General features: G+C 71.7%; 48 protein-coding genes (1 of these 48 running past the window's edge). 17 read left to right on the forward strand and 31 right to left on the reverse strand.

What is annotated here, in order from left to right; genetic code table 11:
- The first annotated feature begins 178 nt into the window (after positions 1-178).
- Both ABZX75_RS20600 and ybaK read left to right on the forward strand, forming a co-directional pair.
- Positions 179-916 carry an LON peptidase substrate-binding domain-containing protein gene (locus tag ABZX75_RS20600; protein ID WP_355412477.1) on the forward strand — a complete coding sequence of 246 codons (738 nt, stop codon included), beginning with the start codon at positions 179-181 and terminating at the stop codon, positions 914-916.
- Positions 916-1,416, forward strand: a complete 501-nt coding sequence (gene ybaK / locus ABZX75_RS20605) for a Cys-tRNA(Pro) deacylase (RefSeq protein ID WP_355412479.1) — start codon at positions 916-918, stop codon at positions 1,414-1,416. The genes ABZX75_RS20600 and ybaK overlap by 1 nt, the downstream gene beginning before the upstream one ends.
- Before the next feature lie 172 nt (positions 1,417-1,588).
- Here the strand turns inward: ybaK and ABZX75_RS20610 are convergent, their stop codons facing one another.
- From ABZX75_RS20610 to ABZX75_RS20625, 4 genes are all read right to left on the reverse strand, one after another.
- Positions 1,589-2,245: a DUF2567 domain-containing protein gene (locus ABZX75_RS20610; protein ID WP_355412481.1), complete on the reverse strand. Its 657-nt coding sequence runs from the start codon at positions 2,243-2,245 to the stop codon at positions 1,589-1,591.
- A gap of 49 nt (positions 2,246-2,294) precedes the next feature.
- Entirely contained in the window at positions 2,295-3,107 is an 813-nt protein-coding gene (locus ABZX75_RS20615) for an ABC transporter permease (protein WP_355412483.1), read from the reverse strand.
- A complete protein-coding gene (locus ABZX75_RS20620; protein ID WP_355412728.1) occupies positions 3,104-4,078 on the reverse strand; it encodes an ABC transporter ATP-binding protein in 975 nt (324 codons plus the stop codon). Before ABZX75_RS20620 ends, ABZX75_RS20615 begins: the two co-directional genes overlap by 4 nt.
- 91 nt (positions 4,079-4,169) lie before the next feature.
- Positions 4,170-5,474, reverse strand: a complete 1,305-nt coding sequence (locus tag ABZX75_RS20625; RefSeq protein WP_355412485.1) for an NYN domain-containing protein — start codon at positions 5,472-5,474, stop codon at positions 4,170-4,172.
- A gap of 211 nt (positions 5,475-5,685) precedes the next feature.
- Between ABZX75_RS20625 and ABZX75_RS20630 the strand changes: the two genes are divergently transcribed.
- The gene (locus tag ABZX75_RS20630) at positions 5,686-5,853 is read left to right on the forward strand and encodes a hypothetical protein (RefSeq protein WP_355412487.1); all 168 of its coding nucleotides are present in this window, start codon (positions 5,686-5,688) and stop codon (positions 5,851-5,853) included.
- Between the two features lie 88 nt (positions 5,854-5,941).
- Here the strand turns inward: ABZX75_RS20630 and dnaE are convergent, their stop codons facing one another.
- Positions 5,942-9,484, reverse strand: a complete 3,543-nt coding sequence (gene dnaE, locus ABZX75_RS20635) for a DNA polymerase III subunit alpha (protein ID WP_355412489.1) — start codon at positions 9,482-9,484, stop codon at positions 5,942-5,944.
- A 168-nt stretch (positions 9,485-9,652) separates the two neighbouring features.
- Between dnaE and ABZX75_RS20640 the strand changes: the two genes are divergently transcribed.
- The 5 genes from ABZX75_RS20640 (at position 9,653) to ABZX75_RS20660 (ending at position 15,597) form a co-directional block, all read left to right on the forward strand.
- Positions 9,653-10,978 carry a DUF2252 domain-containing protein gene (locus ABZX75_RS20640; protein ID WP_355412491.1) on the forward strand — a complete coding sequence of 442 codons (1,326 nt, stop codon included), beginning with the start codon at positions 9,653-9,655 and terminating at the stop codon, positions 10,976-10,978.
- A gap of 102 nt (positions 10,979-11,080) precedes the next feature.
- Positions 11,081-11,770, forward strand: a complete 690-nt coding sequence (locus tag ABZX75_RS20645; RefSeq protein ID WP_355412493.1) for a hypothetical protein — start codon at positions 11,081-11,083, stop codon at positions 11,768-11,770.
- Positions 11,771-11,823: 53 nt separating this feature from the next.
- Entirely contained in the window at positions 11,824-12,618 is a 795-nt protein-coding gene (locus tag ABZX75_RS20650; RefSeq protein WP_355412495.1) for a DsbA family protein, read from the forward strand.
- 131 nt (positions 12,619-12,749) lie between these two features.
- The gene (locus ABZX75_RS20655) at positions 12,750-14,411 is read left to right on the forward strand and encodes an alkaline phosphatase D family protein (RefSeq protein WP_355412497.1); all 1,662 of its coding nucleotides are present in this window, start codon (positions 12,750-12,752) and stop codon (positions 14,409-14,411) included.
- 241 nt (positions 14,412-14,652) lie between these two features.
- Entirely contained in the window at positions 14,653-15,597 is a 945-nt protein-coding gene (locus tag ABZX75_RS20660) for a zinc metalloprotease (protein WP_355412730.1), read from the forward strand.
- 181 nt (positions 15,598-15,778) lie between these two features.
- Here ABZX75_RS20660 and ABZX75_RS20665 read toward each other — a convergent pair whose 3' ends face one another.
- The gene (locus tag ABZX75_RS20665; protein ID WP_355412499.1) at positions 15,779-16,357 is read right to left on the reverse strand and encodes a dienelactone hydrolase family protein; all 579 of its coding nucleotides are present in this window, start codon (positions 16,355-16,357) and stop codon (positions 15,779-15,781) included.
- 48 nt (positions 16,358-16,405) lie between these two features.
- Here ABZX75_RS20665 and ABZX75_RS20670 point away from each other — a divergent pair, with 48 nt between their 5' ends.
- Positions 16,406-17,458 (forward strand): mechanosensitive ion channel domain-containing protein, encoded by a 1,053-nt coding sequence (locus ABZX75_RS20670; protein ID WP_355412732.1) that lies wholly within the window; start codon positions 16,406-16,408, stop codon positions 17,456-17,458.
- 65 nt (positions 17,459-17,523) lie between these two features.
- Here ABZX75_RS20670 and ABZX75_RS20675 read toward each other — a convergent pair whose 3' ends face one another.
- Entirely contained in the window at positions 17,524-18,126 is a 603-nt protein-coding gene (locus tag ABZX75_RS20675; protein WP_355412501.1) for a TetR/AcrR family transcriptional regulator, read from the reverse strand.
- A 63-nt stretch (positions 18,127-18,189) separates the two neighbouring features.
- Between ABZX75_RS20675 and ABZX75_RS20680 the strand changes: the two genes are divergently transcribed.
- Positions 18,190-18,672 (forward strand): SRPBCC family protein, encoded by a 483-nt coding sequence (locus ABZX75_RS20680; protein ID WP_355412503.1) that lies wholly within the window; start codon positions 18,190-18,192, stop codon positions 18,670-18,672.
- A gap of 10 nt (positions 18,673-18,682) precedes the next feature.
- Here ABZX75_RS20680 and ABZX75_RS20685 read toward each other — a convergent pair whose 3' ends face one another.
- From ABZX75_RS20685 to ABZX75_RS20705, 5 genes are all read right to left on the reverse strand, one after another.
- A complete protein-coding gene (locus tag ABZX75_RS20685) occupies positions 18,683-20,275 on the reverse strand; it encodes a Na+/H+ antiporter (protein WP_355412505.1) in 1,593 nt (530 codons plus the stop codon).
- A gap of 195 nt (positions 20,276-20,470) precedes the next feature.
- Positions 20,471-20,950, reverse strand: coding sequence for a GNAT family N-acetyltransferase (locus ABZX75_RS20690; protein ID WP_355412507.1), 480 nt, complete (start codon positions 20,948-20,950; stop codon positions 20,471-20,473).
- Positions 20,947-21,888, reverse strand: a complete 942-nt coding sequence (locus tag ABZX75_RS20695; RefSeq protein ID WP_355412509.1) for an RluA family pseudouridine synthase — start codon at positions 21,886-21,888, stop codon at positions 20,947-20,949. The genes ABZX75_RS20690 and ABZX75_RS20695 overlap by 4 nt, the downstream gene beginning before the upstream one ends.
- A gap of 52 nt (positions 21,889-21,940) precedes the next feature.
- Entirely contained in the window at positions 21,941-22,501 is a 561-nt protein-coding gene (lspA, locus tag ABZX75_RS20700; protein WP_355412511.1) for a signal peptidase II, read from the reverse strand.
- Between the two features lie 176 nt (positions 22,502-22,677).
- The gene (locus tag ABZX75_RS20705) at positions 22,678-23,781 is read right to left on the reverse strand and encodes a TraR/DksA C4-type zinc finger protein (protein ID WP_355412513.1); all 1,104 of its coding nucleotides are present in this window, start codon (positions 23,779-23,781) and stop codon (positions 22,678-22,680) included.
- A gap of 585 nt (positions 23,782-24,366) precedes the next feature.
- On the opposite strand from ABZX75_RS20705, the gene ileS reads away from it, so the two are divergent.
- Positions 24,367-27,525 carry an isoleucine--tRNA ligase gene (gene ileS / locus ABZX75_RS20710; RefSeq protein ID WP_355412515.1) on the forward strand — a complete coding sequence of 1,053 codons (3,159 nt, stop codon included), beginning with the start codon at positions 24,367-24,369 and terminating at the stop codon, positions 27,523-27,525.
- Between the two features lie 503 nt (positions 27,526-28,028).
- On the opposite strand, the gene ABZX75_RS20715 is transcribed toward ileS, so the two are convergent.
- From ABZX75_RS20715 to rsmH, 16 genes are all read right to left on the reverse strand, one after another.
- On the reverse strand, positions 28,029-29,234 hold the full coding sequence (locus ABZX75_RS20715; protein ID WP_355412517.1) for a DivIVA domain-containing protein: 1,206 nt from the start codon (positions 29,232-29,234) through the stop codon (positions 28,029-28,031).
- Positions 29,235-29,316: 82 nt separating this feature from the next.
- The gene (locus ABZX75_RS20720) at positions 29,317-29,613 is read right to left on the reverse strand and encodes a YggT family protein (protein ID WP_030155988.1); all 297 of its coding nucleotides are present in this window, start codon (positions 29,611-29,613) and stop codon (positions 29,317-29,319) included.
- Positions 29,614-29,673: 60 nt separating this feature from the next.
- Complete coding sequence (gene sepF, locus ABZX75_RS20725) at positions 29,674-30,291, reverse strand: cell division protein SepF (RefSeq protein WP_355412520.1); 618 nt, start codon at positions 30,289-30,291, stop codon at positions 29,674-29,676.
- A gap of 151 nt (positions 30,292-30,442) precedes the next feature.
- Positions 30,443-31,162: a YggS family pyridoxal phosphate-dependent enzyme gene (locus tag ABZX75_RS20730; RefSeq protein ID WP_355412522.1), complete on the reverse strand. Its 720-nt coding sequence runs from the start codon at positions 31,160-31,162 to the stop codon at positions 30,443-30,445.
- A complete protein-coding gene (gene pgeF / locus ABZX75_RS20735; RefSeq protein WP_355412524.1) occupies positions 31,159-31,941 on the reverse strand; it encodes a peptidoglycan editing factor PgeF in 783 nt (260 codons plus the stop codon). The genes ABZX75_RS20730 and pgeF overlap by 4 nt, the downstream gene beginning before the upstream one ends.
- Complete coding sequence (gene ftsZ / locus ABZX75_RS20740) at positions 31,938-33,143, reverse strand: cell division protein FtsZ (RefSeq protein WP_355412526.1); 1,206 nt, start codon at positions 33,141-33,143, stop codon at positions 31,938-31,940. The genes pgeF and ftsZ overlap by 4 nt, the downstream gene beginning before the upstream one ends.
- Before the next feature lie 279 nt (positions 33,144-33,422).
- Positions 33,423-34,190, reverse strand: a complete 768-nt coding sequence (locus ABZX75_RS20745) for an FtsQ-type POTRA domain-containing protein (RefSeq protein ID WP_355412528.1) — start codon at positions 34,188-34,190, stop codon at positions 33,423-33,425.
- 145 nt (positions 34,191-34,335) lie between these two features.
- Positions 34,336-35,430, reverse strand: a complete 1,095-nt coding sequence (gene murG / locus ABZX75_RS20750) for an undecaprenyldiphospho-muramoylpentapeptide beta-N-acetylglucosaminyltransferase (protein ID WP_355412530.1) — start codon at positions 35,428-35,430, stop codon at positions 34,336-34,338.
- A gap of 6 nt (positions 35,431-35,436) precedes the next feature.
- Positions 35,437-36,798 (reverse strand): putative lipid II flippase FtsW, encoded by a 1,362-nt coding sequence (gene ftsW / locus ABZX75_RS20755; protein WP_355412532.1) that lies wholly within the window; start codon positions 36,796-36,798, stop codon positions 35,437-35,439.
- A 72-nt stretch (positions 36,799-36,870) separates the two neighbouring features.
- Complete coding sequence (gene murD / locus ABZX75_RS20760) at positions 36,871-38,319, reverse strand: UDP-N-acetylmuramoyl-L-alanine--D-glutamate ligase (RefSeq protein ID WP_355412534.1); 1,449 nt, start codon at positions 38,317-38,319, stop codon at positions 36,871-36,873.
- Positions 38,301-39,371, reverse strand: a complete 1,071-nt coding sequence (mraY, locus tag ABZX75_RS20765; RefSeq protein WP_355412536.1) for a phospho-N-acetylmuramoyl-pentapeptide-transferase — start codon at positions 39,369-39,371, stop codon at positions 38,301-38,303. Before mraY ends, murD begins: the two co-directional genes overlap by 19 nt.
- Positions 39,368-40,792: a UDP-N-acetylmuramoyl-tripeptide--D-alanyl-D-alanine ligase gene (gene murF / locus ABZX75_RS20770; RefSeq protein WP_355412538.1), complete on the reverse strand. Its 1,425-nt coding sequence runs from the start codon at positions 40,790-40,792 to the stop codon at positions 39,368-39,370. The genes mraY and murF overlap by 4 nt, the downstream gene beginning before the upstream one ends.
- On the reverse strand, positions 40,789-42,540 hold the full coding sequence (locus tag ABZX75_RS20775; RefSeq protein WP_355412540.1) for a UDP-N-acetylmuramoyl-L-alanyl-D-glutamate--2,6-diaminopimelate ligase: 1,752 nt from the start codon (positions 42,538-42,540) through the stop codon (positions 40,789-40,791). Before ABZX75_RS20775 ends, murF begins: the two co-directional genes overlap by 4 nt.
- Positions 42,541-42,584: 44 nt before the next feature.
- Positions 42,585-44,600, reverse strand: a complete 2,016-nt coding sequence (locus tag ABZX75_RS20780) for a penicillin-binding protein 2 (protein WP_355412542.1) — start codon at positions 44,598-44,600, stop codon at positions 42,585-42,587.
- A gap of 468 nt (positions 44,601-45,068) precedes the next feature.
- Positions 45,069-45,710 carry a hypothetical protein gene (locus ABZX75_RS20785; RefSeq protein WP_355412544.1) on the reverse strand — a complete coding sequence of 214 codons (642 nt, stop codon included), beginning with the start codon at positions 45,708-45,710 and terminating at the stop codon, positions 45,069-45,071.
- Entirely contained in the window at positions 45,707-46,666 is a 960-nt protein-coding gene (rsmH, locus tag ABZX75_RS20790; RefSeq protein ID WP_355412546.1) for a 16S rRNA (cytosine(1402)-N(4))-methyltransferase RsmH, read from the reverse strand. Before rsmH ends, ABZX75_RS20785 begins: the two co-directional genes overlap by 4 nt.
- 411 nt (positions 46,667-47,077) lie before the next feature.
- Between rsmH and ABZX75_RS20795 the strand changes: the two genes are divergently transcribed.
- The 4 genes from ABZX75_RS20795 to ABZX75_RS20810 all read left to right on the forward strand — a co-directional run bounded on the left by ABZX75_RS20795 (position 47,078) and on the right by ABZX75_RS20810 (position 52,612).
- A complete protein-coding gene (locus ABZX75_RS20795) occupies positions 47,078-47,629 on the forward strand; it encodes a carbonic anhydrase (RefSeq protein WP_355412548.1) in 552 nt (183 codons plus the stop codon).
- Positions 47,630-47,766: 137 nt separating this feature from the next.
- Entirely contained in the window at positions 47,767-48,777 is a 1,011-nt protein-coding gene (locus ABZX75_RS20800) for a MoxR family ATPase (protein WP_355412550.1), read from the forward strand.
- Entirely contained in the window at positions 48,777-50,162 is a 1,386-nt protein-coding gene (locus ABZX75_RS20805) for a DUF58 domain-containing protein (RefSeq protein WP_355412552.1), read from the forward strand. The genes ABZX75_RS20800 and ABZX75_RS20805 overlap by 1 nt, the downstream gene beginning before the upstream one ends.
- Positions 50,159-52,612 (forward strand): DUF3488 and transglutaminase-like domain-containing protein, encoded by a 2,454-nt coding sequence (locus tag ABZX75_RS20810; RefSeq protein ID WP_355412554.1) that lies wholly within the window; start codon positions 50,159-50,161, stop codon positions 52,610-52,612. The genes ABZX75_RS20805 and ABZX75_RS20810 overlap by 4 nt, the downstream gene beginning before the upstream one ends.
- Before the next feature lie 605 nt (positions 52,613-53,217).
- Here the strand turns inward: ABZX75_RS20810 and ABZX75_RS20815 are convergent.
- From ABZX75_RS20815 to ABZX75_RS20825, 3 genes are read right to left on the reverse strand one after another with little or no spacing between them, the layout of a single operon-like run.
- Positions 53,218-53,850 (reverse strand): TetR/AcrR family transcriptional regulator, encoded by a 633-nt coding sequence (locus ABZX75_RS20815; protein WP_355412556.1) that lies wholly within the window; start codon positions 53,848-53,850, stop codon positions 53,218-53,220.
- Between the two features lie 43 nt (positions 53,851-53,893).
- Positions 53,894-55,987 (reverse strand): YhgE/Pip domain-containing protein, encoded by a 2,094-nt coding sequence (locus ABZX75_RS20820; RefSeq protein WP_355412558.1) that lies wholly within the window; start codon positions 55,985-55,987, stop codon positions 53,894-53,896.
- Positions 55,959-56,840 carry an ATP-binding cassette domain-containing protein gene (locus tag ABZX75_RS20825; protein ID WP_355412560.1) on the reverse strand — a complete coding sequence of 294 codons (882 nt, stop codon included), beginning with the start codon at positions 56,838-56,840 and terminating at the stop codon, positions 55,959-55,961. The genes ABZX75_RS20820 and ABZX75_RS20825 overlap by 29 nt, the downstream gene beginning before the upstream one ends.
- A 170-nt stretch (positions 56,841-57,010) precedes the next feature.
- Here ABZX75_RS20825 and ABZX75_RS20830 point away from each other — a divergent pair, with 170 nt between their 5' ends.
- Both ABZX75_RS20830 and ABZX75_RS20835 read left to right on the forward strand, forming a co-directional pair.
- A complete protein-coding gene (locus ABZX75_RS20830; protein ID WP_355412562.1) occupies positions 57,011-57,481 on the forward strand; it encodes an SAV_6107 family HEPN domain-containing protein in 471 nt (156 codons plus the stop codon).
- A gap of 91 nt (positions 57,482-57,572) precedes the next feature.
- Positions 57,573-57,671, forward strand: the 5' portion of a protein-coding gene (locus tag ABZX75_RS20835; RefSeq protein WP_355412564.1) for a methyltransferase. 660 nt of this gene lie beyond the right edge of the window; the window shows 99 of its 759 coding nt (coding positions 1-99); its start codon is at positions 57,573-57,575; its stop codon lies beyond the right edge, outside the window.

Genomic DNA, 57,671 nt, shown 5'->3' on the forward strand with positions numbered 1-57,671 from the left:
TGACGGGCACCGGCTTCCCCTCCGGTTACTCCTCGTCGTCGCACGCTCACTCCCAGAGTAGGGTCGCGTGACGACGTCCGGGCCCGGCCCGCCCGGCGCCGCGCCGTGCCGCCCCGGGGCTGATCCCGCCCCGGTCCGACGGAGACCGCCTGACCCCGGGGCCACTACCCTGTGCCTCGTGACCACCGTTCGCCTGCCCCTCTTCCCGCTGAACTCAGTGCTGTTCCCGGGACTCGTCCTCCCGCTGAACATCTTCGAGGAGCGTTATCGCGCCATGATGCGCGAGCTGCTGAAGACGGGCGAGGACGAGCCGCGCCGCTTCGCCGTCGTCGCGATCCGCGACGGCCGCGAGGTCGCGCCGACCGCGCCCGGCCTGCCGGACCAGACGTCCCTTCCCGAGCGCGGCCCGGCCGCGGGCTTCGGCGCGGACCCGATCCAGGCGTTCCACCGGGTGGGCTGCATCGCGGACGCGGCGACGATCCGCGAGCGGGAGGACGGCAGCTTCGAGGTCCTGGCGACCGGCACCACACGGGTCCGCCTCCTCTCCGTCGACTCCTCGGGCCCCTTCCTGACCGCGGAACTGGAAGAGCTCCCGGAGGACGCGGGCGAGGGCGCGGCGACGCTGGCCGAAGGAGTCCTGCGGGCCTTTCGCAGCTACCAGAAGCGCCTGGCCGGAGCCCGCGAACGGTCCCTGACCGGCGCGGAGCTGCCGGACGATCCCTCGGTGGTCTCGTACCTGGTGGCAGCGGCCGCGGTGCTGGACATCCCGGCCAGGCAGCGGCTGCTCCAGGCCCCGGACACGGCGACCCGCCTGGCGGAGGAGCTGAAGCTCCTGCGCACGGAGACGGCGGTCATCCGCCACCTCCCGTCCCTGCCGGCGGTGGACCTCACCCGCGCCCCCACGAGCCTGAACTGATGGCGAAGAAGAAGCAGCAGCAGCAGCCCGCCGGCACCCCGGCGATCGTCGCCCTCACGGCAGCGGGGGTCCCGTTCACGACGCACGCGTACGAGCACGACCCGGCACACCCCTCGTACGGCGAGGAGGCGGCCGAAGCGATGGGCGTCCCGGCGGCCCAGGTCTTCAAGACCCTCGTCACGGACGTGGACGGCGCCCTCACGGTGGCGGTGGTCCCGGTCTCCGGCTCGCTGGACCTCAAAGCCCTGGCCGCGGCGGTGGGCGGCAAGCGCGCGGCGATGGCCGACCCGGCGCTGGCGGAACGCACCACCGGCTACGTGCGCGGCGGCATCTCCCCGCTGGGGCAGCGCAAGCGCCTGCGCACGGTCCTGGACGCGTCGGCCGCCGCGCGCACCACGATCTGCGTCTCGGCCGGCCGCCGGGGCCTGGAGGTCGAGCTCTCCCCCGCGGACCTGACGACGTTGACGGGCGCCACGGTAGCCCCCATCGCCCGCGCGTAACCGGCCCTCCCAGCCCCGCCGGCGTTTGCCCCTCCCAGCCCCGCCGGCGTTTGAGGCGCGGGGGCCCGGGGGCAGCGCCCCCGCGACGACGCCGCACCAGCCCGGCCCAGGCACCAGCACGGCACGGCACCGCACGGCACCGCACCGCACCGCACCGCACCGGCAGCGACGCTCAGCCGCGCGGGGCCTCCGGGCCCGACGGGTCGGCGTGCACATGCGGCGGCGGGTAGACCCCGGCCCACCGCTCGGGAGCGACACCGGCCGGATCCCGCGGCGCCCACACGGCCGTCAGGCCGAGGTGTACCGCCACGGCCACCATCGGCCAGACCAGCAGCACCCCGTGCGCCAGCAACTGCGGCGGCGCCTCGAACGGAACCCCCTTGCCCGCCTTCAGCGCGGCCGCCGCCAGGTCCGAGGACGGCCCCAGCCACAGCCCGAGCCGCCACCCCACCAGCGCGGCGAAGACCGACCCCACCCCGAGCCCGAGCACCAGCGGCACGCCGCCCCGGCGGCGCCACAGGAAGGTGACGACGGCGCTCAGCACGCCGAATCCCACCGACAGGAGGAAGAACGTCCCGTCGGACCCGATCCGCGCCTCGCTCTCGGTGTTCCGCAGGAACACGGCCTCGCCGTTGGAGACGTACTGCGCCCGCGGCGCCAGCCAGGCCCACAGCAGTCCGAGGACCACCCCGGCCACCGCGACCAGCAGGGCGGTCGTGGCCCCGTCGCGGACGTCCCGCGCGGTGATCCGGTCGGCGGCGTCCTGCGGCTTCCCGGACGGGAACGACGACGGGTCGAAGGGGGAGGGCGGGGTCACGGCTTCGGTCACACCCACATCGTGCCAGGTCTTGAACAAGAGGGGCCGCCCGGCACCGGCGTCAGCGGACCGCCGCCCGCCGGTACGCCCATGTCGCGACGGCCAGCGAGAGGACGCCCACGGCGGCGCACACGCCGAGGTCGAGCGCGACGGCGGCCCAGTCCGGCCTCGGCGCGAAGGTGGCCGCGAAGGCCTCCACGGCGTAGGTCGACGGCAGCAGGTCCCGCGCCCACACGATGAGGTCCGGCATCCGCTCCGGCGGCAGCACCCCCAGCAGGAGCGCCGCGGACATGCCGAGCTGTCCGGCCAGCGTGGCCAGCTCCTGGCGCGGGGCCAGCAGCCCGAGCGCCGCTCCGAGTCCGGCCAGCGCGGCCCCGGCCAGCGGCACCACCGCGGCCAGGATCCACAGCCCGCCCATCGGCAGCCCGAACAGCACGCTCCCGAAGACGGCGGTGACCAGGGTCCCGGGCAGGGTGAAGGAGGCGTACGCGCCGGCCGCGCCCAGGACCACCGACGCGGGGGGTACCGGCAGCGTGGCGTAGTGGTCGAGCCCTCCCCCGGCGCGCAGCTGCCCGAAGTACTGGGCGAGCAGGTTCAGCGCGACGAAGGCGACGACGAGGACGGATGACCCGGCGACGACGGCGCGGGCTTCCGAGCCGCCGTCCACCACGCCCCGCATCAGGATCATGATGCCGACGGACTGGAAGGTGGCCACGAACAGCAGCGGGATCCGCGCCACCCGCGCCCGGGACAACTGCGCCCGGTACACGGCGGCCAGCGCGGGGAAGAACCGTGCCCGCGGAGCCAGTGGTGCGGCGGCGGCCGGCCCTGCGGCCGGAGCCTGTACGACTGCGCCCGTGGAGCGGTCGCTCACGACTTCACCAGCCCGTTCGTCCTGCCGCCGAGCGCGAGGTAGACGTCCTCCAGGCTCGGCGTCGCCAGTGTGAAATCGTCGAGCGCGGCGAAAGCCGGCCCTCCGGTGACGGCGGCCACCGCGGCCCGTGCCTCGTCCGGCGCCAGCCGCAGCACCCACCGGCGCCCGGACTCGGCGGCCAGCGGTGCCAGCGCGGCGACCTCCGGAACGTCCAGCGGAGCGGTGGAGCGCCACACCAGTTCCAGCCGGACCTCGCCCGAGACCCGGGCCTTCAGTCCGGCCGGGGTGTCGCAGGCGATGACCTGGCCCTGGTCCATGACGGCGACCCGGTCGAGGACGGTCTCGGCCTCGATGACGTTGTGTGTGACGAGCAGGACGGTGGCTCCGTGCTGTGCGCGCCGCCGGTCGACGGCCGACCACACGGCCCGCCGGGCGACCGGGTCCATGCCCGTGGTGGGCTCGTCGAGGACCAGCACCGGGCGCTCCACCACCAGCGCGGTGGCGAAGCAGGCCAGCCGCCGCTGCCCGCCGGAGAGCTTCTTCAGGGGCCGCCCGGCGATCGCGGTCAGCCCCAGTTCCTCCAGTACGGCGTCCCGCGCGGCCCGCGCCGCCCGTGCCCCGAGTCCGCGCAGCCGTCCCGTCGTCTCGGCGGCCAGAGCCACCGTGAGCTCGTCCAGGGCGGTGGATTCCTGCCCGAGGTAGGCGAGCAGCCGGGCCGCCCGCTCGGGGTGGCGTACGAGGTCGTGGCCGAGGAGGGTCACGGTGCCCGAGTCGGGCCGCATGAGGCCGGTGAGCTGGCGGACCAGTGTCGACTTGCCGGCGCCGTTGGGGCCGAGCAGGCCGAAGATCTCGCCGCGCCGGACGTCCAGGCAGACGCCGTCGGTCGCGCGGGTCTCGGGCAGGGCGGGAGCCCCGCGCCGTCCGCGTACCGCGGGATAGGTTCTGACCAGGTCACGCACCGCGCAGACCACGTCGGAGGCCGCTTGCGCGGTCGCTGCCGCCGCTGTGCCCGCCTGTGCTGTGCCCGTACTCACGAGGGAGCAGCCTACGTGCTCGCCGCCCCTACTCGGCTGCCGGGGTCACCGGGGCACCGGGCCCGGCGGCGGGTACGGCGCCCGCTCCGGCGGCCACGTGGTCGGCCGCGGCCCGGACGTCGATCTCCCGCCAGAACCCGGCCCGGATGGCGTACCGGTCGTGCTCGTCGATCTGGTCGTCCTTGTGCGCGAGCAGCCCGAACCGGGCCGCGTAGCGCAGCAGCTCCCCGTCGATGCGGTGCGGGATCCGCGGGTACATCGTGGCCAGCTTCTGCAGGTGCACGCTCTCCGGGAGCCGTTCCATCCACCGCCGGGCGAACACCTGTCCCACCTCGAACGGGTCACCGCCGACGGTGGTGATGTCCTCCTCACGGTCCGCCCAGCGCTGTTCGGCGCTGGTGAGCTGCGCGAGGGTGGGCAGGGAGGCGGTCTCGGCGGGTTCGCCGAGCGGTCCGGCCCGGTCGATCCATCCCTTGTCGGAGGACCACCGCAGGGCGCTGCCGGCCGGGGGCTGGGGGGCGTGCTGCCCGGCGGGCTGACCGGCCTGCGGGCCGGGCGCGCGCAGCGAGCCGGCGAGGTCCTTGGGCGTGGGCACGGCTCTGCCCCCGGCGCCGGCGGGCGCGGGTACGGGGGCGCCGTCCCGGTCGGTCTCCCCGGCTCCCGCGGCGGAGCCGTTGCGGGCGGCCTCGGCGAGCGCCGCCTCGGGAAGCGGGGCGGAGAGGATGGCGGCGATGTCGGGGCGCGGCGCGGGCGGCGGGGAGCACAGTCCGGTGAACTCCTTGGCGCGGACGGCCCGGGTGATCCAGGCCCGGTCCAGGACGCGGCGTTCGTCCGCCTCGGCGACGAGGTCCTCGGACTGGTTGTAGTCCCCGTCGGCGGCCTGGACGGCCCACAGGTGGACGGCGACTCCGTGTTCCTTGGCGGACATCAGGCCGGGCAGCAGGTCGCCGTCGCCGGTCACCAGGACCACGTCGGAGCAGGCCCGGTTGCGGGCCAGCTCGGTCAGTTCGGCGTGCATGGCGGCGTCGACGCCCTTTTGCGCCCAGCGGCCGTCGCTGCGGGTCAGGGCGCCGAGGCGGACGGTGACGCGGGGCATGACGCGCAGCCGCCGGTGTTCGGGCTGCGGCACCCGGTCGGGTGCACCGTCGAACCAGTAGATGCGCAGCAGGGGCTGTTCGGTGTCGGCCTCGGCGCGCTCGCGCAGCCCCTGGATGAGGGCGGCATGGTCGACGGTGATGCGGGAGCGGGAGGGCTCCCCTGCGAGAAGGCTCGCGGCGGCGCCCAGCAGATAGCCGGCGTCCACCAGGACGACGCAGCGGTCCACGCGTTCCACCCTCTTCCGTGGGGGTCCTCTGGATATTCCCCGAGTCTGCCCGACCGCAAGGGTGTTGAAGGCCGGAACTCGATCACCGGCGTGGCGGATCTCCCGTGCCGCGGGAGACGGGCCACCGGCTACGCGCAGTAATGATCCAAAATGCGCGGTTTCCGGTGCTGTGTGAGTGTGAAGGCGGTCCTGGCCCCTAGACCCTCACGGAGGCTCCACCATGGCCAAGAACAAGAACCAGAAGCAGCCGGCGAAGTCCCAGGAACGCACCTCGGCGCAGGATCCGGGCAGGAGTTCGGCGCAGTCCCACACCGAGTCGGCGTCGCCGTCGCCGAGTCCCATGGACCTGGCCCACAAGAGCAGGCAGAAGAAGTTCGGCCACAACTGACCCGTGTGCTGCGGTCAGTAGTGGTGCGGAACGTGAAGGGTTCGCCCGGCAGTGCCGGGCGAACCCTTCCGTCGGTGGCGCAACGGCGTCATCCGGCCAGGCAGGACGGGCCGAGCAGCACCTTGAGGTCGCCGAAGAGCGCCGGGTCGGGCTGTACGCGGTGCTTGTCGAGGCGCAGCACGGTGGTGCTCCGCGGCCCCTGGAGCTTGATCCGCACCTCGGTGTTGCCCTTGTGGTGGCGCAGGATCTCCCCCAGTCGGGTCACCATCGGAGGCGTGACTTTGACGGTGGGGATGGTGAGGACCACGGGGGCGTTGGTTCCGGCGGACGAGAGGTCGGGGACCATCATCTCCATGGCGACCAGCCGGGGGATGTCCTCGCGCTTGTCGAGGCGGCCCTTGACGAAGACGACGGTGTCCTCGACCAGCTGGGTGGAGACGAGCTGGTAGGTCGCGGGGAAGAACATGCACTCGATGGAGCCGGCCAGGTCCTCGACGGTGGCGATGGCCCAGGCGTTGCCCTGCTTGGTCATCTTGCGCTGGAGGCCGGAGATGATGCCGCCGATGGTGACGACCGCGCCGTCGGAGTGCTCGCCGCCGGTCAGCTGGGAGATTCCGGCGTCCGTCTTGTCGGAGAGGACGTGCTCCAGGCCGAAGAGGGGGTGGTCGGAGACGTAGAGGCCGAGCATCTCGCGCTCCTGGGCGAGCAGGTAGGACTTCTCCCACTCGACATCGGAGAACTCGACGTCGAGGCCGAAGCCCGGCTCGTCGCTCGCGCTCTCGTCGCCCATTGCGCCGAAGAGGTCGAACTGCCCCTCCGCCTCCTTGCGCTTGACCGCGACGACGTTGTCGATCATCGATTCGTGGTGGGCGACCAGGCCCTTGCGGGTGTGGCCCATCTCGTCGAAGGCGCCGGCCTTGATCAGCGATTCGACGGTGCGCTTGTTGCAGACGACGGCCTCGACCTTGTCCAGGAAGTCGGGGAAGGAGGAGAACTTCCCCTTCGCCTTCCGGGTCTTGATGATCGATTCCACGACGTTGCTGCCGACGTTGCGGACGGCGGTGAGCCCGAAGAGGATCACGTCGTCGCCCTGGGCGGCGAAGTTCGGCTCCGACTCGTTCACGTTCGGCGGCAGGACCTTGATGCCCATCCGGCGGCACTCGTTCAGGTAGATCGCGGACTTGTCCTTGTCGTCCTTGACCGAGGTGAGCAGGCCGGCCATGTACTCGGCCGGGTAGTTCGCCTTGAGGTAGGCGGTCCAGTAGGAGACCAGGCCGTAGGCGGCCGAGTGGGCCTTGTTGAAGGCATAGCCGGCGAAGGGGACCAGGACGTCCCACAGGGCCTGGATCGCCTGGTCGGTGTAGCCGTTCTTCCGGGCGCCCTCCTGGAAGATGGTGAAGTTCTTCGCCAGTTCCTCGGGCTTCTTCTTGCCCATCACGCGGCGCAGGATGTCGGCCTCGCCGAGCGAGTACCCGGCGATGATCTGGGCGGCCTTCTGCACCTGCTCCTGGTAGACGATCAGGCCGTAGGTGACCGCGAGCACCTCTTCGAGGGGCTTCTCCAGCTCCGGGTGGATCGGGGTGATCTCCTGCTGCTTGTTCTTGCGCAGGGCGTAGTTGGTGTGCGAGTTCATGCCCATCGGGCCCGGCCGGTACAGGGCCGAGACGGCGGAGATGTCCTCGAAGTTGTCGGGCTTCATCAGCCGCAGCAGGGCCCGCATGGGGCCGCCGTCGAACTGGAAGACGCCGAGGGTGTCGCCGCGGCCGAGCAGTTCGAAGGTCTTGGGGTCGTCGAGCGGCAGGGCCAGGAGATCGATGTCGATCCCCTTGTTGGCCTTCACCATCTTGACGGCGTCGTCCATGATCGTGAGGTTGCGCAGGCCGAGGAAGTCCATCTTCAGCAGGCCGAGCGCCTCGCAGCTCGGGTAGTCCCACTGGGTGATGGTGACCTGGTCCGTGTGCCTGACCCAGACGGGCACGTGGTCGGTGATCGTCTCACTGGACATGATCACGCCGGCGGCGTGCACGCCCATCTGGCGGACCAGCCCCTCGACGCCCATGGCGGTGTCGATGACCTTCTTCACGTCCGGCTCGTTCTCGTACATCCCGCGGATCTCGCCGGCCTCGCCGTAGCGCGGGTGCTTCGGGTCGAGGATGCCGGAGAGCGGGATGCCCTTGCCGAGGACGTCGGCGGGCATGGCCTTGGTGAGCCGGTCGCCCATGGCGTAGGGGTAGCCCAGGACGCGGGCGGAGTCCTTGATCGCGTTCTTGGCCTTGATCGTGCCGTAGGTGCCGATCATGGCGACCTTGTCCTGGCCGTACTTCTCGGTCACGTACCTGATCACCTCGACGCGCCTGCGCTCGTCGAAGTCGATGTCGACATCGGGCATGGAGACGCGCTCGGGGTTCAGGAAGCGCTCGAAGATCAGACCGTGGGTGAGCGGGTCGAGGTCGGTGATGCCCATGGCGTACGCGACGATCGAACCGGCCGCGGAGCCTCGGCCCGGGCCGACCGCGATGCCCTGGTTCTTGGCCCACATGATGAAGTCGGCGACCACGAGGAAGTAGCCCGGGAAGCCCATCGAGATGATCGTGTCCATCTCGTACTCGGCCTGCTTCAGCCGGTCCTCCGGAATACCTCCGGGGTAGCGGCGGTGCATGCCGCGCATGGTCTCCTCGCGGAACCAGGTGACCTCGGTGTAGCCCTCGGGGATGTCGAACTTCGGCATCAGGTTCCGGAACTGGAACATGCCCTCGGTGTCGACCTGCTCCGCGACCCGCCACGTATTGGCGCAGCCCTCCTGCCAGGCGTCGGAGGAGTCGATGGCGTACATCTCCTCCGTGGACTTCAGGTAGTAGCCGGTGCCGTCGAAACGGAAGCGGTCCGGGTCCGAGAGGTTCTTGCCGGTCTGGATGCAGAGCAGCGCGTCGTGGGCGCCGGCCTCGCTGGCGTAGGTGTAGTGGGAGTCGTTCGTCACCAGCGGCGGGATGCCGAGCTTCTTGCCGATCTCCAGCAGTCCGTCGCGGACCCGACGCTCGATCTCGATGCCGTGGTCCATCAGCTCCAGGAAGTACCGGCCCTTGCCGAAGATGTCCTGGTACTCGGAGGCGGCCTTGAGCGCCTCGTCGAACTGGCCGAGGCGCAGCCGGGTCTGCACCTCGCCGGAGGGGCAGCCGGTGGAGGCGATCAGCCCCTCGGACCACTTGCTGATGGTCTCCTTGTCCATGCGCGGCCACTTCGTGAGCCAGCCCTCGGCGTACGCGTCGGAGGACAGCCGGAAGAGGTTGTGCAGGCCGGTGGCGTTGGCCGCCCAGATCGTCTTGTGGGTGTAACCGCCGGAGCCGGAGACGTCGTCCCGCTTCTGGTGCGGCTGGCCCCACTGGATCCTGCGCTTGTTGCGCCGGGACTCGGGGGCGACGTAGGCCTCGATGCCGATGATCGGCGTGATGCCGGCCTTCTTCGCGGAATGGAAGAAGTCGTACGCCCCGTGCAGGTTGCCGTGGTCGGACATGGCGATGTGCGTCATGCCCATCTCATTGCACGCGTTGAACATGTCCTTCAGCCGCGCGGCACCGTCCAGCAGCGAGTACTGGGTGTGGACGTGCAGGTGCGTGAACGGCTGTTTGGTCACGGTCGGAGCCTCCGGAGGGGAGAGAGGGTGGCAGCTTCGAATCCTACGTCGACCGGGTGACAGTTCTCGGGCACCGACGGGTACGGTCATCCGTTGCAGAGCCAGGACACCCGTCCGCCGGTTCAAGATCAAACCGCGATCCACCAGCGCCACCAGGAGGCATCCGCCATGGCGGTTCCCGAGACGACCGACGAGCAGCGCGCCGAGCAGATACTCGACGTGTTCGACACCGCGTTCGGTGAGCTGCTCGCCGCCGATCCCGCCGCCTTCCAGGTCAAATTCCGGAAGATGGCGGCCTCCGCCTTCGCCTTCTACCGGGGCACGGCCTGCCTCTTCTACGCGGACCTGGAGCGCGACCGCCACGGCGGCCCGTATCTGGACGAGCGGACGGGCCGGGTGTGGATCCACGGCGATCTGCACGCCGAGAACTTCGGCACGTACATGGACTCGACCGGCCGCCTGATCTTCAACGTCAACGACTTCGACGAGGCCTACGTCGGCCCCTTCACCTGGGACCTCAAGCGGTTCGCCGCCTCCGTCGCCCTGATCGGCTACACCAAGGCGCTCAGCGACGAGCAGATCAGCGAGCTGGTGGGGATCTACGCCGGCGCCTACCGGGAGCGGATCCACCGCCTGGCCACCGGCGCCAAGGTGGAGGAGGTGCCCTCCTTCACCCTGGACACCGCCGAGGGCCCGCTGCTGGCGGCCCTGCGCTCGGCCCGCTCCCGGACCCGGTTCTCCCTGCTGGACTCCATGACGGAGATCCGCGAGTTCGAGCGCCGCTTCACCGCCGGCGCGGGCACCATCGAGCTGGACGCCGCCACCCGGTACAAGGTGCTGGCCGCCTTCGACGGGTACCTGGAGACCCTGCCCGACGAGTCGCTGGTGCGGCCGGACTCCTACCGGGTCAAGGACGTGGTGGGCCGCCGCGGCGTCGGCATCGGCTCGGCGGGCCTGCCCTCCTACAACATCCTGCTGGAGGGCCACAGCGACGCCCTGGAGAACGACGTCGTGATCTACCTCAAGCAGGCGCAGACCCCGGCGGTGTCCCGGCACATCACGGACCGGGCCGTGCGGGATTACTTCCGGCACGAGGGGCACCGCACGGTGATCTCCCAGCGGGCCCTGCAAGCTCATGCCGACCCGTGGCTGGGCTGGACGGAGCTGGACGGGTCCGGGCAGCTGGTGGCCGAGGTCTCCCCGTACGCGGTGGACCTGGACTGGTCCGACCTGGACGACCCGGAGCAGATCGCCGCGGTGGTCGCGGACCTGGGCCGGGCGACGGCGACCATGCACGGCGCCGCCGACGAGGACGAGAGCGGGCAGACCCTGGTCCCCTTCTCCACCGAGCGCGCCATCGACGCGGCGATCGCGGCCGACGAGGAGGGCTTCGCGGAGCTGCTGGTGGACTTCGCCCACGCGTACGGGGCCCGGGCACGCGCCGACCACCAGATCTTCGTGGACCTCTTCCGCAACGGCCGGCTGACGGCGTAGCCACCGGTCCGCAAGGCGTTCGGGATGGCCCGGGTCCGCCACCGCGAGCCCGTCCGGGGCCTGGCGCTCCCTTCCACAGGGACTCATGGCACACTCGCGACGATGGACATATCAGGGGCGGGGCTTCGAGGGCTGCGGGCGGCGCTGTTCAGCGCGCTCGTCGTGCTGCTCTCGGCCGGCTCGCACGTCCTCATGTCCCAGGTGCCCCTGCCGCCCGCCCTGGTGGCCGGGGCCTTCGCCGGCGTCTTCGTGATCGCCTACGCCCTGGCGGGCCGCGAGCGCGGCTTCGGCGCGATCGCCGGGCTCCTCGTGCCGCTGGAGCTGGCCGCCGACACCGTCTTCACCGCCGGACAGCACGTCTGTTACGGCCCGGCCGGCGGCCCGGTCTCCGGTCCGCTGCGCGCGATGGGCCTGGACGAGCTGTGCGGCGGCACCCCGGTGGGCGTGCCGCTGACCGAGGTGGCCGGGCCCGCCGCCGATCCGGCGGCGCTGCTGGCCGCGCCCGGGCCCTGGACGCCCTGGCTCCTGCTCGGCGTGCACGTCTCGGTCGGCCTGCTGGCCGCGGGATGGCTCCGGTACGGCGAGCGCGCGCTGGGCCAGCTGCTGCGCGCGGTGGCCGCCTTCGCGTTCCGCCCGCTGCTGCTGGCGGTGGCCTGGGTGGCGGTGGCCGCCGGGCCCGCGCGGCGGCTGCTGCGGTCGGTCCTTCCGGGCACCGGGGCCCGTACGCGCTTCCCCGCACACTCCGTGGGACGGCGGGGACCTCCCGTGCGCGGCGCGCTCACCAGCGCCTGACGCATGTACGGAAGTCCCCCTTTTTTCCCGTCTCACATCCCACGGAGATCACCATGAGTGCACGCAACAGCCAGGCGAACAAGGCCGCCGCCCGCGAGCGGCTGCGCGCCGAGCGCGAGAAGCAGGCGAAGAAGGACAGGGTGCGCCGCCAGGTCATCGTGGGCGGTGCGGTCGCCGCCGTCCTCGCCCTGGCGGGCGGCGTCGGCTACCTGGTCGTGCAGGGCAGCCAGCCCGGCCCCTGGGACAAGGCCGCCAAGGCCGAGCTGGTCAAGCCGAAGAACACCACGGGCGAGGACGGGACCACGGTCGTCGTCGGCAAGCCCGAGGCGAAGAAGACCCTGGAGCTCTACGAGGACTCGCGCTGCCCGGCGTGCGCCTCCTTCGAGCAGGTGGTCGGCGAGCAGGTCAAGAAGGACGTGGACGCCGGCAAGTACAAGCTCCAGTACTTCGGCGCCACCTTCATCGACAACGCCGTCAAGGGCGACGGCTCGAAGAACGCGCTGAGCGCGCTGGGTGCGGCGCTGAACGTCAGCCCGGAGGCCTTCCTGGACTTCAAGGCCGCGCTGTACTCCAAGGAGCTGCACCCCGAGGAGACCGTCGACAGCTTCGCCAAGGACGACTACCTGCTGAAGGTCGCGGACAAGGTCCCCGCGCTCAAGGGCAACGCCGAGTTCAAGAAGGCCGTCGAGGACGGTACGTACGACCGGTGGGCGCTGGAGATGTCGAAGGCCTTCGACAAGTCCGGCGTGAAGGGGACGCCGACGCTGAAGATGGACGGCAAGAAGATCGAGACCCCGGCGACCGCCGAGGCGTTCACGGCGGCGATCGACAAGGCCCTGCAGGGCTGATACCTGGCCATTCCCTGAGCCGCTTTTCCGGACAGGCCACCCCAACAGGCGGGCGAACTCCAAGAGTTCGCCCGCCTGTTACGTTTTCAACGCTGCGGCCGGGCCTGTACCCGTCGGTAATATGATGATCCGTGACCAGTCATCTCTCCTCCTCCGCGGCCGCCGCGACTCCGCGCCGCCGTACGGTCGTCCTCGCCGCCGCGGCCACCGCCGCACTGGCCCCGATCACCTCGCTGGGCGCCACGGCCGCCCACGCGGCGGGCACCGCCCCCGCCTTCCTGCACGGCGTCGCCTCCGGCGATCCGCTGCCCGACGGGATCCTGTTGTGGACCCGTGTGACCCCCACCCCCGAGGCCGTGCCCGGCTCCGGCGCCGGCCCGGCCGTCCAGGTGGCCTGGGAGGTGGCCGCGGACAAGGCCTTCTCCCAGGTCGTCGCCCGTGGCGCCGCCACCGCCAGCGCCGCCACCGACCACACGGTCAAGGTGGACGTGCGCGGCCTGCGGCCGCAGACGCCGTACTGGTACCGGTTCACCGCGGGCACCACCGTCTCCCCCGTCGGCCGCACCCTGACCACCGCGGGCCACGACGTGACGACGACCGGAGTCCGCTTCGGCGTGGTCTCGTGCGCCAACTGGGAGTCCGGCTACTTCTCCGCCTACCGCCACCTGGCCGCCCGCACGGATCTGGACGCGGTCCTGCACCTGGGCGACTACATATACGAGTACCAGTCCGGGGGTTACCCGGAGGCGAAGTACGTCGTACGCGCGCACGAGCCGCAGCACGAGATCCTCTCGCTCGCCGACTACCGCACCCGGCACGGCAAGTACAAGACGGACGGCGACCTCCAGGCGCTGCACTCCGCGCACCCGGTGATCGCGATCTGGGACGACCACGAGTTCGCGAACGACGCCTGGGAGGGAGGCGCCGGCAACCACACTCCGGGAACCGAGGGCGCGTGGGGGGCCCGCGCGGCCGCCGCCAAGCAGGCGTACTTCGAGTGGATGCCGGTACGCGCCTCCATCGCCGGCACCGTCTACCGGCGGCTGAGCTTCGGCACCCTCGCCGACCTGCACCTGCTGGACCTGCGCTCCTTCCGCTCACAGCAGGTCAAGACCGGCAGCGGTTCGGTGGACGACCCGGAGCGCACCCTCACCGGGCGCGCCCAGCTGGACTGGCTCAAGTCCGGTCTCGCGGGATCGAACGCCACTTGGAAGCTGGTCGGCACGTCGGTGATGATCTCGCCGGTGGCCTTCGCCTCGCTGCCCGCGCACCTGCTGAAGCCGCTCGCCAAGCTGCTCGGCCTGCCCGAGGGCGGTCTCGCGGTCAATGTGGACCAGTGGGACGGCTACACGGACGACCGCAGGGAGCTCCTGAGCCACCTGAAGGACCGGAACGTCAAGAACACGGTGTTCCTGACCGGCGACATCCACATGGCCTGGGCGAACGAGGTCCCGGTGAACATGGCGACCTACCCGGGGTCGGGGACGGCGGCGACCGAGTTCGTGGTCACCTCGGTGACCTCCGACAACCTCGACGACATCCTGCGCGTGCCGGCGGACACCGCCTCCCTCGTGGCGGAATCGGCCGTGAAGGCCGCCAACTGGCACGTGAAGTGGCTCGATATGGACGCGCACGGATACGGCGTGCTGGACGTGACGGCCGAGCGCTCGCAGATGGACTACTACGTCGTCTCCGACAAGCGGCGGCCCGACGCCACGGCCGCGTGGACCCGCTCGTACCGGACCCTGACCGGGACTCAGCAGGTGGAGCGGGTGGACCAGCCGGTTCGTTAGCCGGCCCGTCATCGGACTGACGGACAGTCAATTTTCCGGTCCAGAGGGGTGCTTGGTGTAGACCAAGCACCCCTTCGGCATCACAAGCAACAAATCTTTAACGCAAGAGTCTTGACCGGATTATGTCATGCACACATAAGCTTCGCGCCAGCGTGAGGAGATCCCTCCGCTACACCCCCCACCGCGAGGAGCACTCGTGCGCGCTGTTGCCCGCATATCCCCCCTTCTTCGCCGCCGCCTGATGGGTACGGCAGTGCTGGCCGGAACCCTGGCCTTCACTCCGCTCGCCGCCCCCACCACGCTCGCCGCCGCCAAGACCCCCGCCGAGGTGTGCGCAGAGGAAGGGACGACCGGGGCAGCCAACGCCCGCGTCTCCCGCGCCCACGACGAGCACGCGGACGAGCCCAACGAGGTCACCGAGGCCCAGGCCAAGGCCATGGACGCCGACCTCAGGGCGAAGCTGGACAAGGCCTCCAAGGAGCAGCGCAGCCTCCGCGCAGCCGAGGCCGTCGTGAACATCCCCGTGTACTTCCACGTCGTGCACTCCGGCACCGCCGGAAAGCTGACGGCCACCGATGTCGGCAAGCAGCTCGCGGTCCTCAACGCGGCGTACGGCGGCCAGGGCACCGGCAATGTGAACTCCAACTTCCAGTTCACCCTGGCGGCGACCGACTACACGGACAACGCCGCCTGGTACAACCTGGCTTCCGGCTCCACCGCCGAGAAGGACATGAAGAACGCCCTGCGCCAGGGCGGCCCGGGCGCGCTCAATGTCTACACCGCCAACCTCTCCGGCGGCCTGCTGGGCTGGGCGACCTTCCCGACCTCCTACGCCTCCAGCCCCAAGATGGACGGCGTGGTCCTGCTGGACAGCTCGCTGCCCGGCGGCTCCGCGGCCAACTACAACGAGGGGGACACCGCGACCCACGAGGTCGGCCACTGGCTGGGCCTCTACCACACCTTCCAGGGCGGCTGTAACGGCAACGGTGACTACGTCGCCGACACCCCGGCCGAGAAGAGCCCCGCCTACGAGTGCCCGGTCGGCCGCGACAGCTGCGCCAGCAAGACCGGCGCTGACCCGATCCGCAACTTCATGGACTACACGTACGACTCCTGCATGTACCAGTTCTCCGCCGGCCAGGTGAGCCGCATGCAGAGCAGCTGGACCGCGTACCGGGCGGGCTGACACCCCGCTGTCCCACCCTGGCGGCACGAGCGCGCCGGGGGACGTGGTCGACGGACGGTTCGAGCCGCTTGAGCGGCTCGGCAGCGGGGCACGGGCACGGTCTGGCGAGCGCCGGACCGTGCCCGTGCCCGTGCCTGTGCCCCGTCCCCGTGCCCGCACCGCGACGCGGGCACCGCCTCTTCTAGAGGGAGTCCAAGAAACCGAGTGCGACCTTCCAGGCCTGCTCGGCCGCCTCGGCGTCGTAGTCGTCGAGCTCCGGATCCGTGAACAGGTGCCCGGCACCCGGGTAGCTGTGGACCTCCACATCGGCCCCGGCCCGCCGCATCCGCAGGTACCACGCGGTCAGCCAGTCGTGCGGCTCGAAGGGGTCCGGATCCGCGATGTGCAGCTGTACCGGCAGTTCGTCCACCGAGGCGCCGTCCTCCAGGTCCGCCGTCCCGTGCAGGAGCAACAGCCCGCGCGCCTTGTCGTCGGCCATCGCCAGGTGCTGGGCGACGGAGCCGCCGAAGGAGAAGCCCGCGTAGACCAGGCCCTCGTCGGAATAGGGAGCGGAGGCCAGCACCGCGCGCTTGAGCAGCTCGTCACGGCCGATCTCGTCCCGGTGCGCCATGCCCTCTTCGACGGTGTCGAAGGTGCGTCCCCCGAAGAGATCCGGCACCTGCACCTGGTGCCCGGCCGCGCGCAGCCGGTCGGCCGCCGCGTGCACCGCGGGCCGCAGCCCGTACGTCGAATGGAAAAGCATGATGTTCATGCCTCCCATCGTGCCAGTTTCCGGCAGCGCCTTGCGGTTACGTTCTTACGCATGGAGATGGAGAACGTGCTGCGCCCCCTCACGGTCATCGGCGGTTCCCTGGTCGTCACCCTGCTCGCGGGGTGGCTGCTGGACCTGCTGCTGCGCCGCGCCGACGCCCGGCACAGCGAGACCCCCCTGTGGGGCCTGCTGCGCCGCTGCCGCCTGCCCTTCCAGCTCGTCCTGTGCACCACGCTCCTGCGAGGCGCCTACCGCCAGGCGCACATCCTCCCGGACCACGTGGTCGGCGTGGGCCGGGCCCTCACCCTGGTACTGATCGCCTCGGCGGCCTGGCTGCTGGTGCGGATCGCGACGGCGATCGTCGACTCCACGTACGCGCGCTACGCCGCCGGCGCCCCCGACCTCGCCCGGCTCCGCCGGGTCCGGACCCAGGTCACGCTGATCCAGCGGGTGGTGACGGCGGTGGTCGTCGTCGTCGCCATCGCCTCGATGCTGCTGACCTTCCCGCCGATGCGGACGGTCGGCACCTCCCTGCTGGCCTCGGCCGGCGTCCTCGGCATCGTCGCGGGCATCGCCGCCCAGTCCGCGCTCGGCAACCTCTTCGCCGGCCTCCAGATCGCCTTCGGCGACACCGTCCGCATCGGCGACACGGTGGTGGTCGACAAGGAGTGGGGCACGGTCGAGGAGATCACCCTGACCTTCCTCACGGTCCGCACCTGGGACGAACGACGCATCACGATGCCGGTCTCCTACTTCACGAGCAAGCCGTACGAGAACTGGTCGCGCGGCGGCGCGCAGATGACCGGGACCGTCTTCTGGCACCTGGACCACAGCGCGCCGGTGGACCTGATGCGGGAAGAGCTCCAGCGGATCCTGAAGGACATCCCGGAATGGGACGGCCGCGGCAGCGGCCTGGCCGTCACGGACACGACCCCGCACACCATCCAGGTCCGGGCGGTGGTCACGGCGCAGAACGCGGACGACGTCTGGACGGTCCGCTGCGCGGTCCGCGAACGCCTGATCACCTGGCTGGTGGCCCATCACCCGTACGCCCTCCCGCAGATCACCACTTCCGCGTCGGTCCCCCGCCCCGGCTCCGCCGACGACTGAGGCGCATCCACCCGGCCCCGGCGCCGCTTGAGCAACGGGGCCCGGCGGCGGCGCGCGGTCATGGGTCAGGTCGTTGGCGGCCAGGCCCCGGCGAGCAGCGCGGCAGCGGTTTCCTCGGCCAGTTCCTCCGCGTGCGGCGGCAGCGGCCGCCCCGCGCGCAGATGGCGGCGGACCACGGCCAGCGGCAGATCGATCATGGCCAGGACGACCCGCTCGTGACCCTGGGGACCCGTCACGCCGAGCGATTCGGCCAATGAGCCGAGCGAGGCGAACACCCGCTGATTGCCCAGATCGGCACGCTGTCGGTGCTCCTCGGACCAGTCCCCGCGGCCGAACTCCTCGGCGCCGTACAACAGGAGCGAAGCCTCCGGCACGTGGGCGCGGCTCCAGGAGACGACGTGCCGGGCGGCCGCGCGGGCGGCCCGGCGCGGATCGGGGTCACTGCGGAGCGCGGTGAGGTAACCCTCCTGGAAGCCTTCGACGGTCCGCAGCCAGACCTGCGCGAGCAGCGCGGGACGGCCGGCGAAGCGGTGGTACACGGACCCGCTCGGCGCGCCGACCGCCTGGGCGACGGCGGACATGGTCACGCCCGCCGGCCCGGCGGAGGCCGCCAGCCGGACGGCGGCGTCGAGGATCTGCTCGGTGTCGAAGCGGGGTGGTCTCGCCATGAATCAGAGAGTACCCTCCAGATTATTAGAGACCCATCTCTAATAACCTGGAGGGGAGCACCCATGGGTGTCTACAACGTGCACGAACGCCTGCTGGCCGCCAAGGGCAGCGAGGTGGGAGAGCTCATCGACAGCCTGTCCGGCGGGGCGCAGGACCGCCTGTGGCCGCACGCGAGCTGGTCCGCGATGGAGTTCGACCGCCCGCTGGCGATCGGCGCGGTCGGCGGGCACGGCCCGGTCCGCTACACGGTCACGGCGTACGTACCGGGCACCTGGGTCCGTTTCGCCTTCAGCGGGCCTCGCGGCTTCCACGGCTTCCACGAGTTCGCCGTGCTGCCGGTCGACGAGGAGCGCACCGTCCTGCGGCACACCCTCGCCATGAGGACCACCGGCATCTGCCGCCTCACCTGGCCCCTGGCCTGGCGCCCGATGCACGACGCCTGCCTGGAGGACAGCCTGGACCGCGCCGAGGCGGCCCTCACCGGCACCGCGCCCCGCGCCCGCTGGAGTCCGTACGTACGCTTCCTCCACGCCCTGGCGCGGTAGGGCAGCCCGACTACGGGTTGCGCAGGCTCCGCACGTCCAAGTGCCGCAGCACCCGGTCGACGATCTCCGGATCGGCGCCGGGCTCGCTGCGGGCCGCCAGCACCTCGTGGCGGGCGGCCGACATCATCTCCCGCTGGATCCGCTGGACGTTCCGGATCCGCTCCACCCGCTGTGCGTAGGCCTCCCGCCGTTCCTCGTCCACCATGTCGGGGCTGATGCGGGCGCCCACGTCGTACGCGCGCCGGTACAGCGTCTCCATCAGGTCCTCCGGCAGCGCTTCCACCTCCTCGATCTCCTTCAGCCGCCGCTTCGCGGCCTTGGCGGCGCGGATCGCCAGCTGCCGCTCGATCTCCCGGTCCGCGTCCCTGTCCGCCTGCACCCCCAGCCGCCGCACCAGCCACGGCAGGGTCAGCCCCTGGCACAACAGCGTCGCCATGATCACGGCGAAGGCGATGAAGACGATCTCGTCCCGCGCGGGGAACGGCTCACCGCCCTCCCCCTTCAACGGAATGGCCAGCGCCAGCGCGACGGAGGCCACCCCCCGCATCCCGGCCCACCACATCACCACGCTCTCCCGCCAGCTCAGCGGGATGTCCTCGTCGTAGTCGCGCCGCGTGTGGAGCTTGTTGGCGAGCCAGCCGGCCGGCAGCAGCCACAGCAGCCGTACGCCGACCACCACCAGGATCACCGCCCCCGCCCACCCGGCCATCTCCCACTCGCGCCCCCGCGCCGTACCGAACACGTTGTGCAGTTCGAGCCCGATCAGCCCGAACGCCACCCCGGTGACCAGCATGTCGACGACTTCCCAGAAGGTGTGCCCGGCGAGGCGGCCCAGCACGTCGTCGGCGTCCGTCGCGTACTCGGCGAGGAAGAGGGCCGTCGTCAGTACCGCCAGCACACCGGAACCCTCGAACTCCTCGGCCAGTACGTACGCCACGAACGGCACCAGCAGGGTCAGCCCGATCTGCAGCGTGGCGTCGCCGAGCCGCCCCATCAGGCGGGTGGCGGACCAGCCGAGGGCCAGGCCGACGGCCACGGCGACGACGGCGGACAGGACGAACTCCCCCAGCGCGGCGGGCCAGGAGAAGCTGCCGCTGACGGCGGCGGCGACGGCCACGTGGTAGAGCACGATGGCGGTGACGTCGTTGAAGAGGCCCTCGCCCTCCAGGATCGACACCAGGCGGCGGGGCAGCCCGAGCGATCCGGCGACGGCGGTGGCGGCGACCGGGTCGGGCGGGGCGACGAGCGCGCCGAGCGCGACGGCGGCGGCGATCGGCAGCCCGGGCACGACGGCGTGCGCGACGGCGGCGACGGCGGCGGTCGTGACGAACACCAGGGCCACGGCCAGCAGGAAGATGGGCCGGATGTTCGCGGCGAACTGCCGCCACGAGGTGCGCTGCGCGGAGGCGTACAGCAAGGGCGGCAGCACCAGCGGCAGGATGTACTCGGGCGGGATGTCGACGTTGGGCACGGCCGGCACCAGGGCGAGGACGACCCCGCCGATGGTCATCAGGACGGGCGCGGGCAGTCCGAGGCGGTCCCCGAGCGGCACGGCGACCACGGCCCCGAGCAACACCACGAACAGGAGAGCGAGCTGATCCACTCCTCCACCCTGCCAGTCCGCTGCGCTCGGCGGTGGGGGCGAAGGTCCCGAGCCCACCGTGTCGGCGCCCAGCCCACCACCCAGCCCCGTCGGCGTCTGGCGCGCGGGGTCCGGGGCGGAGCCCCGGGAGGCGGCGCCGCGCCCGGGGGCGCTGGGCCGGCGAAACGGCGGACGGGTTCCGGGCGGTAGCCCGGGTCAGCTCGCGCGGCCCCCCGCCAGGGGACGCCGCATCGAGCGGTGCGCGATGCCCGCGTCCAAGAACTCCGGCCCGTAGGCCACGTATCCGAGACGCTCGTAGAACCCCAGCGCATGCGTCTGCGCGCCGAGGTCGACCGCGCGCAGGCCCATCCGCGCCGCCTCGGCCTCGATCGCGCGGACCAGTGCCACGCCGACGCCCAGTCCCCGCGCGGCCTTCCGTACGGCCAGCCGTCCCAGCGAGCCGACGTCCTCGGACCCGGTCTTGCCGCGCGCGGCAGCGCCGTGCAGCAGCCGGCCGGTGCCCAGCGGCGACCCGTCCGGCCCCATGGCCAGTACGTGCACCGCGTCCGCGTCGTACGCGTCGTACTCGATCGACTCCGGCACGCGCTGCTCGACCACGAACACCTCGGTCCGCACCGCGTAGCACGCCGCCAGGTCGGCCGCGTCCGCGGCCACCCGGACCGCGAAGGCGGTCACTCGCTCTCTGCCCGGATCACGTCCAGCGCGTTCTGAAGGTCCGCGGGGTACGTGCTCTCGAACTCCACCCACTGGCCGTCCGACGGGTGCTCGAAGCCCAGCCGGACCGCGTGCAGCCACTGCCGGGTCAGTCCCAGCCGCTTGGCGACGGTCGGGTCGGCGCCGTACGTGAGGTCGCCGACGCAGGGGTGCCGGTGCGCGGCCATGTGCACGCGGATCTGGTGCGTGCGTCCCGTCTCCAGCTTGATGTCCAGCAGCGAGGCCGCGCGGAAGGCCTCGATCAGGTCGTAGTGGGTGACCGAGGCCTTGCCCTCCTGGGTCACGGCCCACTTGTAGTCCGCGCTCGGGTGCCGGCCGATCGGCGCGTCGATGGTGCCGCTCATCGGGTCGGGGTGGCCCTGCACCAGCGCGTGGTAGCGCTTGTCCACGATCCGCTCGCGGAACTGGTTCTTCAGGGAGGTGTACGCGCGCTCCGACTTCGCGACGGCCATCAGGCCGGAGGTGCCGACGTCGAGACGGTGCACGATGCCACGGCGCTCGGCGGCGCCGGAGGTGGAGATGCGGTAGCCGGCGGCGGCGAGGCCGCCGATGACGGTGGTGCCGGTCCAGCCGGGGCTCGGGTGGGCGGCGACGCCCACCGGCTTCATGATGACGACGATGTCGTCGTCGTCATGGATGATCTCCATGCCCGGGACCGGCTCGGCGACGACCTCGACCGGCCGCGGTGGCGCGGGCATCTCGACCTCGAGCCAGGCGCCACCGTGCACGCGCTCGGACTTCCCGACGACGCTGCCGTCGACCGCCACCTTCCCCGCGGCCGCGAGTTCGGCCGCCTTCGTCCGGGAAAATCCGAACATACGGGCGATGGCGGCGTCGACGCGCTCGCCCTCAAGGCCATCGGGAACGGGCAGGGTGCGGATCTCGGGAATCGTACTCACCTGTCGAGTATGCAGGACTCGGCCGACCCCCGGCCCCGCGCCCGCTCGCCGATCAGTCCTTGTGGACGGTGCCGTCCGGGTCCAGGCCCTTGAACGACAGCAGCACGATCAGGATGCCTCCGCACACGATCGCGGAGTCCGCGAGGTTGAAGACGGCGAAGTGGGCCGGCGCGATGAAGTCGACGACCGCGCCCCTGAACACGCCCGGCGAGCGGAAGATCCGGTCGGTCAGGTTGCCCAGCGCGCCACCCAGCAGCAGGCCCAGCGCGATCGCCCACGGCAGGCTGTAGAGCTTGCGGGCCAGCCGTACGATCACCACGATCACGGTGGCGGCGATGCAGGTGAAGAGGATCGTGAAGGCCTCGCCGAAGCCGAAGGCCGCGCCGGGATTGCGGATCGCCTCGAACCTCAGCAGGTCGCCGATGATCTCGATCGGAGGCTGGTGCTCCAGCTTCGCCACGACCAGCATCTTGCTGCCCAGGTCGAGCAGGTAGGCGAGCACCGATACGACGATCAGCGCCACGATCCGCCGGTGCCCCTTGGGCCCGACGGACTCCGGCTCGGCCTCGTCCCCGACCTCCGGCGTACCGATGATGCTCTCCGCCTCTGCCACGTGAGTCCCTCGAACTAGCTCGAACCAGGTTGCCGACGACACAGCCCTGCCAGGTTCCTGGACCCTGACGAGACACGAGGGTACGTCAGGGCCCCGGCCGACCGCCCGCCCAGTACCGCCTCCTGCCCGCGGCCGTGCCCGCGGACCGTGCCGCCGCCGCCGATCCGAGGACGGACCTAGTGCCGCCGCTCCTGCTTCTGCTTGCAGTCCACGCACAGCGTGGCCCGCGGGAAGGCCTGCATCCTGGCCTTGCCGATGGGCTTCCCGCAGTTCTCACAGAGCCCGTACGTGCCCGCCTCCAGCCGCTCCAGGGCGCGCTCGGTCTGCTCCAGCATCGAGCTGGCGTTCGCCGCCAGCGCCAGCTCGGACTCCCGGGTGATGTTCTTGGTGCCCGTGTCGGCGTCGTCGTCGCCCGCACCGTCGCCCGAGTCCCGCATCAGCCCCGAGATGGCCACCTCGGACGCCTCCAGCTCGCTGCGCAGCCGCACCACCTCCGCCGACAGCCCGGTACGGGCTTCCTCGACCTCCTCGGGGGTCCAGGGCTCCTCCCCGGGCCGTACGGCCAGCTCGCCCGGCGCCGCGGCAGCAGCCGTGGCACGGACCTTGGGGAGCCCGCTCGTGGCGGCCGCGGCCGTCTTCCTGCCTGCACCCGTGCTCTTCTTGGCAACCACTTTGCGGACTCCCGTCTTCTGCGCGGCCTGCGCCGCCCCCTCGGCCGCGGCCGCCTTGGCCGTGACCTTCCTCGCGGCCGTCGTCTTCTTGACGGCGGTCGCGTCCTTGGCCGGAGCCTTCTTGGCCGGGGCCCTTACCGCGTTCGCCTTCACAGCGGTGGCGTCCTTGGCCGAAGCCCTTCCGACCGGAGCCTTCACCGCGTTCGCCTTCACAGCGGTGGCGTCCGGGGCCGGAGACTTCGCGGCCGGGGTCTTCTTGACCGGAGCCTTCTCGGCCGGGGCCTTCTTGACCGGGGCCTTCTTGACCGGGGCCCTTGCTGCGTTCGCCTTCACAGCGCTCGCGTCCTTGGCCGGAGCCTTTACTGCGGTCGCTTTCACGGCGTTCACCTTCTTGGCCGGAGCCTTCTCAACGGCCGCCTTCCCGGCCGGAGCCTTCCCGGCGGCAGCGGTCTTGCGGGTGGCGGTCGCCTTCTTGGCCGGGGCCCGGGCCGGAGCCGGAGCCGCACCCTCGGCCGCCGTCGCCGTCGTCGTCGCCTTGGCCGTCGCCTTCCCGGCAGGCTTCCCGACAGCCTTCCTGGCAGTACTCCCGGCGGTCTTTTTCGCCACCATGGCCGCGGCCCCTTCACATACTGTGATCATTGCTCGCGAATCGTGCCGGAACGATAAATCGACTCCAGCCCGGCGGCAACGGGGCACGCGTCCGTCGACGCGAACCTGCATCCGTTGTGCCCATCCGGAAGCCCGGTAATCCGCCCCACCCGCCCCACCGGATCCCGTACCGGCGCGTCGGCCCATCCGGGTCACCGGGACGCCCGCCCCGGGCGCCCCGCCGCGCCGCTGCGGCGGCCCCGCCACGGCCCCCCGTAAATCGGTCTGCCGCGCGTCGCCCCGGCCCGTACACTGGGCCCAGCGAGAGGCATGGATGGGGACGAGTAGCGTCGGACGCAGCCAGGAGCGACCCGGGGACGGTGAGAGCCCGGGGGCGAGCGCGATGTGAAGGATCACCCCGGAGCCGCCGGAAGAAAGCGCGTACGGACCCGCCCGGGCACCGTGCCGCGAGTAGAACCGGCTTCGCACCCCAATGAGGGGGCCATCGGATCCGTCCGGCGGCCAAGGAGGGTGGTACCGCGGGAGCCGCAGGCTCTCGTCCCTCCGGACGGAAGTGACACCCCGCCGGAGGAAGAGTTCAGCCTCATGACCACACCGCCGCAGTACCGCCCGGTACCCGCCCAGGTCGACCTGCCCGCCCTCGAGCACGCCGTCCTCGACTTCTGGCGCGAGAGCAAGACCTTCGCCAAGACCCTGGAGCAGTCCGAGGGCCGCCCCGAGTGGGTCTTCTACGAGGGCCCGCCCACCGCGAACGGCATGCCCGGTGCGCACCACATCGAGGCCCGCGTCTTCAAGGACGTCTTCCCCCGGTTCCGCACCATGCGCGGCTACCACGTGGCCCGCAAGGCCGGCTGGGACTGCCACGGCCTGCCCGTCGAGCTCGCCGTCGAGAAGGAGCTCGGCTTCAACGGCAAGCAGGACATCGAGGCGTACGGCATCGCCGAGTTCAACGCCAAGTGCCGCGAGTCCGTGACCCGCCATACCGACGCCTTCGCCGAGCTCACGACCCGCATGGGCTACTGGGTCGACCTGGACGACGCCTACCGGACGATGGACCCCGAGTACGTCGAGTCCGTGTGGTGGTCGCTGAAGGAGATCTTCAACAAGGGTCTGCTCACCCAGGACCACCGCGTCGCCCCCTGGTGCCCGCGCTGCGGCACCGGCCTCTCCGACCACGAGCTGGCGCAGGGCTACGAGACGGTAGTCGACCCGTCGGTCTTCGTCCGCTTCCCGCTGACCTCCGGCCCCCTGGCCGGCGCGGCCGCGCTGCTGGTCTGGACGACGACCCCCTGGACGCTCGTCTCCAACACCGCCGTCGCCGCGCACCCGGACGTCACGTACGTCGTCGCGGTCCGCACCGACGACGACGGCGGGGAGAAGCTCGTCGTCGCCCAGCCGCTGCTGGAGAAGGCCCTCGGCGAGGGCTGGGAGACCACCGGCGAGTCCTTCACGGGCAAGGAGATGGAGCGCTGGACGTACCAGCGCCCCTTCGAGCTGGTCCCCTTCGACGCCCCGGCCCACTACGTCGTCAACGCCGAGTACGTCACCACCGAGGACGGCACCGGTCTGGTCCACCAGTCCCCCGCCTTCGGCGCCGACGACCTCGCGGTCTGCCGCGCGTACGGGCTGCCGGTCGTGAACCCGGTCCGCCCCGACGGCACCTTCGAGGAGGAGGTCCCGCTGGTCGGCGGCATCTTCTTCAAGAAGGCCGACGAGAAGCTGACCGCCGACCTCGACGCCCGCGGCCTGCTCTTCCGGCACATCGCCTACGAGCACAGCTACCCGCACTGCTGGCGCTGCCACACCGCGCTCCTCTACTACGCGCAGCCGTCCTGGTACATCCGCACCACCGCCGTCAAGGACGCGATGCTGCGGGAGAACGAGAAGACCAACTGGTTCCCGGAGTCGGTCAAGCAAGGCCGCTTCGGCGACTGGCTGAACAACAACATCGACTGGGCGCTGTCCCGCAACCGCTACTGGGGCACCCCGCTGCCCATCTGGCGCTGCGAGGAGAACCACCTCACCTGTGTCGGCTCGCGCGCGGAACTGAGCGAGCTGTCCGGCACGGACCAGTCCGCCCTGGACCCGCACCGCCCGTACATCGACGACGTCACCTTCAGCTGCACCCACGAGGGCTGCTCCCTCACCTCGGTCCGGGTGCCGGAGGTCATCGACGCCTGGTACGACTCGGGCTCGATGCCGTTCGCGCAGTGGGGCTACCCGTACAAGAACAAGGAGATCTTCGAGAAGCGCTACCCGGCGCAGTTCATCTCGGAGGCCATCGACCAGACGCGCGGCTGGTTCTACACGCTGATGGCGGTCGGCACGCTCGTCTTCGACAAGTCCTCGTACGAGAACGTGGTCTGCCTGGGCCACATCCTCGCCGAGGACGGCCGCAAGATGTCCAAGCACCTGGGCAACATCCTGCAGCCCATCCCGCTCATGGACCAGCACGGCGCGGACGCGGTCCGGTGGTTCATGGCGGCCGGCGGCTCCCCGTGGGTGGCGCGGCGCGTGGGCCACGGCACGATCCAGGAGGTCGTCCGCAAGACGCTCCTCACCTACTGGAACACGGTCGCCTTCCAGGCCCTGTACGCCCGTACGTCGAACTGGGCGCCGTCCGCGGCCGACCCGGCGCCGGCGGACCGCACCGTCCTCGACCGTTGGCTGCTCTCGGAACTCCACACACTGACCTCCGAGGTCACCGACGCGATGGAGTCGTACGACACGCAGCGCGCCGGCAAGCTGCTGTCCGCGTTCGTGGACGACCTGTCCAACTGGTACGTCCGCCGCTCGCGCCGTCGCTTCTGGCAGGGTGACGCCTCCGCGCTGCGCACGCTCCACGACGTCGTGGAGACGGTCACGCGGCTGATGGCCCCGCTGACCCCGTTCATCACGGAGCGGGTCTGGCAGGACATGATCGTCCCGGTGACCGCGGACGCCCCGGAGTCGGTGCACCTCAGCTCCTGGCCGGAAGCGGACGCGTCGGCGATCGACCGCACGTTGTCCCAGCAGATGCAGCTCGTACGGCGCTTGGTGGAGCTGGGGCGCGCGACCCGCGCGGAGTCGGGCGTCAAGACCCGCCAGCCGCTGTCGCGCGCGCTGGTCGGCGCGGTGGGCTTCGACGCACTGTCCGCCGAGCTGCGGTCGCAAATCACGGAGGAGCTCAACGTCTCCTCCCTGGCCTCTCTCTCCGAGGTCGGCGGTTCCCTCGTGGACACCACGGCGAAGGCCAACTTCCGTGCGCTGGGCAAGCGTTTCGGCAAGGGCGTCCAGGACGTGGCGAAGGCGGTGGCGGCGGCCGACGCGGCGGCGCTGTCCCTGGCCCTCCGCTCGGGCGAGGCCTCGGTGGAGGTCAACGGCGAGCAGGTCGCCCTCACCCCGGAGGAGGTCATCATCACCGAGACCCCGCGCGAAGGCTGGTCGGTGGCCTCGGACTCGGGCGCGACGGTCGCCCTCGACCTGGAGATCACCCCGGAGCTCCGGCTGGCGGGCCTGGCGCGTGACGCGATCCGCCTGATCCAGGAGGCCCGCAAGAACTCCGGCCTGGACGTGGCGGACCGGATCGCCCTGCGGTGGTCCTCCCCGGAGGAGGAGGTCGTGACGGCCCTGACGGACCACGCGGGTCTGATCGCGGACGAGGTCCTGGCGACGGACTTCGCGGCGGGCGTCGCGGACGCCACGTACGGCGAGGAGTTCACGGACGAAGCCCTCGGCCTGACGTTCCGCCTCCGCAAGGCGTAGCCCGACCCCGAGCGGCCCGCCACCCCCTCCCGGGGGCGGCGGGCCGCTTTCGGCTTCCCCCACCCCCGCCGGCGTCGCAGCCCCCAGCCCCGCCTGCCTGAGACGCACCACCCACAGCCGGCCGGCTTTGAGACGCACCACCCCCAGCCCCGCCAGCGTCCGAGCCTCCCCCCGCCCCCGTCGGCTAAGGCGCACCACCCCCAGCCCCGCCGGCGCTTGAGGCACACCCCCAGCCCCGCCGGCGCTTGAGGCGCACCCACCAGCCCCGTCGGCGTTTGAGGCGCACCCACCAGCCCCGTCGGCGTTTGAGGCGCACCCACCCTCAGCCCCGCCGGCGTTTGAGGCGCGGGGCTCGGGGCGGAGCCCCGGTCTTGAGCCCGCCACCGGCAGCCCCGCAGCACCGGCACCGGCACCGCACCCGCCCACGGGAACGGGCCGGGCCCGGAGCCCCCGTAGGGGATCCGGGCCCGGCCCGAAAGGCGACTGCCGACAGACGGCCGCGCCTAGTTGTCGTCCTCGTCGATCAGAAAGCCCCGCATGGGAGACGGCGCCTGCTGCATCGGCTGCGGCGCAGCCGGCCGCACCGGAGCCATCGGCTGCGTCATCGCCGGGGACATCTGCTGCTGGCCGCCGTACGACGGGCCGCCCATCGGGGAGGGACCGCCCATGGGGGACGGGCCGCCCATCGACGGGTTCCCCATCGAGTGGCCCATCGCTCCGGCCGGGGCCATCGACGGCGACGGCGGCAGCGAGGGCGCGCCCGAGTTGCGCGGCGGAGCCAGGGAGTCGTCGGCCTGGGTCTCCAGCTGACGCAGCTGCGACTCCAGGTAGGACTTCAGGCGCGTCCGGTACTCACGCTCGAAGCCTCGCAGGTCCTCGACCTTGCGCTCCAGCGTGGCGCGGGCGGACTCCAGGGAGCCCATCGCGACGCGGTGCTTCTCCTGCGCGTCCCGCTCCAGCGCGTCGGCCTTGGCGCGGGCGTCCCGCTCCAGGCCCTCGGCACGCGAACGGGCCTCGCCGACGATCTTGTTGGCCTCGGAACGGGCCTCCGCGATCGCCTGGTCGGCGGTCTGCTGCGCCAGCGACAGGACGCGGGCGGCGCTGTCGCCACCGGGGCCCTGCTGCGGAAGCTGCTGGTGCTGCTGCTGCTGGTGCATCTGCTGGCCCATGGGCTGCATCTGCTGCCCCATCGGCTGCATCTGCTGGCCCATCTGCTGCCCGAGCGGGTTCTGGCCGCCCATGGACTGCTGCTGGCCCATGCCCTGCTGCTGGCCCATCCCCTGCTGCTGCATCCCCTGCGGTCCGCCCATGGGGTGCTGCTGCATGGGGCCGCCCATCGGGCCCGGACCCTGCGGTCCGTGTCCCCCGGGACCGGCCGGCAGCTGCGGCTGACCGCCCGGAAGCTGGGGCGGGCCCATCTGCTGCTGCTGCTGCTGCGGCGGGCCGGATATGGCCGCGGGCACGGGGGCGCCGGGGCCGCGCTGGTCCTGGGGTTCCGGCTTGCGCATGCCCTGCTGCTGCTGGTTCTGCGCGGCGGCACGCGTGGCGGCCGCCAGCTTGGCGCGCAGGTCCTCGTTCTCGCGCAGCAGGCGCGTCAGTTCGGACTCGACCTCGTCGAGGAAGGCATCGACCTCGTCCTCGTCATAGCCTTCTCGGAGGCGGACGGTCGTGAACTGCTTGTTCCGCACGTCCTCGGGAGTCAGCGGCATGTCTTCTTCACCTCTACGTAGTCGTCGGCAGTCGGCAAGACCGTATCGGGACTGTCCCCGCGCCCGCGGGGAAGCACATCGTTCACACGCTTCTCGCAGCGGTGCTCACGAAACTGATGAGGATGTAAACGATGATCATCAGAACGAAGAAGGACAGGTCGAGTGCCACGCCCCCGAGACGCAACGGCGGGATGAACCGCCGAAGAAGCTTGAGCGGTGGATCGGTGACAGTGTAGGTGGCCTCCAGAACGACCACCATCGCCTTGCCGGGTGTCCATGAACGTGCGAACTGGAACACGTAATCCATGACCAGTCGGAAGATCAGCACGATGAGGAAGCACATCAGCGCGATGTAGACCACTTGCAGTGCGACACCCATCCCGCGCTTCCCTCTCCCCTGCTTCCGCTCTGTTCCCGGTCCCGTGTCTGACGGATCGGTCTAGCTTTGGTTGAAGAACCCGCCCTCCGCGATGCGGGCCTTGTCCTCCGCCGTGACATCGACGTTAGCAGGCGACAGCAGGAACACCTTCTGTGTCACGCGTTCAATGCTGCCGTGCAGGCCGAAGACGAGACCGGCGGCGAAGTCCACGAGACGCTTGGCGTCCGTGTCGTCCATCTCCGTCAGATTCATGATCACCGGAGTGCCCTCACGGAAGTGTTCCCCGATGGTACGGGCCTCGTTGTACGTCCGCGGGTGCAGCGTCGTGATGCGGTACGGCTCCCGCTCGGAGACGACCTTGGGCATGATCACGGGGGCGTTCTTCTCCATGTTGGTGCGTTCAGGTGTGATGGATGCCACGGGGGCGATTCGCGCAGGACGTCCGTTTTCCACCGGCAATGGGATGGGTTCCCGTTGCGCCGGGGGCTGTACTGCTCGTACCGGTTCGTCCGTTACGGGTGGTTGGTGCACCGGCGACTGTCGACGATCCCGGTCTCGGGCTCGCTCCGGTTCCGGCTCGGGCTCGAATTCGTCGTCGGGGTCGTACCCCGGGTTGTCGTACCGGTCGTCCTCCACGAGGCCGAGGTAGACCGCCATCTTGCGCATCGCGCCGGCCATTCTCTGAGTCCTCCGCTCTGTGGTGGATCGCCCTGTCGCAGGTGTTGCTGTGTGTCACCAAAGTCACCAACTGCCCGCGATCCACGTGGTCTGTCCGCACATCTGCGGGAATGACCATATTTTCTGCTGTGGTCCGACTTTCTTCGCGACGTTACCCGAGCCCGGGTCTCGCGCCGAGTACCGCAGTGCCGACGCGTACATGTGTCGCACCGGCCGCAATGGCCTGTTCCAGGTCCGCGCTCATCCCGGCAGACACCATCGTGGCAGCCGGATGGTCCGCGCGCAGGCGGGATGACAATTCCACCAGACGCTCGAATGCGGCCTGTTCGCGCCCCGCGTACGGACCGGACAGCGGGGCCACGGTCATCAGTCCGTCGATCCTCAGTCCGGGCGCAGCGGCCACGAGGTCCGCCAACTCGGCGAGCTGCTCCGGCGCCGCGCCGCCGCGGGCGCCGCGCTCCCCCGATTCGGCGTCGAGGGCGATCTGCACGAGACAGCCGAGCTCCCGCCCCGCGTTCGAGGCCGCCGCCGAGAGAGCGGTCACGAGCCTGGGCCGGTCGACCGACTGCACCACATGCGCGTATCCCGCCACGGAACGGACTTTGTTCGTCTGCAACTGACCGACGAAGTGCCAGCTGAGCGGCAGTTCCGTGCAGGCCGCGGCCTTGGGGGCGGCGTCCTGGTCGCGATTTTCCGCAACATGACGGACACCCAGGTCCGCCAGCAGTCGTACGTCGCTCGCGGGGTAGGTCTTGGTGACCACGATGAGCGTCACCTCTTCCCGCTCGCGTCCCGCCGCCGTGCAGGCGGACAAGATACGTTCCTCCACCCGCCCGAGGTTCTCGGCGAGCTCCGACTTGCGCTCTGTCATGAATCTATTCCTGCCGGGGGTCCGGGGGCCGTCCCCCGGGAAGACACAGTGTCCAGCCAGACGTATCCGGCAAGCCGCCCGGTCACCCGGTCACGGCGGTACGAGAAGTGGTCCCGCGACTCCAGTGTGCAGACCGGGGAGCGGTGCAGGTTCGTCACCCCCGCCTCGGCGAGCTGGGCGTGCACTCCCGCGACGACGTCGACGGACGGCGTCCCCCAGCTGGTCTCGGCCCACGCGGCGGGCACCACCTCGGCGACCGCTTGCCGCATCTCGGCGGGCACTTCGTAGCAGCGCCCGCACACCGCGGGTCCGGTGCGGGCGACGATCCGCCCCGGCTCCGCTCCGAGGGAGACCATCGCCCCGACCGCCGCGGGCACCACCCCCGCGACCAGTCCGGGCCGCCCGGCGTGAGCCGCACCCGCGACACCGGCCACGGGGTCGGCCAGCAGGACGGGGGTGCAGTCGGCGGTGAGCACCGCCAGGGCGAGCCCCCGACGGGCGGTCACCACCGCGTCAACGGAAGGGACCTGCGCGTCGGACCCCCAGGGGCCGTCGACCACCGCCACGTCCCGGCCGTGCACCTGGTTCATCCAGACCACCCGGTCCGGGTCCAGTCCCAGGGACTTCGCCGCGGTCTCCCGGTTCGCGAGAACGGCGGCCGGGTCGTCTCCGACCGCGCCGCCGAGATTGAGCTCCTCGTACGGAACGGCGCTCACCCCGCCCCACCGGTCGGTGAAGGCGAAGTGGGCGCCGCTCTCGATGTGCTGCCCCAGTGTCACTTCAAGAAGTCCGGGACATCCAGCTCTTCGGCCGGGCTGTCCTGGTACGGACGGGCCGTCGGGACCTGCGGCGGCGTGCTCTGGGCCTCGACCGGGGCCGCCTCGACCGGAGCCGGGGGGTCCTCACGCGGGGTGACCGAGCCGAGTCCCCCGAAGGCCGGGCGGACCGGCTCGGGCGCGCGGACCGGAGCCGGTGCGGGCTCCTCGCGCTTCGTGGACGCGGCGCCGATGACGTTGTCCCGGCGGGCCGGCGGCTGTCCGCCGTCGAACCCGGCCGCGATGACGGTGACCCGCACCTCGTCGCCGAGCGCGTCGTCGATGACGGCGCCGAAGATGATGTTCGCCTCGGGGTGCGCGGCCTCGCTCACCAGCTGCGCGGCCTCGTTGATCTCGAAGAGACCGAGGTCCGAGCCACCGGAGATGGAGAGCAGCACGCCACGGGCGCCGTCGATGGACGCCTCCAGCAGCGGCGAGGAGATGGCCATTTCGGCGGCGGCCACCGCGCGGTCGTCGCCGCGGGCCGAGCCGATGCCCATGAGGGCCGAGCCGGCCTCCGACATCACGGACTTGACGTCGGCGAAGTCGAGGTTGATCAGGCCGGGGGTGGTGATGAGATCGGTGATGCCCTGGACGCCGGAGAGCAGGACCTGGTCGGCCGACTTGAAGGCGTCCAGCACGCTGACCTGGCGGTCCGAGATGGACAGCAGCCGGTCGTTGGGGATGACGATGAGGGTGTCGACCTCTTCGCGGAGCTCGGCGATGCCGTCCTCCGCCTGGTTCGCGCGGCGCCGGCCCTCGAAGGTGAACGGCCGGGTGACCACACCGATCGTCAGGGCTCCCAGGGAGCGCGCGATGTTGGCCACGACGGGTGCGCCGCCGGTGCCGGTCCCGCCGCCCTCACCGGCGGTGACGAAGACCATGTCGGCCCCCTTGAGGACCTCCTCGATCTCCTCGCGGTGGTCCTCTGCCGCCTTGCGACCGACGGCCGGATTGGCGCCGGCGCCGAGGCCCCGGGTGAGTTCGCGGCCGACGTCGAGCTTGACGTCGGCGTCGCTCATCAACAGCGCCTGGGCGTCCGTGTTGATGGCGATGAACTCGACGCCCTTGAGACCGACCTCGATCATTCGGTTGATGGCATTGACACCACCGCCGCCGACACCGATGACCTTGATGACTGCGAGGTAGTTCTGCGGTGCTGCCACGTCGAAGGCCTCTCGCCTCGAGTTACGTGTCGCCGCCTCGCGGGCCTGCGTTGCGACGACTGATGCCGAAATGGGGACGGTCCGAACGCGCCGACCCGAACCCTAACCCTGAAGTTTAGGGTTAGGGGTGTGCCTGTTCCATGGACTCTTCCGAACAGGACACTAAGTCGACAAGTAGTGCGTGTTCAACGAACACGCCGAACCTCCCGTTTTTCTTTTCACCCTATGTGATCACCCGTATCGCTGGCCAACCAGGGTGCGTCGGCGTTCGGCCCGGAGTCAACTCCCGGACACGGCAGGGGCGGTGGGGACGCTCACGTTGAAGTGGTCGCCCTTGGGCGCGGCTTTCAGCAAGGCGGTCAGCGCGCGCCCCTTGGCGTCGCTCTGTTCGCCGCTTCCCCACATGACCGTCCGGCCGCGGGTCAACTCCAGCACGACCGAGTCGTACGACCCCACCTTGACCTGCACGGTCTCCTCGGAGATCGCCTCCGGGAGGCCCGCGGCGACGCGCACGGCCTCGTGCAGCAGCCGCTCTTCGTCGAAGCGGCGGGCACTCGGGGACTGCCCCGCCTGCAATTCGAGGACCGGAACACCCGCGGGTGCTTTCGGAACCGTGTCGAATCGCACACCGGAAGCGTCCACTTCCACGAAGTCGCTGTCCTTTTTGATGAGCAGGACAGGTTTGCGTTCCGTCACTTTCAGCCCGATTCCATGAGGCCAGGCCCGCACCACGTCGACCGAATCGATACGGGGCAGCCGGCCGCGGACCCGGCTCTCGATCTCGTCCGTGTCGATGCTCACCAGGGGCGCTCCGACCGGAACGGCCGCGGCGGACAGGACCTGCTCGCGGCTGAGCACCTCGGTACCGGTGGTGGTGACCTTCTCGACCCGGAGCCAGGAGGAGCCGTAGAGCACCCAGGCGCAGCCCCCGGCGAGGATCACCGCGACGACGAGAAGGGCGAGCGCGGGGCCCCGGCGCAGGCGCGTGCCGGGGCCCTCCGGGCCGGAGCTCTTCGACGGCTTCGACGACTTCGTGAAGCTCGGCAACCTCGGGAACCTGGACGGCTTCGAGGACTTGGGCGGCCTGGGAGAGCCGGAGCCCTTGCGGGCAGACCGGTCAGAGCCTGGGGTACCGCGCTGGGCGGTCGTCGCTCCGGCCACTCCTGTGCCTCCTGCGTCAGTGCTTCCCGCGTCAGCGGGCTCTGTGGGCCGCGATCGCCTCGTACACCATGCCGACCAGCAGCTCGTCGGCATCCCGGCGCCCGAACTCGCCCGCGGCGCGGGACATCTCGTACAGGCGGTGCGGATCGGACAGCACCGGAAGGACCTGACCGAGCACCCACTCGGGCGTCAGTTCGGCGTCGTCCACGAGCAGGCCGCCGCCGGCCTTGACCACCGGCTGGGCGTTGAGCCGCTGTTCGCCGTTGCCGATCGGCAGCGGGACGTAGGCGGCGGGGAGCCCGACGGCGGACAGTTCGGCGACGGTCATCGCGCCCGCGCGACACAGCATCATGTCGGCGGCGGCGTAGGCGAGATCCATCCGGTCCACGTACGGTACCGGTACATACGGCGGCATCCCGGGCATGTTGTCGACACGCGGCAGTTCGTTCTTCGGCCCTACGGCGTGCAGGATCTGGATCCCGGACCGCTGGAGGGTCGGCGCGACCTGCTGGATCACCTCGTTGAGGCGGCGGGCGCCCTGCGAGCCGCCGGAGACCAGCAGCGTCGGCAGGTTGGGGTCCAGGCCGAAGGCGGCGCGCGCCTCGGGGCGGACCGCCGCCCGGTCGAGGGTGGAGATCGAGCGCCGCAGCGGGATGCCCACGTAGCGGGCGCCGCGCAGCTTGCTGTCGGGGGTCGAGACCGCGACGGCGTGCGCGTACCGGGAGCCGATCTTGTTGGCCAGCCCGGGCCGGGCGTTGGCCTCGTGGACGATGATCGGCACTCCGAGCCGCTTGGCCGCGAGGTAGCCGGGCAGGGCCACGTAGCCGCCGAAGCCGACGACACAGTCGGCCTTGGTGCGCTCCAGGATCTGCTCGGCGGCCTTGATGGTGCCGCGTAGCCGGCCCGGAACGGTGATCAGCTCCGGGGTCGGTTTGCGGGGCAGCGGTACGGCGGGGATCAGCCCCAGTTCGTAGCCGCGCTCCGGCACCAGGCGGGTTTCAAGTCCGCGCTCCGTGCCGAGGGCGGTGATGCCCACTGAAGGGTCCTGCCTGCGCAGGGCGTCCGCGAGGGCGAGCGCCGGCTCAATGTGGCCGGCGGTCCCCCCACCGGCGAGTACGACATGCACCGAAATTCACCGCTCTCCGGACGGACGCTTCTTGACGCGCCGTCTCATCGATTTCCATCTCACCCCGGTCCGCTTCCAGCCGGTCTTCGGCTGTCGCATCGCGAGGGCCGCACGCGCCGCCGGCTCTTCCCGCGCGAAGGCGATGAGCAGTCCGACCGCGAACATGGTCGGCAGCAGGGCTGACCCTCCGTAGGAGAACAGCGGGAGCGGGACTCCGGCGATCGGCAGCAGGCCGAGCACCGCACCGATGTTGATCACAGCCTGCGCCGTGATCCAGGTTGTCACGCCTCCCGCGGCAAACCGTACGAAGGAGTCCTCCGTGCGTCCGGCCACGCGGATACCCGCATAGCCTAGAGCCGCAAACAGGGCGAGCACCGACAGCGTCCCCGCCAGTCCCAGTTCCTCCCCGGTGATGGCGAAGATGAAGTCGGTGTGGGCTTCGGGTAGTTGCCCCCATTTTTCCACACTCGCACCCAGGCCGGAACCGAACCATCCGCCGGACGCCAGGGCGTAGATCCCGTGGACGGCCTGCCAGCAAAGGTCGTTCTTGCCCGGTTCTGTCGCGCCGAGGCAGGCCAGCCGGTCCATGCGGTGCGGACTGGTCTTGATCAGCAGTGCGACGATCACGCCCGCGAAGGCCAGCACCCCCACGAACAGCCGTGTCGGAGCCCCCGCCAGCCACAGCAGGCCGAACAGGATGGCGCCGAGGATCATCGCGGTGCCCATGTCCCCGCCCAGCATGATGAGCCCGAGCAGCAGGAAGGCCACCGGAACCAGCGGCACCAGCAGGTGCTTCCACTGGCTCAGCAGCCCCTTGTCGCCCTTGCGCGCCAGCAGGTCGGCGCCCCACAGGATCAGGGCCAGTTTGCCGAACTCGCTGGGCTGCAACATGAACGGACCGCCGAGGGAGATCCAGTTCTGGTTGCCGTTGATCGACACTCCTATCCCGGGGATCTGGACCAGGACCATCAGGAAGAGCGTGCCTGCGAGCACCGGATAGGACAGCGCCCGGTGCAGTTTGACCGGCATCCGGGAGGCGATCAGCAACAGCCCGGCCCCCAGCAGGGCGGCCACGAACTGCTTCTTGAAGAAGTACGCGTCGCCGAGGCCGAGCTGGAGCGCCTTGATCATGGAGGCCGAGTAGACCATCACGAGGCCGAGCACGGTGATGAGCAGCGAGCTGCCGAAAATCAGGTAATACGCGGTGAGCGGCCGGTCCCATGCCTTGCGCAACTGCTGCTGCGTACGCCGCAACCGCGTCAGCGGCCCGCGCGCCGCGGGCCGCTTCACACGCACCACCGGGCGCGCCCGGCCCCGTTCCTTCACCGCGGACGGCCGTCGCCCCGGCAGCACTTGCTTGGCCGGCATCTGTGATCTTCCCCTCCACTCGTACGAGGCGAGCAGCCGGCCGGAGGGAACCTCTCTCCTGGAGCCCTCGGCCTAGGCGCTCTCGGCGGCCAGTTCGCGCACCGCGTCGGCGAATGCGTCCCCACGCTTGTTGTAGTTCGCGAACATGTCCATCGAGGCGCAGGCGGGCGCCAGCAGGACCGTGTCGCCGGGCTCGGCGAGCCGGGCCGCTTCCCGGACCGCTGCGAGCATCGCCCCAGTGTCGGTCCGGTCGAGGTCGACCACCGGTACCTCGGGGGCGTGTCGCGCCAGCGCCTCGGCGATCAGGGCCCGGTCGGCGCCCATGAGCACCACACCGCGCAGCCGCTCGGCCGACTTCTGTACGAGCTCGTCGAAGGTCGCGCCCTTGGCGAGGCCGCCGGCGATCCAGACGACCGGCTCGAAGGCGGCGAGCGAAGCCTCGGCCGCGTGCGTGTTGGTGGCTTTGGAGTCGTCGATGTACGTGACGGAGGCGATCTCGTCCACGTACGCGACGCGGTGCGCGTCCGGGCGGAAGTCGCGCAGCCCGTCGCGGACCGCACGCGGCTCCACGCCGAAGGCGCGGGCCAGGGCCGCCGCGGCGAGCGCGTTGGCGATGTTGTGCGGGGCGGGCGGGTTGACGTCCTCGACCTGCGCGAGCTCCTGGGCGTTCTTCTGCCGGTTCTCCACGAAGGCACGGTCGACGAGGATGCCGTCGACGACGCCGAGCATGGAGGGGCCGGGGGCGCCGAGGGTGAAGCCGATCGCCCGGCAGCCCTCTTCGACGTCGGCGTTCTCGACGAGCTTCTCGGTGCGGGGGTCGGCCGCGTTGTAGACGCAGGCCACCGTGTTGCCCTCGTAGATGCGGCCCTTGTCGGCGGCGTACGCCTCCATCGTGCCGTGCCAGTCCAGGTGGTCCGGGGCCAGGTTGAGCACGGCCGCCGAGTGGGCGCGCAGCGAGGGCGCCCAGTGCAGCTGGTAGCTGGAGAGTTCGACGGCGAGTACGTCGTACGCGTCCTCGTCGAGCACCACGTCGATGATCGGGGTGCCGATGTTGCCGACGGCCGCGGTCCGCAGGCCGGCGGCCTTCAGGATGGACGCCAGCATCTGGGTGGTGGTGGTCTTGCCGTTGGTCCCGGTGATCGCGAGCCAGGGGGCGGCCTTCGGGCCGCGCAGCTGCCAGGCGATCTCCACGTCCCCGACCACCTCGACACCGGCCCGCGCGGCGGCCTCGAAGAGCGGGCTGCCGGGCTTCCAGCCGGGCGAGGTGACGACCAGTTCGGTGCCCTCGGGGAGGGTCTCGGCCGCGGAGGCGCCGTCGGGCAGCGTGCCGAGGCGTACGGAGATCCCCAGCGCCTCCAGCTCGGCGGCGCGGGCCCGGTTCGCCTCGCTGTCGACGCCGTCGACGACGGTCACCGATGCGCCGAGGCCGGCCAGGGCGCGGGCGGCACTGATGCCGCTCACGCCGAGACCGGCGACGGTGATGTTCTTGCCGTGCCAGGAGGTCACTTGTCGGCTGCCCATCCCGCGTAGAAGATTCCGAGACCCACGATCACGCACATGCCCTGGATGATCCAGAAGCGGACCACGACAAGGACTTCGGACCACCCCTTGAGTTCGAAGTGGTGCTGGAGCGGCGCCATGCGGAAGACGCGCTTCCCGGTCAGCTTGAAGGAGCCGACCTGGATGACGACCGACATGGTGATCAGGACGAAGAGGCCGCCCAGCAGCGCGACCAGCAGCTCGGTGCGCGAGCAGATGGCGAGGCCGGCGAGCGCGCCGCCCAGCGCCAGTGAGCCGGTGTCACCCATGAAGATCTTGGCGGGCGAGGTGTTCCACCACAGGAAGCCGAAGCAGGCGCCCATCAGGGCGGAGGCGACGACCGCGAGGTCCAGCGGGTCGCGGACCTCGAAGCAGGCGCCCGGGTTGGTCAGCGTCTGCGCGTTGGCGCACGCCTCCTGGTACTGCCACACGCCGATGAAGGTGTAGGCGCCGAAGACCATCACGGCGGCGCCGGTGGCCAGGCCGTCCAGACCGTCGGTCAGGTTCACGCCGTTGGACATCGCCAGGATCATGAACAGCGCCCAGACGACGAACAGCACCGGGCCGATCGACCAGCCGAAGTCGGTGACGAACGACAGCTTCGTGGAGGCCGGGGTGTTGCCGCGACCGTCCGAGAACTGGAGCGCGAGCACCGCGAAGGCGATGCCGACGATCAGCTGGCCGGCCATCTTCGCCTTGGCCCGAAGGCCCAGCGAGCGCTGCTTGACGATCTTGATGTAGTCGTCGAGGAAGCCGACCAGGCCCATGCCCGTCATCAGGAAGAGGACCAGCACGCCCGAGAAGGACGGATCGCTGGACGTCAGCACCTTCGTCAGGGCGTACGCGATGAGCGTGGCCAGGATGAAGGAGATACCGCCCATGGTGGGCGTGCCCTTCTTCCCGGCGTGGCCGCGGGGGCCGTCGTCGCGGATGAACTGGCCGTAGCCCTTGCGGGCCAGACCCTTGATCAGCAGCGGGGTGCCGACGAGGGTCAGGAAGAGTCCGATGACTCCGGCGAACAGGATCTGCCTCATCGGTCGGAGACCTCGCCCTCGCGCTCCAGCAACGCCAGCGCGACCCGCTCCAGGCCGATCGACCTGGAAGCCTTCACCAGCACGACGTCACCCGGGCGCAGTTCACTGCGCAACAGGTCGATCGCCGCCTGCGCGTCGGACACGAGCACCGACTCCTCACCCCACGAACCCTCGTTATATGCGCCCAGTTGCAGCCAGGACGCTTCCCTGCCCCCGACTGCGACGAGCTTGCTCACGTTGAGCCGGACGGCAAGCCGTCCCACCGCGTCGTGCTCGGCCAGCGACGCGTCACCGAGCTCGGCCATGGGACCGAGCACTGCCCACGTGCGTCCCCCGTTCGCCCTGGCGGCGCCGCCCATCGCGGCAAGCGCGCGCAGAGCGGCCCGCATGGACTCGGGATTCGCGTTGTAGGCGTCGTTGACGATCGTCACACCGTCCGCGCGCTCGGTGACCTCCATCCGCCACCGGGACAGCGTGCCCGCCTCGGAGAGCGCGGTGGCGATCTCCTCGACGGACATGCCCAGTACATGGGCGACGGCGGCCGCGGCGAGCGCGTTCGACACGTGGTGCTCACCGTACAGGCGCAAGGTCACTTCGCCGCACCCGGTGGGTGTGTGGAGTGTGAAGGAGGGGCATCCCCCCGCTGTCATCCGGACCTCGGTGGCCCGTACGTCGGCCTCTTCGTCCTCCCCGAAGAAGACCGTACGGGCCTTCGTGCGGCTGGACATGGCACGTACGAGCGGATCGTCGGCGTTGAGGACGGCGACTCCGCCGTCGGCCTCGGTCGGCAGGGCTTCGACCAGTTCGCCCTTGGCCTGGGCGATCTGCTCGCGGCCGCCGAACTCGCCGATGTGGGCGCTGCCGACGTTGAGTACGAGTCCGATGCGCGGCGGGGTCAGACCGGTGAGGTACTGGATGTGTCCGATGCCGCGGGCGCCCATCTCCAGCACCAGGTGCCGGGTCTCCTCGGTGGCCCGCAGAGCGGTGAGGGGCAGCCCGATCTCGTTGTTGAGGGAGCCCGGTGTCCATACGGTGGGCGCGTGCGCCTGGAGCACCTGCGCGATGAGGTCCTTGGTGGAGGTCTTGCCGGCGGAACCGGTCAGGGCCACCACGTCGGTGCCCAGGCGCAGGGTGACGGCCCGGGCGAGGGCGCCGAGCGCCTTCTCGACGTCGGGGACGACGATGGCGGGCACGCCGACGGGCCGGGCCGCGAGGACGGCCGCGGCGCCCGCGGCGATCGCGCGCTCGGCGTAGTCGTGGCCGTCGACGTGCTCGCCGTCGAAGGCGGCGAAGAGGCTGCCGGACTCCACCTGGCGGGAGTCGATGACGACGGGTCCGCTGATCCGCACCGACGGATCCGGTATGTCGTGGGGCCGCCCGCCGGTGATGTCGGCGATCTCGGCGAGGGAGAGGGCGATCACTGGTTCACCTCGGCCTGTCGGACGTTCGCGTCGTGAGTGTGCGCGGTGTGCGCGTGCGCGGCGTGCGCGGCGTGATCCTGCGCCGCCTGCCGGCGTTCGATCGCGGCGCGGAGCACCATGCGGTCGTCGAAGGTACGTACGACCCCCGCGGTGTCCTGGCCCTGCTCGTGGCCCTTGCCCGCCACCAGCACGGTGTCACCCGGCTCGGCGCGCGCCACGGCGGCGGCGATGGCCGAGGCCCGGTCGGGGTCCACGAGGACGGCGGCCCGCTCGGCCGGCGGGACGGACACGGCCCCTTCCAGCATCGCGGCGAGGATCGCCAGGGGGTCCTCGGAGCGGGGGTTGTCGGAGGTCAGGACGGCGACGTCGGCGAACCGGGCGGCCGCGGCGCCCATCGGGCCGCGCTTGGTGGTGTCGCGGTCGCCGCCGCAGCCGAGCACGATGTGCAGCTTGCCGGTGGTGACCTCGCGCAGTGCGCGCAGCACCGATTCGACGGCGTCCGTCTTGTGCGCGTAGTCGACGACGGCGAGGTACGGCTGTCCGGCGTCCACCCGCTCCAGCCGGCCGGGGACCCCGGGGACCTGGGCGACGCCGTCGGCGGCGGTCTGCGGGTCGAGGCCGGCGGCGGCGAGGGTGACGATCGCCGCGACGGTGTTGGCGACGTTGAACGGGCCGGGCAGCGGCGCGGTGGACCGTACCCGCTGTCCGTCCGGACCCACCAGGGTCAGGGTGGAGCTCGCCGGTCCGAAGACCACGTCCTGCGCGCGCCAGTCGGCGGCCCGGTCGCCCTCGGCGGAGAAGGTGACGACCGGGACGGCCGCCTCCTTGGCCAGGCGGCGGCCGTACTCGTCGTCGACGTTGACCACGCCGAGGCGGGCGCGGCGCCCGGTGAAGAGCTGCGCCTTCGCCTGGAAGTAGTCCTCCATGTCGGAGTGGAACTCCATGTGCTCCGGGCTGAGGTTGTTGAAGACGGCGACGTCGAAGACGCAGCCGTCGACCCGGCCCAGCACCAGGGCGTGGCTGGAGACCTCCATGGCGACGGCCTCGACGCCGCGTTCGCGCATGACGGCGAAGAGGGCCTGGAGGTCGGTGGCCTCGGGGGTGGTGCGTTCGGACTTGATGCGATCGTCGCCGATGCGCATCTCGACGGTGCCGATGAGTCCGGTCGCACGTCCCGCCGCGCGCAGGCCGCCCTCGACGAGGTACGCCGTGGTGGTCTTGCCCGAGGTGCCGGTGATGCCGATCTGGAGCAGGTCCTCGCCCGGACGCCCGTAGATCGCGGCGGCGAGCTCGCCCATTCGGCGGCGGGGATCGGCGACGGTGAGCACCGGCAGCCCGGTCGCGGCGGCGCGTTCGGTGCCCGCCGGATCGGTCAGCACGGCGGCCGCGCCGAGTCCGGCCGCCTGGGCGGCGAAGTCGGCGCCGTGCAGCCTGGCGCCGGGCAGGGCCGCGTACAGGTCACCGGGGCGCACGGCACGGGAGTCGTGCGTGATACCGGTGATCCGCGTGGCGCCTGGCTCGGGGAGACCCAGCAGGCCGGCCAGCTCGCCCAGAGGGGTCGGGCGGACGGACAGCGGCCGGGGCGCCCCCGGCGGCGCTGCCGGGGCGTCTTTCTGGGTGGTTCTGGGCTGATCAGCGTGGGACACGGCGGTGAGCGTACCGGGCGCGGCGGGCCCGTTGCGAAGCGAGGGCCCGGCCTCGGCGCCGGCGGCCGACTGGTTCCCGGGTTTCGGGGTGATCGTTGTCACTGATGGTGCCTCACGCGTTTCTGGCGGGCCGGCCGTGCTGCGGGTCACTGACCGGGCTGCGGGCTGGGCTGCGGGCTGGGCTGCGGGGCGGGCTGCAGGCCGGGGTCGAAGGTGACCGGGAGCCCGGCGGGATCGGTTCCGGTGGGGGCGACCTGGAGGGTCTTGAGGGCGAACTCCATGACCTTCTTGTAGATGGGACCGCAGATCTGGCCGCCGAAGTAACTGCCCTTGGTGGGGTTCTGGATGGCGCAGTAGACGGTGATGCGCGGTTTGTCGGCGGGCGCGAAGCCGGCGAAGGACGCCGTGTAGCCCTTGTAGCGGCCGGTGGCCGGATCCACCCGGTTGGAGGTGCCGGTCTTGCCGCCGACCCGGTAGCCGGGGATGCGGGCCTTGGTGCCGGTGCCCTCCTGGTCGTCGACCACCGATTCCAACATCTCGGCGAGGGTCTTGGCGGTCTCCGGGCTGACCACGCGGGTCTGCGCCGGAGCCGGGGCCGGGGTGAAGCGGCCGTCGGGGCCCTTGGAGCCGCGGACCAGGGTCGGTTCGATGCGGACCCCGCCGTTGGCGATGGTCGAGTACACGGAGGCCGCCTGCATGGCGTTGACGGACAGGCCCTGGCCGAAAGGAATCGTGTACTGCTGGGAAGTCGACCACTCCTCCGGCTGGGCGAGGATGCCGCGGGATTCACCGGGGTAGTCCAGGCCGGTGGGCTGCCCGATGCCGAACTTGGTCAGGTACGAGTGCAGGACCTTGTTGGCCTCGGGCTGGGTGGGACCGAGCTGACCCGTGGCCAGGATGGTGCCGATGTTGGAGGACTTGGCGAGGACCCCGTTGAGGGTCAGGTACCAGGTCGGGTGGTCGATGTCGTCCTTGAACAGCCGGTCCCCGCGGTGCAGGCGGTTGGGGACGGTGACGTGGGTGTCCGGGGTGGCCTTCTTCTCCTCCAGTACGGCCGCCATCGACATCACCTTGGCGGTGGAACCGGGCTCGTACACGTCCTGGAGAGCGGCGTTGCCCATGGCGGTGGAGCGGGCCCTGGTCAGGTCGTTCGGGTCGAAGCCGGGGGCGTTGGCCATGGCCAGCACCTCGCCGGTGCCGGTGTCCTGGACGATGACGTAGCCGCGGTCGGCCTCGGACTTCTGGACCTGCTCGGCGATCGCGCTCTGCGCGGCCCACTGGATGTCGCGGTCGATGGTCAGTTCGATGTTCTCGCCGGGCACGGCGGGCTTCTCGCTGGAACCCGCGGTGGGGACGCGGCGGCCGCCGGACTGGGCGTAGGTGACCTCGCCGTCCTTGCCGGACAGCTTCTTGTCGAGGGAGGACTCCAGGCCGCCGCCGCCCTTGCCGTCGGCGTTGACGTAGCCCAGTATTCCGGCGGCGAGGTCGCCGCCCGGGTACACGCGCTTGCTGCTGTCCGCGTTGAAGACGCCGGCCAGGACGTTGGCGCCGGGGCCGTTGTTCTTCTTGTCGGCCGCCGCCTTCTCCTTGAAGACCCGCTTGAGGTCCTTGATCTGGTTCCAGACCTGCGGGGTCTGGCGGTGGGCCAGGACCACGTACCGGGTGTTCTTCGTCTTCAGCAGCTCGGTGAGCTCCTTGGCGTCCTTGCCGAGGATCGGCGCGAGGAGCGCGGCGGCCTGCTCGGGGGCGTCCGGGGCCTTGCTGTCCTGCGGGGTGAACATCTTCGGGTCGGCGGTGATGTCGTACGCGTCGACGCTGGTCGCGAGGGCCACGCCCTTGCGGTCGGTGATCTCCCCGCGCTCGGCGGCCAGGGTGACGCTCGTGTAGCGGTTCTTGGAGGCCGCGGCGGAGAAGGCCGAGGCGTCGACGGCCTGCACCTGGAGCAGCCGGACGACGAAGGCGAGCATGACCAGGGTCAGGCCGACGCTGACGAGGCGCAGCCGGGGCCGGGGGCTGCCGAGGCGGATCGTGTGCGGCTTGCGGGGCCCCGCGGGCCGCCGGGTCGCTGGGCGCGAGGCCGGGCGGGCGGTGGCGCGGGCCCGGTCGCCGGGCCGCGGTCTGGCCGGCCCAGGCACCCGCCGCCGCGGCTCGCCGGCGCTCACGCGGCCACCGCCCGCGCGACGCGGCGGCTGCGCCCGGAGGTACCGGCGGCGGGAGCCCGGTGCGGTGCGGTCCGCCCGCGGGGGCCGCAGCCGCCGAAGCCGATCACGCCGAGGCGGCGGAGCGGGCCCGCGCCCGGCATCCCGGGGCTCCGCCCCAGGCCCCGCGCCTCAAACGCCGACGGGGCTGACATGGCCCCGGCCACACCGTCGCCCAAGGCGAGGACTTCGGCGCTGGAAGGCCGGGTCCCGGCCACGACTGGGCTCCCGGGGTTCCGCCCTCGGCCCGGCGCCTCGGACGGCGGCGGGGCTGACCTGGCCCCGCGGGCCACCCCACCGCCCAAGGCGAGGACTTCGGCCCGCCCGGCGCTGGAGGGCCGGGGCGGGGGTGACGCGGGGGCGGGAGTGGGGTGGGGCCCCGCGGGGGGCGGTACCGGAGCGGCGGAAGCGCCTGCCATCGGGGTCACGACGTCACCTGCCTGGGTTGGGGGTGGGCTGCTGTGCGGGCTGCGAAGCCTGGGACGACGGCGGAGGCTCCGGGGGCTGGGGCGAGGACGGAGGCTCCGGGGCCTGGGGCGACGGCGGGGCGGAGGGTCCCGCAGGATCCGGCGCGACTGCGGGAGCCGGGGACGGCGGCGGGGGCGGGGGTGGCGGGGGCTCGGCCTCCGCCGCCGTGCCGGTGACCTTGCCGTCCGGGCCGATGAAGACCGGGCTGCCCCCCGGCACCAGGCCCAGTTCCTGCGCCCGCCGTTGCAGCGCGTCGGGGGCCGAGTAGGAGTCCACGTCCCGCTGCAACGCCTGCTCCTCGTCCGTCAGAGCCGTGGTCTCCCTCTTGAGCTTGCTCAGCTGGAAGGAGCCCTCGTTCAGTGCCGAGTTCAGCAGCAGCAGGCTGATCAGGCCGCCGCCGAGCAGCGCCACGACCAGCAGGACGAACGGCATCCGGGCCGCCTGCCCGGCCGAGCCGCCGGCCCGGCCACCGGCGCCGCCGCCGGGTCGCGCACCCGCTCCGGGCCGGCCGCCGAGCGCCCGGCCGATGCGGGCCGCCTGTCCGCGGGTCGCCGTGGCGACCTTCCCGGCCCGGCCGCCGCCCGCCCCGCCGCCGCCCACCGTCACAGGTTCGCCTCCCGGATGCGTTCGACCCCGCGGAACCTCGCCGGGGCGGCCCGCCGGTTCTCGGCGATCTCCTCCTCGGTGGGCAGTTCCGCACCGCGCGTCAGCAGCTTCAGCTTCGGCTGGTACTTCTCCGGGACCACCGGCAGCCCGGGCGGGGCCGTGGTGGCCGCGCCGGCCGCGAAGACCTGCTTGACCAGGCGGTCTTCCAGCGAGTGGTACGAGAGCACCGCGATCCGGCCGCCGACGGCGATCCGGTCCACGGCCGCCGGAATGGCCCTTTCCAGCCCGGACAGCTCGCCGTTGACCTCGATCCGCAGCGCCTGGAAGGTCCGCTTGGCGGGGTTGCCCCCGGTCCGTTTGGCGGCCTGCGGCAAGGCGTCGCGGATGAGTTCGACCAGCCGGGCGCTGTCGGTGAAGGGCTCCTTCTCGCGCTCCTTGACGACCGCGGACACGATCCGCTTGGCCTGCTTCTCCTCGCCGTACTGGCGCAGGATCCGTACGAGCTCACCCGGCGCGTAGGTGTTGAGCACCTCGGCGGCGCTGATGCCCGTCGTCTGGTCCATCCGCATGTCCAGAGGCGCGTCCTGCGCGTACGCGAAGCCGCGGTCGGCCTCGTCCAGCTGCATGGAGGAGACGCCCAGGTCGAAGAGGATGCCCTGGACGGTGGGGATGCCCAGCCGGTCCAGTACCTCGGCCAGGTCCGCGTAGATCGCGTGGACGAGGGTGGCCCGGTCGCCGAAGCGCGCGAGCCGCTCGCCGGAGAGCCGCAGAGCCTCCTTGTCGCGGTCGAGGCCGATCAGACGGACCTCGGGGAACCGGGTCAGCAGGGCCTCGCTGTGGCCGCCGAGGCCGAGGGTGCAGTCGACGACGACGGCCCCGGGCCTCTCCAGCGCCGGGGCCAACAGGTCCAAGCACCGCTGGAGCATCACCGGGACATGTCGGGACTCGCTAGTCAAAGCGCCCTCTCAGATAACGGCGCGACAGGCGTACGCACCGCCGGGTCCCCGCCCGCCCTGAAAGGGGCCGGTCCGCCGGCGCCGGGGAAGGTGGCGCCGGCCGGCCGGTGAGCGGGAGGGGGCCGGGCCGTACGTACGCGCCGCGCACGCGGGGTGTTCTTCGGGGGCCGGGCGGCCGGTCAGGGCCGGGCTCCGGCCGGTTCGCGCCACTTTAGTGCAACGGTCGCCGCGGTCAACGAACCGCCCCGCGCGCCGTGCACCGCGCCGCCGCCGAACCCGCAAATGCCGTGAATCACCCGGACGGCTGCCTCCGCCCCACCCCTGTGGGTTAGCTCACAACATGACACGTTGACCTTCTTTGTCCACCCTCACCCGCTGCCTTCACCAGCTGTGACCATTAACGTCGTATCCATGACGACTTCCGCATCCCTGCCCGCCGATTCAGCGCCCCTGGCATCCAGCGGCGGTTCCGTCATCGACCGCCTGGTCGAGGCGAACCGCGCGTACGCTGCCCAATTCACCGACCCCGGCATGGACGCCCGCCCGGTCCTGCGCGTGGCCGTCGTGGCTTGTATGGACGCCCGCCTGGACCTGCACGCCGCCCTGGGCCTGGAGCTCGGCGACTGCCACACCATCCGCAACGCCGGCGGGGTGGTCACCGACGACACCATCCGCTCGCTCACCATCAGCCAGCGCGCCCTGGGCACCCGCTCGGTGATCCTGATCCACCACACCGGCTGCGGTCTCGAAAGTCTGACCGAGGACTTCCGGCACGAGCTGGAGGACGAGGTCGGCCAGCGTCCCGCCTGGGCCGTGGAGTCCTTCCGGGACGTGGACCAGGACGTCCGCCAGTCCATGCAGCGGGTCCGGACGAACCCCTTCCTCCCCCACACGGACGATGTGCGAGGCTTCGTCTTCGACGTGCACACCGGGCTGCTGCGGGAGATCGATCCCGCCTCTTGAGTGACACAACGCCGTGACGCCGTCAAGAATGCGGGAAGACGCCACCCGGGAACCCCCCGGGCCGGCGTCCGTGTTTCGGGGTGGGCCGGTCATGCGCCAAGGGCGTCGGCCCGGAGAAAGGGCCGAGGAGAACCAAGGTGACGACGTATGACGACCGAGCGAGCCTCGCGGATCTGACGAGCACGGCGGAGCGGGTGCGCCACTCGGTCGAGAGCGTGATCGAGGGCAAGCCCGAGGTCGTACGCCTCGCGCTGACCGTGCTGCTCGCCGAGGGGCACCTGCTGATCGAGGACGTTCCGGGCGTCGGCAAGACGATGCTGGCCAAGACCCTCGCCAAGTCCATCGACTGCTCGGTGCAGCGCATCCAGTTCACGCCGGACCTGCTGCCCTCCGACATCACCGGCGTGAGCATCTACGACCAGCAGCGCCGCGAGTTCGAGTTCAAGCCGGGCGCGATCTTCGCGCAGATCGTCATCGGCGACGAGATCAACCGCGCCTCGCCGAAGACGCAGTCCGCGCTCCTGGAGTCGATGGAGGAGCGCCAGGTCACCATCGACGGCACGACCTACGCGCTTCCGAGCCCCTTCATGGTGGTCGCCACCCAGAACCCGGTCGAGATGGAGGGCACCTACCCGCTCCCCGAGGCCCAGCGCGACCGCTTCATGGCCCGGGTCTCCGTCGGCTACCCCAGCCCGGAGGCCGAGCTCCAGATGCTCGACGTGCACGGCGGGCTCTCCCCGCTCGACGACCTCCAGGCCGTCGCGCACGCCCACGACATCGTCAAGCTGATCGAGGCCGTGCGCGAGGTCTACGTCGCCGACCCCGTCCGCCGCTACGTCGTGGACCTGGTCTCCGCCACCCGCAGCCACCCCGACCTGCGCCTGGGCGCGTCCCCCCGCGCCACCCTGCACCTGCTGCGCGCCGTGAAGGCCTCCGCCGCTCTGTCCGGGCGGGACTACGTCCTGCCCGACGACGTCCAGGCCCTGGCCGGCCCGGTCCTCGCGCACCGGCTGCTGCCCACGGCGCAGGCCCAGCTGAACCGGCGCACGGCCGAGCAGGTCGTCGTAGAGATCCTCCAGCGCACGCCGGTCCCGGCCGCTCACGTACGCGGCGAGATGCCGCCCGGCGCGGGCATCCGGGGCTTCTGATGAGCGCCGGTGCCCCGCGCGGCGCCGGTGGCCGGGCCGATCGCGACCAGGGTGGCGGTGGGCTGCGCGCGTCCCTGTCCGGACTGACCACCCGCGGCCGCTCGTTCCTGGCCGCGGGGATCGCCGCCGCCGCGTGCGCGTACGTCCTGGGGCAGGGCGAGCTGCTGCGGGTCGGACTGCTGCTCGCCGTCCTGCCGCTGATCTGCGTCTACGCCCTGCACCGCACCCGCCACCGGGTCACCGGCAGCCGCCGGCTGACCCCGGGGCGGGTGCCCGCGGGTGACGAGGCCCGGGTACAGCTGCGCATGGAGAACGTCTCCCGGCTGCCCACCGGTCTGCTCATGCTCCAGGACCGGGTGCCCTACGTCCTGGGGCCCCGGCCCCGCTTCGTCCTGGACCGGGTCGAGCCCGGCGGGCGCCGCGAGGTGTCCTACCGGGTCCGCTCCGACCTGCGCGGCCGCTACCCGCTGGGCCCGCTCCAGCTGCGGCTGACCGACCCCTTCGGGCTGGTCGAGCTGACCCGCTCCTTCAGCACCTACGACACCCTCACGGTCATACCGCGCACGGAGCCGCTGCCGCCGGTCCGCCTCACCGGCGAGGCCTCCGGCTACGGCGACGGCAGCCGCCGCTCGCTGGCCCTGGCCGGCGACGACGACGTGATCCCGCGCGGCTACCGGCGGGGCGACGACCTGCGCCGGGTGCACTGGCGTTCCACCGCCCGCTACGGGGAGCTGATGGTGCGCCGCGAGGAGCAGCCGCAGCGCAGCAGGGCGACCGTCCTGCTGGACACCCGCCGCGTCGCCTTCGACGGCGCCGGTCCCGACTCCGCCTTCGAGTGGGCCGTGTCGGGGGCCGCTTCGACCCTGGTCCACCTCCTCGAACAGAGCTTTTCGGTGCGGCTGCTGACCGACGGCGGGAGTTGCGCGCCCGGCGAGAGCGGCGGCGGCTTCTCCTCGGGCGGGCAGGAGTCCGCGGAGGCCGCCGGGCTGATGATGGACACCCTCGCGGTCGTCGGCCACTCCGACGGCGCGGGGCTCTCGCGGGCCTACGACGCGGTGCGCGGCGGCGGCAGCGGCTTCGGCGCGGCCGGCGGTGAGGGGATCCTCATCGCCTTCTTCGGCGACCTGGACGACGTACAGACGGAGATGGTGTCCAAGATGTGCCGGCGCAGCGGCGGCGCGGTGGCTTTCGTGCTGGACTCCGCGGCCTGGGCCGGGCGGCCGGCGCAGGCGCAGGCGCTGCCCCCGTTGGAGGAGCGGCTGCACAGGCTGCGCGACGCGGGCTGGACGGCGCTGGCCGTACCGCCCGGCGTGGCCTTCGGTGAGCTGTGGCGCCAGGCCGGGAACGCTCCGCTCGGCACGGGTACTTCCGGAGGTTGGGCATGAGCGGGCGGGCGAGACTGACGCTCTTCGCGATGCTGGCGACGCTGCTCACCTCGTGGTCGCTGGCCTCGCTGGTGGAATCGGCGGGCTGGCTGCTGCAGGCGGCGCTGCTGCTGGGCGTACAGAGCGCGGTGGGGGCGGGGGCCCGGCGGGTGCCGCTGGGGCGGTCGCTGACCGTGGCGGCGCAACTGCTGGTGTCACTGCTGCTGCTCACCTTTCTCTTCGGCGGGAAGGGCGAGTCCACCGGGACCGGGCCGCTGGCGTACCTGGTGACGGACTTCGGCGCGCTGTTCAGCCGCGGCGTCCAGGACGTGGGCGAGTACGCGATCCCGGCTCCGCTGACGGACGGCATCCGGCTGCTCCTGGTGTCCGGGGTGCTGGTGGTCGGGCTGCTGGTGGACCTGCTGGCGGTGACCGTACGCACGGCCGCCGCGGCCGGGCTGCCGCTGCTCGCGCTGTACTCGGTGGCCGCAGGCCTGTCGGGCGGGGGCGGGGCCTCCTGGTTCTCCTTCCTGCTGGCGGGCTCCGGGTACCTGATGCTGCTGCTGGCCGAGGGCCGCGACCGGCTCGCGCAGTGGGGCAGGGTCTTCGGCGCCGCCCCCCGCGAGCGGGTCTCGGCCGCCTCCGGCCTGGGCGGCGGCGCGGGCGGACAGGCGACGGCTCCGGTGCGGACCGGGCGGCGGATCGGCGCGGTGGCGCTGGGTCTGGCCCTGGTGGTGCCGGCGGCCCTGCCCGCGCTCGGCGACGGTCTGCTGGGCGCGCGGGGTACGGGCGATGACGGCAGCGGGGCGGGCGGCGGGACGATCTCGGCGGTCAACCCGCTGGTGTCCTTGCAGGGCAATCTGAACGCGCAGGACAACCGGGTGGTGCTGAAGTACCGGACGGACAGTCCGCAGCAGAGCGAGCAGTACCTGCGGATCCTGGCGCTGGACGAGTTCAACGGGGTCAAGTGGGAGGCGTCCGGGCGGGCGCTGGTCGACGTTCCGAAGCGGATGCCCGACCCGCCCGGGCTCGCCGACCCGGCCCGGGTGAACGCGGCCGAGGTGCAGACCAGCATCTCCGCGGCGGACACCTACACCCAGCGCTACCTGCCCATGCCCTATCCGGCGACGACCGTGGACATCGGCGGGAAGTGGCGGTTCGAGCCGGCCGGCCGGACCCTGGTCGGGGACCAGCTGGGCAAGGACCGGTTCCAGAACGTCCAGGGCGCCGGTTACATGGTGCGCAGTCTGCTGCTGCGGCCGACGGCGCGGCAGCTGCAGAGCGCCCCGCAGCCGAATCCGGCGATCCGGGCCGAGTACACGAAGGTGCCGGACAACCTGCCGCCGGTGGTCGGCGAGACGGCCCGCCAGGTGACGCAGGGCTCGAAGGACGACTACACGCGGGCGGTCAAGCTCCAGGACTACTTCGCCGTGAACGGTGGATTCCGCTACAACACGAAGACGGCCTCGGGCACGGGTCCGCAGGCGGTCGCCCGCTTCCTCGCCGACAAGGAGGGCTTCTGCGTCCACTTCGCCTTCTCGATGGCGGCGATGTCCCGCTCCCTGGGCATCCCGGCGCGGGTCGCGGTCGGGTTCACGCCCGGTGAGAAGCAGTCGGACGGCAGCGTGAACGTGTCGATGCGCGACGCGCACGCCTGGCCGGAGCTGTACTTCGAGGGCGTGGGCTGGACGCGGTTCGAGCCGACGCCGCGGTCGGGCCTCACGGTGCCGGACTACTCACGGCCCCAGGCGCCGGCGGCCCAGCCGTCCGCGCCCGCGCCGCTGCCCTCGCAGGGCGCGGTGGAGCCGTCGGCGGGCCCGTCGAAGAACGAAGACTGCCCGCCGGAGCTGAAGAAGCTCGGCGAGTGCGGTGGCGCGGCGCCGGATCAGAACACGGCGTCGGGTGGCGGCGGCCCGTCGCCGGCGACGGTCCTCGGCTGGGCGGCGGTCGTGCTGGCGGTGGTGGGTCTTCCGCTGCTGCCGGTGCTGTGGCGCGGCCGGCTGCGGACCCGTCGCCTCGGGACCCGGGAGGTGTCGGCGGCCTGGCGTGAGCTGGGCGACGCCGCCTGGGACGTGGGCGTCACCCCGGACGGGGCGCTGTCCCCGCGCCGGGCGGCCGCCCGCATCGTCGGTCTGGGCCGGTTGGAGCCGGATGCGGCGGCAGCGGTCCACCGGGTCGCGGGTGCGCTGGAGCGGGCTCTCTACGCCCCTCCGGGCACGGAGGTCCCGTACGAGGGACTGGCCGGCGATGTGCTGCTGGCCCGGGCCGGACTGCTGGCGGGAGCGAACCGCCGTACGCGGCTGCGCGCCCTGCTGCTGCCGCCCTCCGCGGCGCGCGTGGGCTGGGAGGTCTCGGCCCGCTGCGCGGCGCTGGCTTCGACGGTGTCCGCGCGCTGGGCGGCGCTGGCTTCGACGGTGTCCGCCCGGCTGACCGCCGCGCGCCTGCGGCTCCCGCTGCGGGGCCGCGGCTGACGCCCCTGGGGGCGTCCGCGCAGGAGCGGGCGCGGTGGCCGGCACGAAGGCAACCGGGGCGACGCCCCGTTGCCCCGCCCCCCGTGCCGCTCCGGGCGGAGCCCGCGCCGTCGGCCCGTCGGCTCAGGGGCTCGGCAGCTCGGGGGCTTGGGTGCTCGGGGGCTCGGGGGCTCGGGGGCTTGGGTGCTCGGGGCTGATCCCGCCAGGCGTGGAGCCGTGCACCGGTACCGCGCGGACCGGCTTCACCCCGCGGCACGCGGGGGCACGCGGGGGCACGAAAACGCCGGTGCGGCGAGGCTCGATCCCCCCGAGCCCCGCCGCACCGGCGTATTGCGTCACCGGGTTCCCATCCCCCTCCCGGCCCCCGGAAGGAGGTACCCGGTCCACTCCGCAGCCCCGTGTCGGCGGTGCGGACCGGGCCTCCTGTCCGTTGCCCCCAGTCTGGCGTCCGCGCAGGTGGGGGGCCATCCGCGCGCGTACTCATCTCCGTGCCTAGGTACGGATACTCAGTCGCCGCGGCAGGCCCCACCAGTTGTACGGGCCGCCGCGCCCGCGCGGCACCGCCGACTGGGGGGTCGGGGAGGGCCGCACGAGCCGTCCGGGGGTCAGCGGTTGCCGCTGACCCGGCCCCGCAGCAGCAGCGACAGCGCCGAGTGCACGTCGTCGAGGGACCGCTCGCTCTGGAACGACTGCCAGTCCAGGGCGGCCACCAGCACCATCCCGACCAGCGCGGCCGCGGTCAGCGGAACGTCGATCTCGGCGCTCAGCTCGCCCCGCTCGACGCCCTCCCGCAGCACCGTCTCCACGACGGCCACCGCCTCCTGCCGGACCACCATGAGCGTGGACTGCCACGCCCGGTTGGTCCGCCACAGTTCGGCGACGTACAGCTGGGTGAAGGCCGGGTACCGGTCGATGAAGACCAGGCCCGCCCGGATCATCGCGTCGAGCGACTCGACGCGGCTGCCGCCCCGGGCCTCCGTCTCCTCCGCCGCCGTCCGCAGCGAGACCGTGAGCAGTCCGACGCCGTGCCGCAGCAGCTCCTCGAAGAGGTCGTTCTTGCTGGCGAAGTTGTAGTAGACGGTGCCCTTGGCGACGCCCGCCCGCTCGGCGATCTCCTCGACCGTCGTCGCGGAGAAACCCTGTTCGGCTATGAGGGTCACGGCCGCTTCGTAGAGCTTCTGCCGCGTGGCCTGGCGTCGGCCGCCACTCGTGGCCGTACCGGTGCTGCTGCTTTCCATGGCGCTGATTCTCACAGGTCGCACTTCCTTCACAGGCACGGTCCTACAGGCTCAGTTCCGGGTGCAGCCGGTCCATCGTCCACACCTGCTTGCCGCGGGCGGCGAGCGCGGTGAGGGCGAGGGCGCCCGCCGTGAAGGCCGCCAGAACCGCGCAGCCCTGCCAGACGGGGGTGAGGTCGCCGCCGGTGATGAGCCTGCGCAGGCCCTCGACGACGTACGACATCGGCAGGTACGGGTGGACGGCGTTGAAGAAGTCAGGACTGGTCTGGACGGGGTACGTGCCGCCCGCCGAGGTCAGCTGGAGCATCAGCACCGCGAGGACCAGGATGCGCCCGGCGGCTCCGAACTTGGCGTTGAGCCACTGGACGATGGCCGCGAAGCAGCCGGTGACCAGGAACAGGAAGGCGATGGTGAGCGCCGGGCGCGCCATCTCCAGGCCGAGACCCGGGGCCCAGTGGAGTACGGACATCAGCAGGCTCACCTGGAGGACGCCGAGGCCCGCCACGGGCAGCCAGCCGGCGAAGGCGATCCGCCAGGGCGAGGCGCCGGAAGCCAGGGCGCGCCGGTTCATCGGGGCGATCAGCATGTAGGCGACCATCGCGCCGACCCACAGGGAGAGCGGGATGAAGTACGGGGCGAAGCCGGTGCCGTAGTTCGGCGCCTTGTGCAGGGACTGGTTGGCGAGCTGCACCGGGTCGGCCATCACCTGGGTGCGGGCGTCGCGCTCCTCCTGGTCGTAGTCGGGGATCTTGCCGGCGCCGTCGTGCAGGCCTCCGGCGAGCTCGCCGCTGCCGTCGACCAGCTTGAACATGCCGCCGTCGAGGCTGTGCGCACCGTCGCCGAGCTTGCCGACGCCCTCGTTGATGCCGGCGGAGCCGGTGGTGGCGGAGCCGAGGCCGGTGTGCAGCTGGGCCATGCCGGTGGCGACCTTCTGGGCGCCGGCATTGAGGGCGTTGACCTTGGCGACGGCCGCGTCGAGGTCGGCGGAGAGCGCGCCTGCCTTCTCGACGACGTCGCGGGCCTGCTTCTCCAGGTCGGTCAGCTGCTGCTTCAGCGTGCCGAGGTCGCCGCCCGTGTCCTTGATCAGGGTGTCCACGTCCCCGGCGAGCTCGGCGGCCTCGGCCGCGTCGTCCTTGATCTTCTTCAGATCGGCGCAGGAGGCCAGGTGCGGTTCCGCGCCGACGGTGACGCAGTGCTTGGTGTAGTACGCGTCCGAGCCGGCGGAGACCTTCTTGGTGGCGGCGGCAGCGGCCGGGGCCTTCTTGGCGAAGGAGTCGAGGTGGTCGCGCATCACCCTGGCGCTGTCGGCGACCAGTTCGGCGGTGTCGGCGAGCTGCTTGGGGTCCTTGAGGAAGGGGCGGGCCTTGGTGGCGGCGCCGTTGACCTTGTCGGCGAGGCTCTGGGTGCCCGTCGCGATGTCCCTCGTACCGGTTTCCAGCTTGCCGGCGGCGGAGTCGAGCTTCTTCAGCCCGCCGGTGAGCTCTCCGGTCTTCTCCTTGGCCGTGTCGAGGCCGTCGGCGAGGTCCTTGGCGCCCTGCTGCGCCTTGTCGGCGCCCTCCTTGAGGCGGTCGGCGCCGTCGGCGGCCTCGGCGGTCTTGTCGTGCAGGTCGGAGAAGGAGACGAAGATCTTGTCGAGGAAACCGCGGGAGGCGTTGGCGGACGCCGCCGAGCGGACCTCGGCGAAGACGGTGCGGGAGATCGAACCGACGACGTAGTTGTTCGCGTCGTTGGTGCGGACCTGGAGGGCTCCGGTGGTGGGGTCCTCGCCGGAGCTGGAGGCGATCTTCGCGCTGAAGTCGGCGGGCATGGTGAGGGTCAGGTAGTACGTCCCGTCCTCCAGGCCCTCGGCCGCCTTCTCGGCGCTCACCTCGCGCCAGTCGAAGGTCTTGCTGTCGCGGAGCTTCTTGGTGATCTCGCCGCCGGCGTCGAAGCGCTTGCCGTCGACGGTGGCGCCCTGGTCGGAGTTGACGAGGGCGACGGGCACCCGGTCGAGGCGGCTGTACGGGTCCCAGAAGGACCAGAGGTAGAGGGCCCCGTAGAGCAGCGGCAGCAGGAGCAGCGCGACGAGAGCGGCCCGGGGCAGTTTCCCCCGCCCGAACCTCTTCAGCTCAAGCGCGGCGAGCTTCGGTGAGCGCATAGTCCGCCCCCTTCGTGTCGTCCTCGTCGGTCGTGTCTTCGTCGGCGGCGGCTTCATCGGCCGTGCCGGTCGCGTCTTCGTCGGCCGCGTCTTCGTCGGCCGCGGCTTCGTCGGCCGTGTCTTCATCGGCCGTGTCCTCGGCCGGGTCGTCGATCTCGGCGGTGACGGTCCTCAGGGCCGTCACCCCCTCGGGGGCCTCGCTGCACACCGCGATCACGGTGGTCCCGCGGGCGGCGACCGAGCGGAGCAGGGACCAGGCCTCGGCGCGTTCGGTGTCCGACAGCTTGAGGTCGAGGTCGTCCAGGGCCAGCAGTCGCGGGGATCCCAGCAGGGCGATGGCCACGGACAGCCGTACGGACTCCAGGCGCTCCAGATCGCGTACGGAGGTCCGCGGACCCTTGGGCAGCGCTTCGAGGTCCAGCCCGGCGGCGTCCAGGGCCGCGTCGATCCGGGCCGCGGCGCGGGCCCGGCGCTCGGCGCGGGGGCGCAGCATGGCGCGGATCGGGGCGCCGTAGTGGCGCTGGAGCAGGGCGCCCTCGCGCAGCTGCTCGCCGACGGTGAGTGCCTGGTCGAGTTCGTTGACCCCGGAGACCGGTCCGAGGGCGGCGATCCGGCGGACCGCGGCCATTCTCTTCGGCAGCCGGTGGCCGCCGATCTCGGCGTAACCCTCGGTCGGCTTCATCCGTCCGGTGAGAGCGAGGAGCAGGCAGGTCCGGCCGGTGCCGGAAGGGCCTTCGAGCGCGATGAGCGAGCCGGGCGCCGCGTCGACGCCGACGCCCCGGAAGATCCAGCCGCGCGGGCCCTTGAGTCCGAAGTCCTCGGCTTTGACGGCCGCGCCGTGCGGGCTGTCCACGCCGTCCCCTTCCTTTTGAACTGACCGGTCAGTTCAAAAACTAGCATCCTCCGGGGCACCAGGCGTACAGAAGGGGGCAGTTGTCCTGAAGAAGAGGACAAAAGCGCAGGCCAGCGGGATTGTCAGTGGGGCCCGTCACGATGGACACACGCATCGACAGGAGGTTCGTCATGGCCACACCGTCCCCGTCCCCTGTCCACCCCGTCCTGCGGCGGTCGATGGCTTCACCGGCCGCCCTCGACCTGCTCGCCAAGGCCCGCAGCGGCCTGGCCGAGGCCGCCCTGCTGACCCGGCCCAATGAGCGGTACGCCACCGCGCACCTGGCGGCGCTGCGCACGGCCGCGGCCGTGCTCGCCGCGCGCGGGCGGCCCGAGCCGGTGAACCCGAGGCGGCGGCCCCGGATCCGCAGCGCGTGGGAGGTGCTGCCGGAGATAGCGCCGGAGCTGGCCGAGTGGAGCGCGCTGTTCGCCTCCGGCGCGGCCCGCCGGGCCCGGGCCGAGGCCGGGATAGCGGATGCGGCCAGTGGCCGGGACGCGGACGACCTGGTGCGCGCCGTCTCGATGTTCCTGCGCCTGGTGGAGCGGATGCTGGCGCTCCAGGCCCTGCCGCAGCCGCGCCCGGAGCGTCCGGACGCGGGGTGAGCTGCGCGGCTGCGGAAGGCAATAGGGTGGGGCAGGGGCGGGGCACGTACCGCTCACCCCCTTTCCCTACCGCGCCGAGGAGCCAACAGCCGTGTCGGACACTTCCCGCCCCCGTGCCTCCCTCCGCACCGCCGTGGTGTGGGAGGTCCTCAAGGAGGCACTCGACCGCCGGGTGAAGGCGACCGGGCGG

This window comes from Streptomyces sp. NPDC003038 (assembly GCF_040611115.1).
Classification (GTDB): Bacteria; Actinomycetota; Actinomycetes; order Streptomycetales; family Streptomycetaceae; genus Streptomyces.

Excerpts from the sequence above, each read along its gene's own strand:
- ABZX75_RS20815 (WP_355412556.1), bottom strand. The coding sequence starts at position 53,850 with ATGGAAAGCAGCAGCACCGGTACGGCCACGAGTGGCGGCCGACGCCAG.
- ftsW (WP_355412532.1), bottom strand. The coding sequence starts at position 36,798 with ATGCCGGCCAAGCAAGTGCTGCCGGGGCGACGGCCGTCCGCGGTGAAG.
- ABZX75_RS20705 (WP_355412513.1), bottom strand. The coding sequence starts at position 23,781 with ATGGTGGCGAAAAAGACCGCCGGGAGTACTGCCAGGAAGGCTGTCGGG.
- ABZX75_RS20660 (WP_355412730.1), top strand. The coding sequence starts at position 14,653 with ATGGGTACGGCAGTGCTGGCCGGAACCCTGGCCTTCACTCCGCTCGCC.
- ABZX75_RS20805 (WP_355412552.1), top strand. The coding sequence starts at position 48,777 with ATGAGCGCCGGTGCCCCGCGCGGCGCCGGTGGCCGGGCCGATCGCGAC.
- ABZX75_RS20720 (WP_030155988.1), bottom strand. The coding sequence starts at position 29,613 with ATGGGTGTCGCACTGCAAGTGGTCTACATCGCGCTGATGTGCTTCCTC.
- mraY (WP_355412536.1), bottom strand. The coding sequence starts at position 39,371 with ATGAGGCAGATCCTGTTCGCCGGAGTCATCGGACTCTTCCTGACCCTC.
- sepF (WP_355412520.1), bottom strand. The coding sequence starts at position 30,291 with ATGGCCGGCGCGATGCGCAAGATGGCGGTCTACCTCGGCCTCGTGGAG.
- ABZX75_RS20640 (WP_355412491.1), top strand. The coding sequence starts at position 9,653 with ATGGCGGTTCCCGAGACGACCGACGAGCAGCGCGCCGAGCAGATACTC.
- ileS (WP_355412515.1), top strand. The coding sequence starts at position 24,367 with ATGACCACACCGCCGCAGTACCGCCCGGTACCCGCCCAGGTCGACCTG.
- ABZX75_RS20795 (WP_355412548.1), top strand. The coding sequence starts at position 47,078 with ATGACGACTTCCGCATCCCTGCCCGCCGATTCAGCGCCCCTGGCATCC.
- ybaK (WP_355412479.1), top strand. The coding sequence starts at position 916 with ATGGCGAAGAAGAAGCAGCAGCAGCAGCCCGCCGGCACCCCGGCGATC.
- ABZX75_RS20665 (WP_355412499.1), bottom strand. The coding sequence starts at position 16,357 with ATGGGAGGCATGAACATCATGCTTTTCCATTCGACGTACGGGCTGCGG.
- ABZX75_RS20830 (WP_355412562.1), top strand. The coding sequence starts at position 57,011 with ATGGCCACACCGTCCCCGTCCCCTGTCCACCCCGTCCTGCGGCGGTCG.
- ABZX75_RS20650 (WP_355412495.1), top strand. The coding sequence starts at position 11,824 with ATGAGTGCACGCAACAGCCAGGCGAACAAGGCCGCCGCCCGCGAGCGG.
- ABZX75_RS20675 (WP_355412501.1), bottom strand. The coding sequence starts at position 18,126 with ATGGCGAGACCACCCCGCTTCGACACCGAGCAGATCCTCGACGCCGCC.
- ABZX75_RS20630 (WP_355412487.1), top strand. The coding sequence starts at position 5,686 with ATGGCCAAGAACAAGAACCAGAAGCAGCCGGCGAAGTCCCAGGAACGC.
- ABZX75_RS20670 (WP_355412732.1), top strand. The coding sequence starts at position 16,406 with ATGGAGAACGTGCTGCGCCCCCTCACGGTCATCGGCGGTTCCCTGGTC.
- ABZX75_RS20680 (WP_355412503.1), top strand. The coding sequence starts at position 18,190 with ATGGGTGTCTACAACGTGCACGAACGCCTGCTGGCCGCCAAGGGCAGC.
- murD (WP_355412534.1), bottom strand. The coding sequence starts at position 38,319 with ATGGGCAGCCGACAAGTGACCTCCTGGCACGGCAAGAACATCACCGTC.
- ABZX75_RS20820 (WP_355412558.1), bottom strand. The coding sequence starts at position 55,987 with ATGCGCTCACCGAAGCTCGCCGCGCTTGAGCTGAAGAGGTTCGGGCGG.
- ABZX75_RS20645 (WP_355412493.1), top strand. The coding sequence starts at position 11,081 with ATGGACATATCAGGGGCGGGGCTTCGAGGGCTGCGGGCGGCGCTGTTC.
- ABZX75_RS20730 (WP_355412522.1), bottom strand. The coding sequence starts at position 31,162 with ATGACAGAGCGCAAGTCGGAGCTCGCCGAGAACCTCGGGCGGGTGGAG.
- ABZX75_RS20715 (WP_355412517.1), bottom strand. The coding sequence starts at position 29,234 with ATGCCGCTGACTCCCGAGGACGTGCGGAACAAGCAGTTCACGACCGTC.
- ABZX75_RS20810 (WP_355412554.1), top strand. The coding sequence starts at position 50,159 with ATGAGCGGGCGGGCGAGACTGACGCTCTTCGCGATGCTGGCGACGCTG.